Source organism: Paraburkholderia sp. J11-2 (assembly GCF_905220185.1).
GTDB lineage: Bacteria > Pseudomonadota > Gammaproteobacteria > Burkholderiales > Burkholderiaceae > Paraburkholderia.
The window spans coordinates 1-57,671 of sequence record NZ_CAJMYY010000031.1; the positions used below are offsets into that span (position 1 = coordinate 1).

At 56.7% G+C, this 57,671-nt stretch carries 47 protein-coding genes (1 of these 47 running past the window's edge); 29 read left to right on the forward strand and 18 right to left on the reverse strand.

From position 1 onward, the window contains the following. Positions 1-252: 252 nt before the first annotated feature. The 3 genes from U5A57_RS33305 to U5A57_RS33310 all read right to left on the reverse strand — a co-directional run bounded on the left by U5A57_RS33305 (position 253) and on the right by U5A57_RS33310 (position 3,836). Positions 253-1,683: an APC family permease gene (locus U5A57_RS33305; RefSeq protein WP_321915925.1), complete on the reverse strand. Its 1,431-nt coding sequence runs from the start codon at positions 1,681-1,683 to the stop codon at positions 253-255. Positions 1,684-1,746: 63 nt separating this feature from the next. Further along, positions 1,747-2,412: a TetR/AcrR family transcriptional regulator gene (locus U5A57_RS41725; protein WP_408602553.1), complete on the reverse strand. Its 666-nt coding sequence runs from the start codon at positions 2,410-2,412 to the stop codon at positions 1,747-1,749. A gap of 65 nt (positions 2,413-2,477) precedes the next feature. Then, positions 2,478-3,836, reverse strand: coding sequence for an aspartate aminotransferase family protein (locus U5A57_RS33310; RefSeq protein ID WP_321915926.1), 1,359 nt, complete (start codon positions 3,834-3,836; stop codon positions 2,478-2,480). Between the two features lie 649 nt (positions 3,837-4,485). Here U5A57_RS33310 and U5A57_RS33315 point away from each other — a divergent pair. Then, positions 4,486-4,719 carry a helix-turn-helix domain-containing protein gene (locus U5A57_RS33315; RefSeq protein ID WP_321915927.1) on the forward strand — a complete coding sequence of 78 codons (234 nt, stop codon included), beginning with the start codon at positions 4,486-4,488 and terminating at the stop codon, positions 4,717-4,719. A gap of 124 nt (positions 4,720-4,843) precedes the next feature. On the opposite strand, the gene U5A57_RS33320 is transcribed toward U5A57_RS33315, so the two are convergent. The 5 genes from U5A57_RS33320 to U5A57_RS33340 form a co-directional block, all read right to left on the reverse strand. Next, a complete protein-coding gene (locus U5A57_RS33320) occupies positions 4,844-5,611 on the reverse strand; it encodes an OmpW/AlkL family protein (protein WP_321847144.1) in 768 nt (255 codons plus the stop codon). Positions 5,612-6,137: 526 nt separating this feature from the next. Next, positions 6,138-7,169 carry a helix-turn-helix domain-containing protein gene (locus U5A57_RS33325; RefSeq protein WP_321915928.1) on the reverse strand — a complete coding sequence of 344 codons (1,032 nt, stop codon included), beginning with the start codon at positions 7,167-7,169 and terminating at the stop codon, positions 6,138-6,140. 206 nt (positions 7,170-7,375) lie between these two features. Then, the gene (locus tag U5A57_RS33330) at positions 7,376-7,786 is read right to left on the reverse strand and encodes an ester cyclase (RefSeq protein ID WP_321847146.1); all 411 of its coding nucleotides are present in this window, start codon (positions 7,784-7,786) and stop codon (positions 7,376-7,378) included. Positions 7,787-7,829: 43 nt separating this feature from the next. Then, positions 7,830-8,600, reverse strand: a complete 771-nt coding sequence (locus U5A57_RS33335; protein WP_321847147.1) for an MBL fold metallo-hydrolase — start codon at positions 8,598-8,600, stop codon at positions 7,830-7,832. 88 nt (positions 8,601-8,688) lie between these two features. Further along, complete coding sequence (locus U5A57_RS33340; RefSeq protein WP_321915929.1) at positions 8,689-9,267, reverse strand: TetR/AcrR family transcriptional regulator; 579 nt, start codon at positions 9,265-9,267, stop codon at positions 8,689-8,691. Positions 9,268-10,160: 893 nt separating this feature from the next. Between U5A57_RS33340 and U5A57_RS33345 the strand changes: the two genes are divergently transcribed. The 13 genes from U5A57_RS33345 to U5A57_RS33405 all read left to right on the forward strand — a co-directional run bounded on the left by U5A57_RS33345 (position 10,161) and on the right by U5A57_RS33405 (position 26,022). After that, the gene (locus tag U5A57_RS33345; protein WP_321915930.1) at positions 10,161-11,093 is read left to right on the forward strand and encodes a cupin domain-containing protein; all 933 of its coding nucleotides are present in this window, start codon (positions 10,161-10,163) and stop codon (positions 11,091-11,093) included. 50 nt (positions 11,094-11,143) lie between these two features. After that, on the forward strand, positions 11,144-12,724 hold the full coding sequence (locus U5A57_RS33350; protein ID WP_321915931.1) for a sigma-54 interaction domain-containing protein: 1,581 nt from the start codon (positions 11,144-11,146) through the stop codon (positions 12,722-12,724). Between the two features lie 215 nt (positions 12,725-12,939). Beyond that, positions 12,940-13,479 (forward strand): OsmC family protein, encoded by a 540-nt coding sequence (locus U5A57_RS33355; RefSeq protein WP_321915932.1) that lies wholly within the window; start codon positions 12,940-12,942, stop codon positions 13,477-13,479. Between the two features lie 44 nt (positions 13,480-13,523). Further along, entirely contained in the window at positions 13,524-14,663 is a 1,140-nt protein-coding gene (locus tag U5A57_RS33360; RefSeq protein ID WP_321915933.1) for an acyl-CoA dehydrogenase family protein, read from the forward strand. Further along, a complete protein-coding gene (locus U5A57_RS33365) occupies positions 14,660-16,015 on the forward strand; it encodes an FAD-dependent oxidoreductase (RefSeq protein WP_321915934.1) in 1,356 nt (451 codons plus the stop codon). The genes U5A57_RS33360 and U5A57_RS33365 overlap by 4 nt, the downstream gene beginning before the upstream one ends. Before the next feature lie 59 nt (positions 16,016-16,074). Next, on the forward strand, positions 16,075-17,469 hold the full coding sequence (locus U5A57_RS33370) for a CmpA/NrtA family ABC transporter substrate-binding protein (RefSeq protein ID WP_321915935.1): 1,395 nt from the start codon (positions 16,075-16,077) through the stop codon (positions 17,467-17,469). A gap of 15 nt (positions 17,470-17,484) precedes the next feature. After that, positions 17,485-18,354, forward strand: a complete 870-nt coding sequence (gene ntrB, locus U5A57_RS33375) for a nitrate ABC transporter permease (protein ID WP_321915936.1) — start codon at positions 17,485-17,487, stop codon at positions 18,352-18,354. After that, positions 18,344-19,273: an ABC transporter ATP-binding protein gene (locus tag U5A57_RS33380; protein ID WP_321915937.1), complete on the forward strand. Its 930-nt coding sequence runs from the start codon at positions 18,344-18,346 to the stop codon at positions 19,271-19,273. Before ntrB ends, U5A57_RS33380 begins: the two co-directional genes overlap by 11 nt. A gap of 35 nt (positions 19,274-19,308) precedes the next feature. Further along, positions 19,309-19,758: a cyanase gene (cynS, locus tag U5A57_RS33385; protein WP_321890082.1), complete on the forward strand. Its 450-nt coding sequence runs from the start codon at positions 19,309-19,311 to the stop codon at positions 19,756-19,758. Between the two features lie 19 nt (positions 19,759-19,777). Next, the gene (locus U5A57_RS33390) at positions 19,778-20,575 is read left to right on the forward strand and encodes a sulfite exporter TauE/SafE family protein (RefSeq protein WP_321915938.1); all 798 of its coding nucleotides are present in this window, start codon (positions 19,778-19,780) and stop codon (positions 20,573-20,575) included. A 12-nt stretch (positions 20,576-20,587) separates the two neighbouring features. Continuing rightward, positions 20,588-21,451 (forward strand): MBL fold metallo-hydrolase, encoded by an 864-nt coding sequence (locus U5A57_RS33395; RefSeq protein WP_321915939.1) that lies wholly within the window; start codon positions 20,588-20,590, stop codon positions 21,449-21,451. Positions 21,452-21,508: 57 nt separating this feature from the next. Next, complete coding sequence (locus U5A57_RS33400; RefSeq protein WP_321890079.1) at positions 21,509-23,065, forward strand: methyl-accepting chemotaxis protein; 1,557 nt, start codon at positions 21,509-21,511, stop codon at positions 23,063-23,065. A 998-nt stretch (positions 23,066-24,063) separates the two neighbouring features. Then, positions 24,064-26,022 (forward strand): sigma-54-dependent Fis family transcriptional regulator, encoded by a 1,959-nt coding sequence (locus U5A57_RS33405; RefSeq protein ID WP_321915940.1) that lies wholly within the window; start codon positions 24,064-24,066, stop codon positions 26,020-26,022. Positions 26,023-26,558: 536 nt separating this feature from the next. On the opposite strand, the gene U5A57_RS33410 is transcribed toward U5A57_RS33405, so the two are convergent. The 7 genes from U5A57_RS33410 to U5A57_RS33440 form a co-directional block, all read right to left on the reverse strand. Then, positions 26,559-27,707: a methyl-accepting chemotaxis protein gene (locus tag U5A57_RS33410; protein ID WP_321915941.1), complete on the reverse strand. Its 1,149-nt coding sequence runs from the start codon at positions 27,705-27,707 to the stop codon at positions 26,559-26,561. Between the two features lie 256 nt (positions 27,708-27,963). Then, complete coding sequence (locus U5A57_RS33415; protein ID WP_321915942.1) at positions 27,964-29,268, reverse strand: OpgC domain-containing protein; 1,305 nt, start codon at positions 29,266-29,268, stop codon at positions 27,964-27,966. A 361-nt stretch (positions 29,269-29,629) separates the two neighbouring features. After that, positions 29,630-30,781, reverse strand: a complete 1,152-nt coding sequence (locus tag U5A57_RS33420) for a porin (RefSeq protein ID WP_415774086.1) — start codon at positions 30,779-30,781, stop codon at positions 29,630-29,632. Between the two features lie 307 nt (positions 30,782-31,088). Further along, positions 31,089-32,405: an NAD(P)/FAD-dependent oxidoreductase gene (locus U5A57_RS33425; RefSeq protein ID WP_321915943.1), complete on the reverse strand. Its 1,317-nt coding sequence runs from the start codon at positions 32,403-32,405 to the stop codon at positions 31,089-31,091. Beyond that, on the reverse strand, positions 32,402-33,109 hold the full coding sequence (locus tag U5A57_RS33430; protein WP_321915944.1) for a S8 family serine peptidase: 708 nt from the start codon (positions 33,107-33,109) through the stop codon (positions 32,402-32,404). The genes U5A57_RS33425 and U5A57_RS33430 overlap by 4 nt, the downstream gene beginning before the upstream one ends. Next, a complete protein-coding gene (locus U5A57_RS33435) occupies positions 33,099-34,829 on the reverse strand; it encodes an ABC transporter ATP-binding protein (protein WP_321915945.1) in 1,731 nt (576 codons plus the stop codon). The genes U5A57_RS33430 and U5A57_RS33435 overlap by 11 nt, the downstream gene beginning before the upstream one ends. A 375-nt stretch (positions 34,830-35,204) precedes the next feature. After that, the gene (locus U5A57_RS33440; RefSeq protein WP_321916002.1) at positions 35,205-35,516 is read right to left on the reverse strand and encodes a high-potential iron-sulfur protein; all 312 of its coding nucleotides are present in this window, start codon (positions 35,514-35,516) and stop codon (positions 35,205-35,207) included. 706 nt (positions 35,517-36,222) lie between these two features. Between U5A57_RS33440 and peaA the strand changes: the two genes are divergently transcribed. From peaA to U5A57_RS33515, 15 genes are all read left to right on the forward strand, one after another. After that, positions 36,223-37,821 carry a quinohemoprotein amine dehydrogenase subunit alpha gene (gene peaA, locus U5A57_RS33445; RefSeq protein WP_321915946.1) on the forward strand — a complete coding sequence of 533 codons (1,599 nt, stop codon included), beginning with the start codon at positions 36,223-36,225 and terminating at the stop codon, positions 37,819-37,821. Between the two features lie 99 nt (positions 37,822-37,920). After that, on the forward strand, positions 37,921-39,348 hold the full coding sequence (gene peaB, locus U5A57_RS33450; RefSeq protein ID WP_321915947.1) for a quinohemoprotein amine dehydrogenase maturation protein: 1,428 nt from the start codon (positions 37,921-37,923) through the stop codon (positions 39,346-39,348). A 1-nt stretch (position 39,349) separates the two neighbouring features. Continuing rightward, entirely contained in the window at positions 39,350-39,673 is a 324-nt protein-coding gene (gene qhpC / locus U5A57_RS33455; protein WP_321889423.1) for a quinohemoprotein amine dehydrogenase subunit gamma, read from the forward strand. A gap of 27 nt (positions 39,674-39,700) precedes the next feature. Continuing rightward, positions 39,701-40,819: a quinohemoprotein amine dehydrogenase subunit beta gene (gene peaD, locus U5A57_RS33460; protein ID WP_321915948.1), complete on the forward strand. Its 1,119-nt coding sequence runs from the start codon at positions 39,701-39,703 to the stop codon at positions 40,817-40,819. Between the two features lie 483 nt (positions 40,820-41,302). After that, the gene (gene ccsB / locus U5A57_RS33465) at positions 41,303-42,496 is read left to right on the forward strand and encodes a c-type cytochrome biogenesis protein CcsB (protein ID WP_321915949.1); all 1,194 of its coding nucleotides are present in this window, start codon (positions 41,303-41,305) and stop codon (positions 42,494-42,496) included. Positions 42,497-43,086: 590 nt separating this feature from the next. Next, positions 43,087-44,493: a cytochrome ubiquinol oxidase subunit I gene (locus U5A57_RS33470; RefSeq protein WP_321915950.1), complete on the forward strand. Its 1,407-nt coding sequence runs from the start codon at positions 43,087-43,089 to the stop codon at positions 44,491-44,493. Between the two features lie 4 nt (positions 44,494-44,497). Beyond that, entirely contained in the window at positions 44,498-45,718 is a 1,221-nt protein-coding gene (locus U5A57_RS33475) for a hypothetical protein (RefSeq protein WP_321915951.1), read from the forward strand. Positions 45,719-45,748: 30 nt separating this feature from the next. Beyond that, positions 45,749-46,081, forward strand: coding sequence for a cytochrome c (locus U5A57_RS33480; protein ID WP_321915952.1), 333 nt, complete (start codon positions 45,749-45,751; stop codon positions 46,079-46,081). Between the two features lie 324 nt (positions 46,082-46,405). Continuing rightward, positions 46,406-47,341 (forward strand): catechol 1,2-dioxygenase, encoded by a 936-nt coding sequence (catA, locus tag U5A57_RS33485; protein WP_321915953.1) that lies wholly within the window; start codon positions 46,406-46,408, stop codon positions 47,339-47,341. Positions 47,342-47,457: 116 nt separating this feature from the next. Then, complete coding sequence (locus U5A57_RS33490; RefSeq protein WP_321915954.1) at positions 47,458-48,816, forward strand: Rieske 2Fe-2S domain-containing protein; 1,359 nt, start codon at positions 47,458-47,460, stop codon at positions 48,814-48,816. Beyond that, positions 48,813-49,301, forward strand: a complete 489-nt coding sequence (gene benB / locus U5A57_RS33495; protein ID WP_321915955.1) for a benzoate 1,2-dioxygenase small subunit — start codon at positions 48,813-48,815, stop codon at positions 49,299-49,301. Before U5A57_RS33490 ends, benB begins: the two co-directional genes overlap by 4 nt. A gap of 63 nt (positions 49,302-49,364) precedes the next feature. Beyond that, positions 49,365-50,387, forward strand: coding sequence for a benzoate 1,2-dioxygenase electron transfer component BenC (gene benC, locus U5A57_RS33500; RefSeq protein ID WP_321915956.1), 1,023 nt, complete (start codon positions 49,365-49,367; stop codon positions 50,385-50,387). Next, the gene (gene benD, locus U5A57_RS33505; RefSeq protein WP_321915957.1) at positions 50,384-51,160 is read left to right on the forward strand and encodes a benzoate diol dehydrogenase BenD; all 777 of its coding nucleotides are present in this window, start codon (positions 50,384-50,386) and stop codon (positions 51,158-51,160) included. The genes benC and benD overlap by 4 nt, the downstream gene beginning before the upstream one ends. A gap of 471 nt (positions 51,161-51,631) precedes the next feature. Next, a complete protein-coding gene (locus U5A57_RS33510) occupies positions 51,632-53,302 on the forward strand; it encodes a sugar porter family MFS transporter (protein ID WP_321915958.1) in 1,671 nt (556 codons plus the stop codon). Next, positions 53,299-54,381 (forward strand): LacI family DNA-binding transcriptional regulator, encoded by a 1,083-nt coding sequence (locus U5A57_RS33515; RefSeq protein ID WP_321915959.1) that lies wholly within the window; start codon positions 53,299-53,301, stop codon positions 54,379-54,381. Before U5A57_RS33510 ends, U5A57_RS33515 begins: the two co-directional genes overlap by 4 nt. A 52-nt stretch (positions 54,382-54,433) precedes the next feature. On the opposite strand, the gene iolB is transcribed toward U5A57_RS33515, so the two are convergent. The 3 genes in view from iolB to U5A57_RS33530 are tightly spaced (at most 55 nt apart) and all read right to left on the reverse strand, a layout consistent with a single transcriptional unit that may run on beyond the window. Continuing rightward, a complete protein-coding gene (gene iolB / locus U5A57_RS33520) occupies positions 54,434-55,231 on the reverse strand; it encodes a 5-deoxy-glucuronate isomerase (protein ID WP_321915960.1) in 798 nt (265 codons plus the stop codon). After that, a complete protein-coding gene (locus tag U5A57_RS33525; protein WP_321915961.1) occupies positions 55,228-57,192 on the reverse strand; it encodes a bifunctional 5-dehydro-2-deoxygluconokinase/5-dehydro-2-deoxyphosphogluconate aldolase in 1,965 nt (654 codons plus the stop codon). The genes iolB and U5A57_RS33525 overlap by 4 nt, the downstream gene beginning before the upstream one ends. Positions 57,193-57,247: 55 nt before the next feature. Further along, positions 57,248-57,671: the end of a sugar phosphate isomerase/epimerase family protein gene (locus U5A57_RS33530; protein ID WP_321915962.1), read on the reverse strand. It continues 440 nt past the right edge of the window; only the last 424 of its 864 coding nucleotides appear in the window; its start codon lies off the right edge, out of view; it ends in the stop codon at positions 57,248-57,250.

Consider the following 57,671-nt stretch of genomic DNA (forward strand, 5'->3'; position numbering starts at 1 on the left):
CAGTGCAGAGAGTGGAAGTGCAGCGATGAGTCTAATTTTCATCGAAATCTCCAATGCTAATTCGTAGTGCTAATATTTATTATAGAAAGCTCGAAAAAAGCGATACAAAATAGTATTACTGCGTCAGTGAACCAAATGATGTGGTGCAGTGTTGTGGACAAATCGCTCCTTGCGCATCAGATCGAACTTGTGAGCAAGGAGCAGGGTGTCCTCGTGACGAAGTGAGCGTTACCCAAATTCTGCGCATATCACTTATGAGGCGTTCTTTTCGGATCTACCTCTTCCTGTGATGCACCCGTACGCAAAAATCAGGATGAATACGAGTGGCATGGAGTTGATAATGGTCGAGCTGGATCCGGAGAGTACGTCGTAGTTGGAAAGGGTCAGGAAGAATGCTGAGCAGATTCCGATGAAGCCGATGAGGGGCAAGATAAAGGTAGTAAAGATGCGAGGATCTTTGCGTCGACGGAAGTAGAAGACCGTAGCGAAAGCCACGATACCTTGCAGGACGATGATGCCCGTTGTGCCCAGCGCAATGGTTGGCGCGAACGCGGTTACATAGTCAACGCGTGAGATGATTAACGCCAGCGTTACTACTGCTACAAACACACTGACCGCGATGCTTGCAGTTGCGGGTGACCCGGCCTTGGCGCTTGCGACACCGAAGCGGCGAGGCAAGATGCGCGCGTCTCCCAGCGTAAAGACGTAGCGCGTTGCAGCATTGTGGAGACTCAGAAAGGCGGCGAACGAGCTAGTCGCGATCATTAAGGAGATGATTTTTTCGGCAATCGGTCCAAGATTTTTTCCGAAGCTGTCAAGGAAAAGGCTCTGCTGAATATTGACGTCCGTCAGGCCTTTCTGTGCGATTGCAGCGACATGGTCAATCCCAATGTCACCGATGAACGCCCAGAAGGTAATGAAATAGAAGAGACCAACGAGGCCCACTGCGATGATAGTTGCTCGCGGGATCGCAGTCTTTGGATTCTTCGCCTCTGCGGAGTAAAGTGCTGCGGATTCGACACCGACAAACGCACTAAGCGCAAACATCACAGAAATTCCAAAACCAGGGGAAAATACCGTGGACGGCGAAACTGCTTCAACCGGAAAGGAATTTATTCCTTTATGAGCAACGATTGCAATAATCAATATTGAAAGAGCGCCAAATTCACAAATAATAAGAGGAACTACTACCTTGGCCGCGACATCAATATTCCTGATACCAAAGGCGGCAACTGCGATCATGGACATAATTATCCACGCCTGAGCGCCAATATGTATGCCGAATGACTGGGCGGAAAGGTCCACAAAATACCCGGTTAAAGTCGCGAGCGCCGCAGTCATCATTAGATATGATGCTAGGGACACGCAGGCGGTTCCCATGCCGACTCGATGCCCGAAGACAACGGTGGTGTAGCGATAAAATGCTCCATTGCCAGGTATCTCTGCCGCAAGAGCAGAATATCCCACTGCGAAGCAGAAGAGAAACAGTCCAGTTAGCAAAAAGGCGCCTGGAAGACCCGCCCCATTGCCGAAAATCACCGCGACGGGACCAACCGCTACAGTTGCACCAAGCGGGGCGGCCGCCGAGATTGTGAGTAGTGCCACCGCGCCAGTACCTAGCGTTCCGAACAGAGATGAGTCCTCGGGTGAACTTGTACCCGAAAGTGCCGACAGCTCTTCCATATTAGTACTCCAAATTGAATCGTCGCAGGAATGTGATTGATTTGTTGAGGCAAACGGCGTGTGCTACCTGCGTGGCATCATGTCAGGTAGGATGTTTTTTAAGTATGCGTTTCTTGCGTCTGAAGCTCGTTGTCTGGCCAGCTCAGATATTTCTCCATGACGATGAAGATGTAGGGTCCATATAGAATCGCTAATGGATATCGACTCCGATACTCTGTCGCAAAGATCGCTTACCTCAGGAACTACGAAATGACTTCTTAGTGCCTCGAGAAGGTAGTTTGCAGCGATTCGATTGTTGTCTATGTCTAGCCTGCGTATCTCAGGCGTGTAACCTAAGCCAAGAAGAACTTTCCGCATGGCCGGTCTCGTTCGGTAGAGCATCAAGACGCGATCAAAATAGGCGTCAAGCAATGTCTCCCATCGAACGAAAATCGTTGCACTTCCCACTGCGCAAACTTCCGTGATTTGCTGAAGGTACCGTTCCGCCAAGGCCACGAACACCAATGAAACGTCGGGAAAGAAGTGGTACACGCTGGGCGGTGCGGTGTTCAGGCTGTAGGCGATATCGTAGATACTTATGTCGCCAGGTTCGCGGAACTCCAGGAAGCTCTCCGTTACTTGGAGTATCTGTTCGAACTTCTTGCGTCCGCGCTCTTGAACAGGCCGCCGGATCGCCGAGCCTTGACGTCGCCAATCGGTATGTCGGGATGTAAGTTTCGGGGTGTCCATGGTCAAGAGCGGCTGAGACTGATGGGGCTGCCTAACCGAACGGTGCCAGCAGCCACGGCAAGTGCTTACACTTTTGCCTCTGCTACGGTGAGAGCGTATGTAGCGTCCAAGGACGACTCCAGAATCGCCATGCACGCGTTGAGCTCGTCAACCGTCGTAATAAGAGGGAAGATCATTCCCAGGACCGGGCCGATCGCCCTTGCAATGAAGCCTCGATTGCGTGCTTCTTGACTCACTGCCTCGCAGAAGGCAGTTTGTTCCTCTTCGGTGTGGCCAAGCGAGAAATCGAGAGCCGCAATGACACCGACCGAACGTGCTTCGCCTACGGCAGGATGACGAGAGAACTTCTGCATCCATGAGTTCAGTGCGGGATGGAGGTCCTTTGTCACATGTTCGAGCAGCTTCTGCTTCTCGATGACATCAATGTTCGCCAGAGCAACAGCGGCTCCCACGGGGTGGCCGCTATTTGTGAAGCCATGAACAAACATCTCATCTGCGGCTGTCAGAACATCGGCGACCTTGGCGCCGAGCCCGACTGCGGAAAGCGGGAAGTACGCCGATGTAATGCCTTTTGCCACGACCAGGATATCGGGCTGGAACCCGTAATGCTGGTAGGCGAACATCGAGCCGGTTTTCCCGAAGCCAGTGATTACCTCGTCAGAAACGAGGAGAATGTCGTGGCGTTTGCAGATCTCGGCAACCTGCTTCAGATAACTTGCGGTCGGCATGATGATACCGCCGGCTCCCTGGATAGGTTCAACGAAAAATGCGGCAACATTTTCAGCACCGAGTTCAAGGATCTTGCGCTCAAGCGACGCCGCAGCTTCGGCCCCTTGTTCTTCCGCCGTTTTGCCATTTCCGTAGCGATACCAGTACGGGGCATCAACGTGGTGAACAACACCGCTGATGGGCAAATCAAATTGCTCGTGATAGTGGTGAATGCCAGAGAGAACAGTTGTCAGGACGGTGTTGCCGTGATATGCATAGTTTCGAGCCAGCAGGATCTTACGCGTCGGCTGGTTGCGCAGCTTCCAGTAGTAGTAGATGATCTTGATGGCAGATTCGTTTGCGTCGGATCCTGTCGATGCAAAGAAGAAGGTGTCGAAGTCTCCATTGGTAAGCTCGGAGAGCTTCTTGGAGAGGAGGGCTGCGTCAGGATTCCCTTGACCCCAGAAGCTATGGCAGAATGAAAGACGCTTCATCGCCGAGTAGGCCGCAGCGGCAACTTCTTCGTTTCCGTAGCCGATAGCTGCGCAACCAAGCCCAGCGAAACCGTCGAAGAGCTCGCGCCCATCAATCGTCAAGCGAATACCCTCGCCCTTTGTCACGAGCGAAGGCCCGTCGCGTCTCAGCTCCGTCGGGCTGGTAACGGGATGGTAGTGATGTTGAATGTCCGCCGTGCGGGCATTGTTGCTCGAATCCATGTCGTGTCCTGTTGGTCTGGTAGTGTGCAACCCAGCACGTCCTCGTGCTGTGCGTGGAAGTTGATAGGCAGTTAGATATCGCTAAGTCAACGTCTCCGTGTTTAACTAGTCTGATATGGGGGCAATCTGACGATTTGAATTGTTAGCGTCCGACTCAGCCATGACCCACTAACCCTGATAGCTTGGAACTTGTTATATTTACCAATGCAACCGGCAACGAGATTTCTCTCACGCGCGGTATATGTTCTTGGTAGACACTCGCGCGCGCTTCTGTGGTGTGCGGCCTTGACGTCTCCCAAGGAAAATTCAATTTCGAAGTCGTTAGGATTCGAGAAGAATATATATTTGTACAAATAGTAGTTGCACCTATCTTCACGAAAAACCCACGCCAATAAATGATCGTTATAGATGGATTGAATAACACCGCGAACGCCTCATCAGCCGGGCATCGGACGCGAATCTAGGTGTTTTCCAGTACGCTGCACTCCTAGCCAGCAGCCCCCGGGGGAGCCCTGGCTGGCAACTTCCGCAAAAAGGCCTCATGCTCGCCCGCAACCGCTTTCGATATCATCTTCCGCGAGAAGTAGTGCGCTCAAGGCGTGCTTTTTTGAGGTTTTCGCGACCTCTCGCAAGTTCCGTCGGATTGAGGTTGGCGAAAGACTTCGTCATTGGGCGGGTGCGCAGTTCGTCTGATATACCCGTTGAACATTCCGGTGATAGCTGCGATGAGCAGAGCGCACTCCAGTACCTGCATCAGCGGCGGCTGCTCGAGGCGAAGCGGAATCTCGTATATACGATGACGACAGTGGCACAGATTTTTGACCTGCTTGGCTTTTCCGAAATCGCGTACTTTTCGCGTTTTTTCCCCCTCTGGAAGGTGTGAACTCCAGGGAGTTCCGCCGACAGCAAGCAGATTGTCAATGAGGCACTTATTGAAGTGCGCCGCGGTATCCGCGGCGCATCCTCGCGAGTTATTGGCACTCACTGAAAGCATTTCCATTCCGGCCTCAGAAGCGATAGCCAATCCCGACGAAAACTGCGATAGGGTCACCTGTGATCTTGCTTGAGTTTGTCAGGGTTGTTTGACCGGACTGAGATACAGCATTAAAGTGTGCATGCGTTACAAGCGGAAGATAGGTCGCGGACGCAGTCATATACCAGCGATCGGAGATCTGATATGACGCACCAAGGGAGAAAACTGGATTCCACGAATTGCTCAGCGACCCTTCGGCATGCCCACCCGGGCCGCCAAACTGGGTCAGCACGCCAGCAATGTTCGGGTTCAACTGGACTGCGGAAAACCAGGTGTAGTTCACGCCTGCACCGATGAAGGGGCGAAACCGGTTGTTAGCGGCACCGAAGAAATACTTGGCAAGAAGAATCGGTGCCCATGCTCGGGCCGTTGCGAAAGGGTGTAGGTCACCCATTTGAAGTGCCGGACCGCCCGAACCCAAAGGAGTTACGTTGCCTTGCGCGTATAAATTCAGTTTTGGCGGCACGCCCAGAATCGCTTCGAGGGCGATGTTATCCGTCACGAAATAGGAAAGCGTTAGCTCGGGGGTGACGACATTGTGTACTTGCGCATCTGTTCCTGCTGACGTGAAGGTTCCAAACGGCGACTGACTTTGAAGTTCCGTAGCACGTGATCTTCCGAAGTCAATCCACGCCGGACCTAGCGACGCGACAAAGCTCCCCACGCTTTGCGAGAATGCCATCGGCGAGGCCGACATTGCGAGCACCATTGCCGGGATGCTCATATTGAAACGCTTTAGCATACTTGTCTCCGATACCCATCGATTGATTCAAACTATTTGGCAGTTGTGGGTCTTTTGATTCTTCTGTCTACATTGTCGAATGCCCCAGATATTTCGAAAAGCGCAGCCAATATTCGAGAGAGCATGTGGACGTGACTATGATTTTCGTCACACCGAATGCAGTGTCGACGACCAATTTCGTGCTGTCTTGTCTGGAAGGGACCAGATTGTTGATGTTTCGTGCCATGCTGGCGGCTAAATCTGGTCTGCTCACTTGCGGAAAGAGAGTGCTCAGTGGCACTCAATTGAAGCGTTCGATATCTTGGCGGCTTATCGTAAATCGCTTGCTCGGTGACGCAACTCAAATTCACTACGGCTCTTCAAGCGACTTTTGCGTAATAGTAGAATCGAGGCGGGCGCATCGCGCGTTGTCCGCAGCATGCCCATATCACAGTGCAAGACCGCGAACCAGTCAACCGATCTTTAGCAATCAAGATCGCGAGCTGAAACGCGCCGCCCAAAGTCCGGCGGCTAGCCTTTCGAGTGTTCACCCTAGTTCGCGCGATTGAATGTTGATCTTATTTGCTATTGACTCTGCGCATGTAATTGAGTTGTCGCCAGTATTCAATCCTAACGTCCGGTACTCGCGTGCCGACATTCCGAAGTGATGTCGAAAGAGTCTGCTGAAGTGAGCAGCGTTGTTGAAACCCCAACTCATGGCGATGTCGGTGATTGATCGATGATGCCAAGCTGGTTGGGCAAGCCAATTCGCACAGCCATCGAGACGCTTATGGAGGATAAAATCGCTGATAGATTTGTCGCTATTAGCAAATATGCGATACAAATAGCGTTGCGATATACCGAGCGCGGCTGCGACTTGGGATGGGCGCAGAGCCGGGTCGCGAAGATTCTCGGAGATGAAGACGTGAGCGCGGCGCAAATGCATTTCCCGAACGTCCGACACGAGTACTGGAGACGTGTTGAAATATTCGGACAGTGCTGCCGAAATGAGATCAGCGGTAGTGCCGCAAAGGTGTTCGATAACTGTTGGGGAGCGTCGAATGTGGCCGAACTCACGATAGATGGTACTGACGTGTTCGACTGCGATGCGCCCGAGACCGCTCTGTGCAGGCACCCGAATGGCAGTATGTCTGCGATCGCAAGGCCCGCGAGACGACAAAAGTGCGCGACGGAAGCGCACTGTGTATTGCTGGCCGGAGAAGTTCCATATGAACGGACGGGAGGCGTCATATATCACCATGTCATTCGGACCGAGCTGGGCAGTGCGGCCATCTTGGAGAATCGTACTGATTCCGCTCAATTGCACGGACAAGAGAACGTGCTCCCCATCCTTGCCTTCCGAAAGACCTTGGCGATGATTTGCTACATGGTCGGTCGCCTGGAGGTGTGAAATGCAGAACGGACCATCATCTATCATGTCAACCCGTGCTTCAAAATGCTGCCGTTGCACATTCTCAGCTGACATTGACATTGGTGCGCAATAGTCCGTGATCCACCTTTCCCATGCGGCAAGACGATCACTGGGCGCGAACTCGGATGTCGTAAATGAACGCCTCATGGTTTGTGTGCCTCATTCGTCGGATTTCGTAGCTATCCGTATTCTTGAAGAGATTTCTGGCATGGCCCACTCGGTTGCGTCTTGAATACCACCCGGGCGGGAAGTGGTGCGCGAGCACCCCTCCCGACGCAGGCTTATCCTGCGCCTGACTGCCCCCCGGAGACAAGTCAGGGGGCACTACACTCGGCTATCTTTAACGACGTGGATTAGACCTGTGCGCCCAGTTGTCGACGAATGTCGAATCGATCAAAGTGTGCCCGTTTCTCGATGATTTTGCCGTCGGCAACTTTCAGGAGCATCATCAGCGAGAAGTGCACCGTCTTGCCAGTAGGTTCCACACCTTCGATCGGTCCGGATTGTTTGCCCTCGAACGTCAAATAGGCGGCGACTTGGTCACCTTCGGCAAGCAACGCCTCAATCGGAAACCGGAAACCCTTGAAGGCGTCGAAGTTCTTCTTCTCCGACTGGACGAAGCCGTCCGTACCGTAGATTGGCGTATCAACCTGCGTGTAGAACACAAAGTTCGGATGACAGAGTTCAGCGGCGGCGACATAGTCTTCCCGCTGGAGTGCGGCGTAGAATTTACGGACAAGGTCCTTGTTCGCTTCAACAGACATGATATTGATCCTTCTAAATAATTTGAGGAGTTTTGTCCGCGGTTTAGAGGACGCAAACCTCGCCGTCTTCCGGGACGAGCAGGTAGTTGACCATGCCTTTCTCTGCCGAGAATTCGCGCAGTTCCTTGCGTGTCAACAGAGCATGGTTGACTGCTTCCATGTGAGTCGCAATCAGAGTGGCGTGCGGCGCTGCCTGATGGACCTTATAGACATCCTCCTTACCCATGATGATCGAACCGAGACCGGGGACTTGGGCATCGCCGCTATTTAGGATGATGGCATCGGGCTGATAGGTTTCTACGCAGCTTTCGACATATTTATTCCACACCGTGTCGCCGGCCAGATACAGCGTTTTTTCTGACGGATGCTTGAAAACGACGCCACTCACCTGACCCAGTAGATCACCAATGGCGTGAATTGCTTCGTCCGACCCGTGTTGACCGGGAGTCTTGATGAGCGTCAGCCCGTTGAATGACGAGTCTTCCGTCAGCAAGCGAACATCTGAAAACCCTGATGCTTTCACAATCTCAGCATCTTCTTCATGCTGGACGAAGATCGGCATGTTCTTCGGGATCAAGGATTTGGCGCCGTCGTCCCAGTGATCCAGATGCGTGTGGGTAACGATGATGGCGTCCACGTCGAGAATCTGCTCGACGGAGATGGGCAACTCCACCGTTGGCCAAAAGAGATGGCTGTTCGCAGTGCCTTCGAATCCGGGGTAAGTGCCTTTCGGGGAGAGTACGGGATCGACCAGGAACCGCGTGTTGGCGAATTCCACGATGACGGTTGCATTGCGGATTTGCTGGATCTTCATGAGGACCTCCTTGTGCGTGGAGAAATTGTTACGGAACGATCGTTACATAACAAAGGAAAAAAATGCATGCATAAAAGCATGCACATCTTCAATCGAGATTCGAGAACAACAGCCTTAAAGCATCGTTCAGCCGCTCGTTATCGTAACCAGCGCGGACCATTACCTGAAGCCCTGGGAATGCCACGACGAGCAGCTGAGCAATGTCTCGCGCGGGCTTTGAGGACCTCACCGAGCCATCTCTTTTACCGCGCTCTATCGCACGTCTCAGCGCGTGCTCAATATGCTGAAAATCGTCCTGCACGCGCTGCCGGACCTCAGGGTCGTGCGGAGCCATCTCAACCGCTTGATTGATGCTCATGCATCCATTCGAAAACTGCGGCGAGTGGGCGTCCGTGACGATCATGCGAAAAAACGTCTCGATGGAGTGGCGTGCCGGTCCATGCTCAAGAATGTTGCGCATGTCGCGAACGCGGTCGTTTCGGTACGCATCGAATGCCGCCAGAAAGAGCTCGTGTTTTCCGCCAAATGCTCCATAGAGGCTGCTTTTTCCGAGGCCGGTCGCCTCTACCAAATCAACGACTGAAGTGCTCTCATAGCCCTTATGCCAGAAAACCCCCATCGCTTTGTGCAAAACTTCTGCGGCATCGAACTCCCGTGGCCGCGCCATAAACTACCCTCGCTTCAATTGCGGTTACGTCTCGCAGTAGGTGCTATTATGGAACATCCGTTACGGAATGTCAATCAGACTGACCGGAGTCCTCGTCGGGAGAGTTTGTGCTGTTCTGACGCCAAACGGGCTGGCGTTCGGGGGTCTTTAACGTCCCTCGTTGGGAACACACGGGGGTGTGCCGTTTCGCGTTTGCGGCAGGTATGGGCGCCCTGCCATCGTGAGCCGCCCCGAATGAAAGGCCGGTCGCATATCCGCCGCAGATGCGAATGTGGTACAGGATCAGTTGCGCTTGGGAGGACGGTGCTGGAAGGCGTGTGTGGGAGGAGGTCGAAGCGGACCGGTGTCGAAGCATCGACTGAGCGCTCACTGGTGCGACCGTCCACTCGTGGGCCTTCAGGACTCAAAGAGTCAGGAAGTGGGAGGAAGACCGGTAGCGCGTCGCTCCCGAGTTGAGCGTTGCTCCACTCAAAAGGTTGCAACCTGCACCCATGCCGACGCAATCCTGAAGTGTGCTTGTTGCGTCACGCCGTTCTATTCAGGAAGCGTACTGGAATTCGCGAGGTGATGCATGTTGGGGGGGGGGTCTCAGATCTTCCCCCTGGCTACAAACATCGCCGACATCATTTCCATGGAGCGGTCAGCCAGACCGCCTGCATTCTCGCAGCGAGCGAGTCTGTGGGCCGCCTACACGGCCGGGTGAAATACGACACCATTTGCTGTGGGGGGGGCACGCATGTTCAGACTGCCAATGGCCTAAAGCACGTTGTCTGGTCTGTCAGATAGATGCTGTGCTGGCATACAAATTGCTTAATCTTGCCCGATCGCGCGCCGCAGGTGCTGCAGTGCGCTGCGCGGGGAGTCTAGCCCTAAATACTGGACATGTCGGCCGGGTGTCCCAAAGCTTTGGTGATCAAATGAGATTTTTAGCTCATCTCTTGGATGTGATGCATGTGCGCGGTGTGTGCGAATTGCGTCGTTCAATCACGAAATCCGCACAGATCGAAGTCAATGAATACTGCAATGTGCCGGAGCTCAGTTGGCATTATGTCGTCCAGGGGGGCGTGCGTGTCGTTGACGCGGCAGGACGTCGTCGTTCAATGGTCGCTGGCGACATTGCGGTGATGGTCGATGCCTGCGGGCACCGATTGGAGCCATTAAATGCCCGGGATGCTCTTGAACGGAGCTCAGCGGTTGAATCTCGGCCGACGGAGGTACTTAGCGGCAGGTTCTTCGTATCGTCGCTTTATCTCGTACTTCTGCGTCGCTGCCTGCCCTCAATCGTGGTCTTTAGCGTGCAGGGGCAAAGTACACCGCAATTGCGCCTTTCTCGCCTCATTGCACTTATCTTGGACGAAGCCTGCGATCCAGAGACGGGTGGTTCCTATTTCGCAAGCAATCTCGCATCAGCGCTCTTTTTCATGACGTTGCGTTGTGAGCTGGCGAACCAGCATTCCGGAGGTGGTCGGGCGTGCGAGGAGGGGTATCTCGAGCCGGCGTTCGATCACATGTTCTCCAACCCGTCGCATGATTGGACGGCTCACGAACTTGCCCTTGTCTGTCAAATCCACGAGAGTGCCTTCCTCGAATTATTCATGTCCTTCACTGGAGAATCTGTATCTGATTTTCTGGGCGGGATACGCATCGTGTCGGCGATGAAAATGTTATTGGAATCCGATGATGTAGGGAAGGTGGCGTCGAGGGTGGGTTGCAATGATGTTGAGTTTTTTGAAAAACTACTTGTCAATAAATCAGGTTTCGACGTATCGAGCTGGAAAATATGGGGTGGTAATAGGTTGAAGAATTCGTCCGGCGAATATGTTTGATGTACGAGTAGATATCAATGAAGGAACGTGTTTTGAGAAAGGGTAGATAGATGAATTCCCTGCACAGTGAAAGCGATTCGCCCGGATTTTGGAGGGAGCAGGAGATGCTCCTTCTCCAGCAAATCATGAGTCTTGTGGGGAAAAGTCTTTCGACGGACATAGTCCTACGTGAAACGCTCCATCTTATGTCTGAGCTCCTTGGGCTGAACAGAGGGCGTATTGTGCTCATGGATGAAGCGACTGACAGTTGCAGAATCCGCTATGCGTATGGCCTCAAGCCCGACGAAATAGAACGGGGGTGCTACAAGATTGGTGAAGGAATAACGGGGCATGTGCTGCGCCACGGTCAGTTAGTCATCATACAGGATATCGATCGGGACGACGTTTTCCTCGCGCGAGCTGTTCCACGGGATCGCCTTCCGCCGGGCCCCGTTTCATTTATTGCTCTGCCGATCCGGATAGAGGATCGCAGTGTAGGCGTTCTTGCGTGCCATCGAATTCGCGCCCGGAATCGCGCTCTATCGAGCGACGTTTCTATTTTGCGGATCCTGGCGATACTGGCCGGACATCTTCTCCATCTTGATTCGATGATGAGGGCGAGAACGCGGGCGCTTGAGGAGCAGAACGAAATGTTGATGCACGCGCTCGAGCACGAGAGTGCAAAGTACGGAATCGTGGGCACCTCGCCTGCACTGTTGAGGGCCATCTCGGAGTTGGAGCGGGTCTCGGATGCTTCAGCGAGCGTCTTGCTGCTTGGTGAATCTGGAACGGGCAAGGAGTTATTCGCCAGAGCTCTGCACCTGTCCGGCCAACGGAGTGACAAGCCGTTCATAAAGGTGAACTGTGCGGCAATTCCCGACTCGCTTTTCGAGTCCGAATTGTTTGGCTACGAACGTGGTGCGTTTACGGGGGCCACGGGTGTGCGAGAGGGACTTTTCGAACAGGCGACTTCGGGCACTATATTCCTTGACGAAATTGGTGAACTGCCGCTCGCGTTGCAAGGAAAGCTGCTTCGCACATTGCAGGAAGGCACAATAACTAGGCTTGGGGGAAAGCGGGAAATCAAGGTGGACGTCAGGCTTGTTGCCGCGACCAACAGAAGCCTGGAGATAGATGTTGCCAACGGCATGTTTCGACAGGATCTCTATTACAGACTCAACGTTATTCCTATTCGTCTGCCGTCGTTAGCAGAGCGCAAAGGCGACATTCGACCTTTGGCTTTGCACTTTCTTAGCCGTACAAACCAGGCAAACCAACGCAACGTCAATCTTGCGCCTGACGCGCTTGCCAGGCTTGAGGATCATCAATGGCCAGGCAATATCCGGGAGCTTTCGAATTTCATCGAGCGCGTCGTGCTGCTCGCCGACAAGCCAATACTTCACTCGGAAGATGTCGAACGGTTTATGCCCGCAGCTGAATTGGTGCCAGCGCTGGAGACCTCAAGGTCGACGCAGCAGGCGAGAATTCAAGTCCCGGAAGGAGTGCGCCAGTACATGGCGAACGACTCGCATTCTGCTGACGAACTTCGACAAGCGTTGCGGACGGCTGGCGGTAACAAGTCGCGCGCAGCGCAACTGCTAGGTTTGACGACACGCCAGTTTTCGTATCGCTGGCAGAAAATCTGCAGTTAGGGTGAGATGACAATGTTCGACAAAATGTCGACATTGTAAACAATCTGGTATTTGACCGAACTGGCTGGTCGGGCGGGTGGTGACGAAAAACACAACCAATACAAAGCAGTAAAGGGGTTTTTGTGTCTTGGCACGGTCGTTGCTTAGTCTGATGTGCGATCACGCAGATCGTTTTATCCGGCTTTTATGGCACGTCTGTTACCAGGAGAAATACCTTGAGTACCGAAACCGTCACCACCTACCTGCGCCCCATCGACCGCGAAGGCCTTCTGAAATTTGCCGCCGCTGGCCGTGAGAACCCCGAGCGTAAGGGCAGCAACAAGGTCCACACGGTAATGCAGGGGCAGTTCCGCTCGTGGAGCTATGTGGGCACGCACAACCCGGTCGTCGTGGATGAGCCGGTCCACCTTTTCGGCGAAAACACAGTCCCCGCTCCGGGTGAGATCGCATTGTCCGCACTGGGTGGTTGCCTGAGTGTCGGCATCACAGCCGTTGCAACCTACCGCGAAGTCAAACTTTCGCGCCTAGAAATCTTCCTCGAAGCCGATATTGGCAATACCGCCGCGTGGGGCGCCGGCGGCGCCGAACGTCAGCCTGCGCAAATGGGCTTCCAGGCGATTCGCGTAAAGGTCCTCATCGAAGGCGATGCCACGCGTGAGGAACTGGACGATATCGTCAAGCACGCAAACTACTTTTCGCCCGTCGCCAACACGATGCGCAATCCCGTCCCGTTCAGCATCGCGCTCGCTGACTAAGCCGCAGCACGCTCCATCACTCTGATAAACGGGAGTATCGCATCATGATAGCGGTTGATTTTCCTGGCGACCGGATCGATTCGACGTGGACCGATTCGCAGGTCATGTCAAACGTGACGGCCGTCGCCGATGGCCCGCTTGCCGAAGCCGCGCATCGCATTGACGAGGGACATTACCCTCTCGAGATCATGGGGTCGCTCGGCGCCGCAGGCGCATTCGGTGCGCACCTCGAGCGAGGTGGTCGTCGGGTTGGCTTGGCACTGGATGCCATGCGCGCTGTGAGTCGCCGTTGTGGGTCGACCGGGTTTCTCACGTGGGCGCATGACGTCTGTGGGCTTTACATGGAGCAATCCGATAATCCCGCACTGACAGGCGAACTGCTCAATGATCACGCGATGGGGCGTACTTTTGGGGGCACGGCGCTTTCAAATCCGATGAAAGCGCTGGCAGGTATAGAAAAGATGTTGTTGCGCGCAGTGAGGGTGGCCGGGGGGTATCGCGTTAGTGGCGCACTGCCGTGGGTGAGTCATATCGCCCCCGGACAGTACTGCGGTGCCATGGCGGGGGTGTTCCGCGACGATGGCTCACTGTCGCACGAGATCATGTTCCTGTTGAAGTTCGCGCCCGAGGTCGTACTGCGCCAATGCCCCGAATTTTCGGGCATGGAAGGAACGAGCACTTGGGGCATACGCTTGGACAACTACTTTGTTGGAGAGGACGCGATGATTGCAGATCCTGCGCGCCCTCTCATTGCAAAGATACGAGCGGTATTTGTGCTACTGCAAGCTGGAATGGCGATCGGGATTGCACAGGGGAGTATCGACTCCATCCGCGAAGTCGAGCCTGTGCTTGGTCACGTCAACCAATTCCTTGAGGATGGCGCCGCGGAGCTTCAGGCGGAGTACGACGAACTGGGGGGGCGAGTTGCTCGGCTTGCGGAGACGCCTTATGACGGCAGTAAAGACTATCTGCTCCATGTGCTTGACGCACGTGTGCAAGGCGCGCAACTGGCGCTGCGCGCTGCAAATTCTGCGCTTATGCATCAGGGAGCTCGCGGCTACCTCATGAGCGCCGCTCCGCAGCGCCGTGTGCGCGAGGCCCAGTTCGTAGCGATCGTCACCCCCGCCATCAAGCACCTGCGTTGGGAGATGGCTCGTCTGTCGAAAGAGGAGGTCCCCGAATGAACACGCCGACCACGTTGCCGTGGAGGCAATTCCTCTGCCGGGCCTGTGGCTTGATTTATGACGAAGAACTGGGCGATCCAGATAGCGGGCTCGCGCCAGGGACGCGATTTGACGATATTCCGGAGGACTGGGCTTGTCCGCTCTGTGGAGTCGTGAAGGCGGATTTCGAGCCTTATGAGCCGCTTGAGCGAACGGCACTGCAGACTGACGCTGCTGCCGTTGCTCCTTCGCGTGAGCTCGGGGTCGTCATCGTGGGCGGCGGAATCGCAGGGTGGAGCGCGGCTGAAGCGTTGCGAGCGCTCGATCCCGCAGTACCTATCACCCTCGTGACCGCATGCAACGGCGACAGATATCTGAAGCCCGAACTGTCCGTAGCGCTCGGGCGCTGCTTGAAACCTGCAGATCTGGTTCGTGAGTCTGCCGTAAATGCAGCCCGGCGCCTCAACGTGCGGCTGATGACTGAAACGTTCGTCGTCGGTATTTCCCCGTCGCTCAATCAGGTTCGGACGACGCGAGGGGCGATTCGCTATACGAAGCTCGTAGTCGCACAGGGGGCGCGTCCGGCACTGCCAGAGCAGATGCCAGCTTCACTCTGCTGGCGTGTCAATGATTTGGCGGGGTGGTCAGGGCTTCAGGCACGATTGGATGGCGCGAAAAAACACGTCGCGATTGTCGGTGCCGGAATGATTGGATGCGAACTCGCAGAGGACTTTGCGCGCGCAGGTCACGCGGTGTCACTTATCGATGTGAACCCCGGTCCGTTGGCCAGCCTGGTTCCGGCAATAGTTTCTGAAAAGCTCTTGACGAGCTTGCAGGATGGGGGTGTCAGATTTTTGGGGGGGCGTCACATCGAGAAGATCGAGAAAGCGGAAAACGACCAAAAAGACATTCTGCTGCAAGGCACTGAGCAAATTCGCGTTGACGAAGTCGTTGCCGCAACAGGACTCGTTACCGAAACGCGGCTCGCGAAAATGGCAGGACTTGCGTTTGACCGAGGCATTGTTGTCGATCCGTTGTCGATGCAGACAAGCGTCGAAGACATTTACGCGATCGGCGACTGCATCAGTGTCGCCGGGGTGCCGTGCCGTTTCATCGAGCCGATCGTGCGCCAGGCGGGTGTTCTTTCGCATCACGCGCTCAATCGGGAACATGCCGGCTATGTCCACAGCACGCCTATGATCCGCCTGAAAACGAAGGCATTTCCCGTCGTTCTCCACGGGGTCCCACGCTCAGATGGCACGTGGAGCGCTCCGGAGGATCGAGATGGGCAGATTTGCATGGAGCAGAGCCTTGATGGTCGAGTGATTGCACGTATCGAAGCAGGCGTCACTAAGCAGCGGCTTGTTGCTTGAACGTCCTGCCGCCCGTAGGGCGGCTAACCCAAGTCCGGATTGAAGCAGGTGCGTCGAACATGAAAGATGAGAATCCGTATCGTCCGTATAGCCCGGACCACTCGCTGGAGCGCTGTTCATGTGGCATGCACGGCAGCCAGGACGAACACACTGCACGCAGCGGCGCTGCGTCGCGCCCCCAGGGGCAGGGTGACGAAACTCAGTCGCGTCATTTCATCGAAATGGCAGCCGTCCGGGCGCTGTTCCCCCACGATGCGCTGCGCCGCCGATTCCTGCGAGCAGTCGGCGTCAACGCTGCGCGTGCCGCTATCGCAAGTGTGCTTCCCTTAGCTGACCTTCAGGCGATGGCTGAGGAAAAGCGCCCACTGGAGAAGAAAGACCTGAAGATCGGCTTCATCCCGATTAATTGCGCCACGCCGCTGATTACAGCGGAACCAATGGGGTTCTATCGGGAGCAGGGCCTCAACGTCACACTTAGCAAGACCGCTGGGTGGGCCCTGGTTCGCGATCAGATGCTGAATCATCAGCTCGACGCATCGCATTTCCTGGCGCCGATGCCGCTCGCCATTTCGATGGGGCTTGCGTCTGCTGCCCAGCCGATGCGAGTTGCCGCCATTCAGAACGTCAATGGCCAGGCGATTACGCTAGCTCTGAAGCATAAGGACAACCGCGATCCGAAGAACTGGAGGGGCTTCAAGTTCGCCATTCCGTTCGAGTACTCGATGCACAACTTCTTGCTCCGCTACTACCTCGCAGAGCACGGACTTGACCCCGACCGCGATGTTCAGCTGCGAGTGACTCCGCCCGCGGAGATGATTGCCAATTTGCGGGCAGGAAACATTGACGGATTCCTAGGGCCGGATCCCTTCAATCAGCGTGCTGTGTATGACCAGGTGGGCTTCATTCATATCCTGTCGCGCGACATTTGGGATGGGCACCCTTGTTGTGCGTTCGGTGTGGCGCAGGACTTCATCGACAAGAATCCAAACACGTTTGTGGCGTTATATCGTTCTCTGCTGAAGGCCTCCGCGAATGCCCACAAGCTGGAGAATCGTCCTGCGATTGCGCGTGCTATCTCGACGCCGAATTATCTGAACCAGCCGGAAACAGTCATTTTGCAGGCACTCAACGGTCACTACGCCGATGGTCTTGGGCATGTGCGCGATCAGCCAGACCGAACGGATTTTCAGCCGCTGCCGTGGTATTCGATGGCCACCTGGATGCTCACACAAATGCAACGGTGGGGCTACATCAAGAAGCCGATTTCCTACGATGACCTTGCAAAAAAAGTGTTCTTGCTTACGGACGCGCGCGTGCAAATGAAGGCGCTGGGGCAAGAAGCCGACCAGGATGCGATAGCTACGGGGATGCGGAAATTCTCAGTGATGGGCCGTGAGTACGATCCCGCGGACCCTGCCACGTACCTCGCACATTTTGCAATCAAGCGGACCTGACTCAAAGGATATGAGATGAAGTCTTCAATTCGGTTGCAGGCTGCATTTGTGTCACTTGCCATGGTGGCCATCCTGCTTGTTTGCTGGCAGTTCGCAACAACTGCGGGCACGCAAGTTCAGCAGGCACCTACGACACCAGAGCAAAAGGAGTATGCCCGGTTGATGGGGCAGGCTCCGGGCGATCAATCGGCTGAGCCAACAAGTGATGGTTTCCCCACGCCAGCGCAGTTCTTGTCCGTCGCAGCGAAAAACCTCGCGCACCCCTTCTACGATCATGGTCCGAATGACAAAGGGATCGGCATCCAGTTGGGACATTCCCTTTTGCGTGTCGCTGGCGGATATCTGCTGGCTGTCGTCGTGTCGATACCGCTGGGTTTCCTGATTGGCATGTCACCGCTTCTATATCGCGCTTTTGATCCGTTCATTCAACTACTGAAGCCGATCTCTCCGCTCGCGTGGATGCCAATCGCGCTGTACACGATCAAGGATGCTTCTGTTTCCGCAATTTTTGTGATTTTCATCTGCTCCCTATGGCCGATGCTGATCAATACGGCATTTGGCGTCGCAAACGTAAGGCGGGAGTGGTTGAACGTTGCTCGCACCCTCGAAGTTTCGCCGTTGCGCAAAGCGCTCCAGATTGTCTTGCCTGCCGCTGCACCCACAATTATCACGGGAATGCGGATCTCGATGGGGATTGCATGGCTTGTGATCGTGGCTGCTGAAATGCTGGTCGGCGGGACGGGCGTTGGCTATTTCCTCTGGAATCAGTGGAACAATCTTTCTCTGACAAATGTCCTGTTCGCGGTAGTCATCATCGGAGTTGTGGGAATGCTCCTCGACCAGCTTTTCGCGCGCCTGCAAAAGAAGGTGACCTATGCAGAGTAACGACAGTCGCAGCACAATCGGCGGAGCATTCATTGAGATTGACAACCTCTCGAAACGTTACCGCGCCGACCTTCCACCGGTCTTCGAGGACGTGACTTTCAAGATCGACCGTGGAGAGTTCATTTGCGTAATTGGTCATTCTGGCTGTGGAAAAAGCACGATTCTGAACGTGCTTGGTGGGCTTGAGCAGGCAAGTGGTGGCAGTGCCGTCATGGGCGGACGGGAGATAGCTGGCCCAAGCCTTGATCGCGGCGTAGTGTTCCAGGGGCATGCGCTGTTGCCTTGGCTCACAGCGAAACAGAATGTCGAATTTGCCGTCCGGTCACGGAATCCAGACTGGACACGGCAACAGATTCAAGACTGCGCGATGCGCTTTCTCGATATGGTTGGGCTCACGCGAGCGATCGACAAAAAGCCATCGGAGCTATCGGGTGGTATGCGCCAGCGCGTCGGGATTGCCCGCGCGTTTTCCGTCGCGCCTAAGATGCTTTTGATGGATGAACCTTTCGGGGCACTCGATGCGTTGACGCGTGGTGTTATTCAGGATGAGCTTTTGCGCATCTGTCTGGCTACGCATCAGACCGTTTTCATGATCACACATGACGTGGACGAAGCAATCTTGCTTGCTGACCGAATTTTTTTGATGAGTAATGGTCCGCGTGCTCGCCTTGCAGAGATCGTTGTGAACACGATGCCCCGGGAGAGGACACGAGAATCGCTGATTCACGATCCTCAGTTCTATCGGATCCGAAACTATCTCATCGATTTTCTCGTCCGACGGTCCGCAACGATCCAGCAGGATATCGAACAAGGGCGCGACATGCATCAAATGACGCAGATTGTTCGTCCCGGTCTGTGCCAAGACAACGTTACGGAGCTTGAACAGGGTCGCGTGCTCCGTACCGGAAATATGGCTTAATTTTTCTAGTGGTAGATTTTTTTAAGGATAGTCACATGATTTCGAGTCGCACGCAGGTTACCGAGATGATCGTTTCGGCGAAGGTTCGCAAGGGCCTCAAGTGGGCAGATGTCGCTGAAAAAGTAGGCATGGCGAAGGAGTGGACTACCGCCGCATGCCTCGGTCAGATGCAGCTGAGCAAAGAGCAGGCCGCCATCGTTGGTGAAATCTTCGAGTTGTCCGATGAAGCCATCGCGTGGTTGCAGATTGTTCCATACAAAGGTTCACTGCCGACGGCTGTTCCGACGGATCCGCTGATCTATCGCTGGTACGAAATGGTGAACGTGTACGGCACGACCATCAAAGAGTTGATCCACGAAGAGTTCGGTGACGGGATCATGAGTGCAATCGACTTTTCGATGGACATCCAGCGCCAAGCGGATGCGAAAGGTGACCGCGTAAGTGTGGTGCTCTCCGGCAAATTCTTGCCGTACAAGTCCTACTGACCGTAAAAGGGAAGGACCTATGATGTTCACCGGGGCCGTCTACGGCTTGGCAATCGGCGCCGTCCTTGGACTGACTGGAGCTGGCGGCGTTATGGCCGTGCCGGCACTGATGCTGGGTCTAGGGTTGACGCTGCATGATGCAGCGCCAATCTCCCTGATTGCAGTCTCATCTGCGGCCGCAATTGGCGCGGTAACGGCTTTAAGGCGTGGTCATGTGCGCTATAGGGCGGCCATTGCAATGTCCCTTGCGGGAGCAGTCGGCGCGCCAATTGGAGCGCATTTAGCACACGAGATGCCACAGCGATGGCTAACGTTCATATTTTGCGGAGTGATGCTGTTCGTAGCGGTCCGGATGATTGCTCAGGTGCTAGGAAACGCTAACCAGCGCGAACAGTCCAGCAAAAATCTGCTCTGTCGGGTGAATCCTGAAACCGGGCGATTTCATTGGACAGCAGGCTGTGCCGCGTCGATGGCAAGTATTGGTGCCTCGGCTGGGCTGTTCACTGGCATGCTTGGTGTAGGGGGCGGCTTCGTCATTGTCCCGGCATTGCGGCAGTTTAGCGATTTGCCGATGGTTGGTGTTACTGCGACGTCACTGGCAGTCGTAGCGCTCGTAAGTTCCTTTACCGTAGTCGGGTCACTATTAGGCGGCGCTCACATTGCGTCTGTTGGCTGGGTCTTTACCGGGGCGATGGTCGTCGGACTTGCGGGCGGCCGTATAGCGACGCATCGGTTGCCATGGCAGTGGGTCCAGTCGGTGTTCGCTTTGCTCGTCCTCAGCGTCGCTGTGCTGTGGCTAAAGCAGACATTCGCCTGAGGGTCAGAGAAGATGGAAGTTAGAATTGAGCCGTTCTTCGACCCGGCGACGTCGACATTCAGTTACGTCGTGAACGCGAAGGGCTACCGCGAATGTGCAATTGTGGATTCTGTTCTCGGCTTTGAACTGAGGGCTTTGAGAGTCTCGACGGAAGCTGCTGACAAGATCGCAAGTTACATTAGAGAGCACGACCTGCTGGTTCAATGGCATCTCGAGACGCACGTACATGCTGATCACTTGTCCGGCGCAGACTATCTGAAACAAGAACTTGGCGGTCAGATCGGCATTGGCTCGGGCATAGTCGAAGTGCAACGAGTATTCCGGGAAATATTCGATTTTGGGTCCGAGTTTGAGCCCAACGGAAGTGACTTTGACCATCTCTTCGAATGTGGCGAGAAGTTCAACGTCGGCCCTTTGGTCGTTACGGTGATGCACGTGCCGGGCCATACTCCCGCTGATGTGGCATTTCTATTCGGGGAATCTGTGGCATTTGTTGGTGACACGATATTCATGCCAGACGTTGGCTCTGCTCGTTGCGATTTTCCTGGAGGAAGCGCCGAGAACCTGTACAAATCAGCTCGCCGGATCCTCAAACTCGGGGAAGAAACGCGTCTCTTTTTGTGTCACGACTATCCTCCTGACGGACGCGAGCCGATTTGCATGACCAATGTTCGACACCAGAGGCACGCAAACATCCATGTTCGCGACGGAATCAATCTGGCGACGTTCAGAGACATGCGCAACAGGCGAGACCAGAGCCTGTCCTTACCGGGGCTATTCTTCCCTTCCATCCAGGTTAATTTGCGCGCAGGGAAGCTTCCAGTGCAGAACTCGCGTGGGAGGAGATTTATGCAGTTTCCCATCGACTCGATCTGATTGTGTGCGGCTGAATCGCGATTACGACATCTATAAAAATCGATTAAAGGCAAGCCATTGAGAACGATCATCAACAATATGAGAATCGGAGCCCGTCTCGGAGCTGGCTTTTTCGTCGTTCTCTTTCTTTTGGTTGTCATTGTTGTTGTCGGTGCGTACAAGCTCGTCAGCATTGACCGAGATACGCAGTTGCTGGTTGACAGTGACTTTCGCAGCGCAACTGCGGCGCATGCTATAGACAAGCGAACGCAAATGAACGCGCGATACTCGCTGCAACTAATTCTGGCCCGAGACGATGCATCGGTGAATGCTCTTCTGGACAAGATTCACACGAATCAGAAGGAGAACGCGACTTTCCTCGACACGATTCAAAGATCTGACACATCTGATCGGGCAAGAGAACTGCTTGCCACTCTGCGTGAGCGTCGCGATACACTAATGTCGGCGCTCTCGAGCGTTAGCATCGCACTTGAACAGCATAATCAGGATGCCGCAGTCAAAATTACGACGGATAGAACAATCCCTGCCTTGACCGCGTTGAGTGAGACAACTGACCAGCTTGTTGCACTGGAAAAAGCACACGCAGATGTTCGAAGTGCGACCGTTGTCGACAAAATTCGTTCCTCCCTTCACTTCATGTTGGCACTCGGCGCAATTACATTGGTGTTTGGAGCTGCCTTTTCACTCCTGCTAACACGAACAATCACTCGCCCAATCATCCAGGCTGTGGACGTGGCGAGCACGGTTGCATCGGGTGATTTGTCTTTGCACGTTACCGCTCAATCGCTCGACGAGACTGGGCAACTTCTTCGCTCGCTTGATGGCATGAGCAGGAGTTTGGGGGGCATAGTGGCACAGGTGCGTGTGGGTACGAACGCCATCGCTACGGCCGCAACACAGCTGGCCTCTGGAAATACAGACTTGTCATCTCGTACAGAGGAGCAGGCTGCGTCTCTGGAGCAGACCGCTGGGGCAATGGAGGAGTTCACCGCCACCGTAGGCCGCAATTCAGATAGTGCAGAACGTGCGAATAGTCTCGCGCGTAAAGCTGCGGAGGAGGCCAGACGCGGAGGAGATGCCGTCGAGCGAGTGACGTCGACAATGCGTGGGATTTCTAGCAGTTCGCAGACTGTCGAGAGCATCGTTGAAGTTATCGAGGGAATTGCGTTCCAGACGAATATCCTTGCCCTCAATGCTGCAGTAGAGGCTGCGCGGGCCGGAGAACAGGGTAGAGGATTTGCAGTGGTGGCAGGAGAGGTGCGCGCCTTGGCTCAACGCAGTGCGAGTTCAGCGAGAGAAATCAAAGCGCTGATTTCAGAGTCCTCCGCGCGTGTCAGAGAAGGGGCGAAGCTGGTCGAAGATGCCGGTCAGATCATAAGCAGTATTGTACTGTCGGTTGGAGACGTCGCGACGATCACGGAGGAGATCTCGATTGCATCTGCTGAGCAACTGACCGGAATCCAGGAAATGAGTCAGGCGGTCTCCCAGATGGACCACGTTACGCAACAGAATGCCGCATTGGTTGAACAATCGGCGGCCGCGACGCATGCGCTCGCGTCACAGGCTCGCTCGCTCCTGGATGCGGTTGGATTCTTCCGTTTGTCAGAGCTTTGAGCGCTTTTGTGCATCCCTCGGTTATTCCTGCATGGAGGCACCGCTCGCACTACGGATGGGACACGACAAGGAGAAGAAGTGACACCTTGCATTCTGGTCGAGCAACGCCCTGATAACTGAGGTGGGGACTACACCCACGCGACGCAGATATCGTTAAGCGCAGGCACGTCGGTTAAACACGGCGATCAAACACCTGACAAGCGAACCAGTTCTACGCGCTTGAGTGGCCGCATTTCCGTCAGTCCAAACGCTGTGGAGCGGGGCATATGGGAGCGCTGCCGGGCAACACACAACGTCGCGATCGACTGTAGTCGACCGAAGACGCTTACGCGAACGTGCCGAGATGTGCGTCCGGTAGGCGCGACATACGCTAATTCATACGGGGTTGCATGACGCCCTGGAGTGCCTGCTGAAATAGTGGTGCAGCAAGTCGGTGACATTGCCATCCGGTGCGCGCGTTGTGGCAATTCGGACAACACACGCACGAGGTATGCGTAGGTCTCGGCAATGCAGGTCAGACAACACGTAAGCATCTGGCTGTAGATGATCGCACTCGCTTTCGCTGCGGCGATTGTGTCACTGACTACCCTTGCTTCAATTGCGGCGGCACTACGCCGTGTGTGCTATTATGGAACATTTGGTACGGAATTTCAACCTAGCCTGCCGGGGAGTCCTTCGGGCGATATTTGCTTTCTGGGGGGCAGTGGGGAGAGGCTTGCGTGCTTCAAGCGGCACTACGGTGGCGTAGGGCCGCGCGTCGTCTCGCGGGCACGTCGAGTTCAGGGAACTGCCTTGTAGGCCGTGAGGTTTGTGTTGAAGGGCGGCTCTCTAAAGAGCCATCGCGGGTGTGAACCGAAGTCACCGAATTATTGAACAAGTTCGTGTCACTAAGAAGAATTCGGCAAGCTTGTCCTTGAGGCTGAAGGGGGGGTTGCCCTAGTTGTGTGGCTCTGGCGATCATGACAGATTTCGTTCAATAAGCGATAGTGGGATTTCAATTGGCTGCTCAGCTCCTTAGAGCCGTGGTAGGAGTTCACGGCACCACTCATGTCGAGGCATCAGTCGCGTACCAGTTGCAAATTGCGAATTTGGTGCGGGATCAGTTGCGCTCGGACGGGGTGTTGCCGGAGGGCGTATTGCGGGAAGATATCGAAGCGTCTTGGCGTCGAAGCATCGACCAAGGTGTCCGTTGGTACGACCGTTCGTTATTGAACCTCCCGGACGCAAAGAGCCAGGAAGAGATGCGCGAGGTGAACAGCGCGTTACTTGATGCGGCGACTCCGGAACTTCGATTTCTAGCTGAACGTTGCTCGTCTCAAGAGATCGTGATCTTGACTGATGCCGACGCGGCTATCCTGAAGATTGACGGTCATGTAACGCCGTTCAAAGATCACATTGGAATTCGGGACATACGCCCTGGTGCATGTTGGAGCGAGTCCGTGCGTGGAACCAACGCTCTTGGTATGGCGCTCGTCGAAGGCCGGTCTGTACTCGTAAATAGTGGTGAGCACTTCCTTGACAGTTTGAACCGTGTTTCCTGCAGATCGATGCCCATTGCGGATCCGTACGGCAAGATTCTGGGAGTGCTTGACGTCACTCGCGACGGACCTCTGCCGCTACAAGACACTATGTTCATGCTGATGAATACTGTGGCGCGACATATTGAACGCCGCTTGTTCGCTGCCACGTTTCCCGAGCATGTTCTTGTTGCCATACATTCATACGAACAATATATTGATTCAATTTGGGCCGGGCTACTGGCCATTACGGACGAAGGCATAGTCGCTGGCGCAAGTTTCCAGGCGTGTGAACTGTTGAATCTCACGAGAGAGCAAGTTGTTGGCCTCCAGTGCGGTAATGTGCTGCAAATGCGTGGCGCGCCGTTTATGACTGTTCTTGAACAAGCTCACGGACTCAAGGTCGCCGGCCTGCAGCAGGAATACCGGTTTAAGGTTCTCGCGTTGCCGCGGAATCCGGTGGGGGGAAATATTCTCAGTGCCGCACAGGCAACGGAGGCGGTAGCCGATTCTCATTCCCCTTTGGGCGCACTTGCCTGCGGAGACCGCCAGTTGTTGCGTGCATTGCAGCAGGCATGCCAGGGTTTGAACAAGGGCGTGCCAGTCTTGCTCCAAGGAGAGACGGGCACGGGTAAGGAGGTGATCGCGAAGGGCCTTCACGATGCCAGCGCGCGTTCCGGGAAGCCATTCATTGCAGTGAACTGTGCAGCCATTCCCGAGGGATTGATCGAGTCTGAACTGTTCGGCTATCGCGAGGGCGCTTTCACCGGCGCTCGAAAAGGGGGAGTCGTTGGGCGCGTGATGCAAGCGCACGGCGGTACTCTCTTCCTGGATGAAATCGGAGATATGCCGGCCCCTTTGCAAGCGCGCCTTCTGCGTGTCCTGCAGGAGCGCAAAGTCGCTCCCTTGGGTGCTGGCAGTGAACACGATATCGACGTGGCTGTGATTTGTGCGACCCATCGCGACCTGAGTGTACTGATACGCGACAAGACGTTTCGGGAAGATCTCTACTACCGAATCAAAGGCTTCTCGATAAATCTTCCGGCGTTGCGTGAGAGGCCGGATATCGATCTGCTTGTCGTGACGATTCTGAAGAAGCTTGGAGCCCCTGAGGTGCGCATCAGCAAGGAGCTGGCGGACGTTTTTCGCCGACATCCATGGCCGGGAAATATACGCCAACTCGAAATGGTGTTACGCACGGCATTGGCTGTTCGGGGTGATGGCGAGACCGAGCTAGGGTTGGACCATATGTGCGCTGGGTTTGTTGGCGCTGATACCTGTGTGAATTCAGCTCGGCCTGTTGGCTTGATTCGCGAGCAGGAAGCCCAGTTGATTCGCAATGCGCTCGAAAAGCACAACGGAAACGTGGGCGAGGCTGCGAAGATGCTGGGAATTGGGCGATCTACGCTTTATCGGCGGATCAAAGAGTTGGATGAGTGACCGCGGATGGCGTGACCGGTCCACGCTATCACCGTATGTTGAGGCGGAGAAAGTATCCTCGGCAACCGAGGCTTCGTATGAATCGGGAAAGGCGCAGAGCGGTTGGTGAGATGGAAGAACGATAGTCGAATCATGGTGGCTTCTGATCAATTCTGGAGTTCCGGAGGCATGACTGCTTTGACGCGTGGGTGACGTGGCAGACTTCTGCATCGGCGCATTGTGGGGCGCTGCGAGGAGCGAATGCGCCTCCACGTTGAAGTGTGTATCTGCAAAGTCATGGCTGAACTTGGCTGCAATGAAAAGAGAAAAATAAGCCATCATTCGACTGGCTGCCCCCACCAAGATCGCAAGGGGCTTACAAAAATCTTTCTCGACATCGTAGCGATAGTCTCGCTATGAAACTTCGGTGGCCACGAAAGCGAGTTCGGGTTTCCTGACTTATCGAGCAATCCGAAGATCGAACGTTCCACGGCCAATCGGTTGGAGTCAATTCTTGGTCGTTGCGAGCACATTGGCGACCGAGCAATGAAGTGACTTCAGTGGTCGCCTACCGCCGTATCGGCCAGCGTAAACGCCGAAACGGCTTCCTGCAATTTCATCGCATGCGTCTCAAGAGAATGCGCAGCAGTAGCTGCTTGCTCTACCAGCGCTGCATTCTGCTGCGTAACTTGATCCATCTGAACTACCGCCGTGTTTATTTGCTCGATTCCACGGCTTTGCTCTTCTGAGGCAACGGCGATCTCATCAACAATCCCTGCAACACGCCGTGCATTCGACTGCATCTTATCCATTGCCGAACTTACTTCCAGCGCGTGTCGCGTACTCTCATGGACCGTTGAGACCGAGGACGCGATCACTTCGTTGATCTCCCTTGCTGCCAGCGTACTCCGCTGGGCGAGTACGCGCACTTCTGCTGCTACAACCGAAAATCCTCTGCCTTGTTCGCCCGCGCGAGCTGCTTCCACTGCCGCGTTGAGTGCAAGAATATTCGTCTGAAATGCAATCGATTCGATAACACTCGTGATTTCGGATACCTTCTTTGAAGTGCTATCGATACGTTCGATTGCGTCCAGCATGACTCTAACAACCTGACCAGCCGCGTCGGCCATGACGTGCGCGTCTGATGCAAGGCCATTTGCTGTTCGTGCGCTGTCTGTGTTACGTTTTACCGTCTCTGTCAATTGAAGCATGCTCGCGGCAGTTTCCTGTAGTGAAGCAGCTTGTTGCTCAGTACGTGCGGATAGATCGAGATTACCGAAGGCTATTTCTTTAGCGGCCGTAGATACGGAATTCGACGAGACATGAACAACGGCCATCGCCTCTTCAACCCGCCGCATTAGCTTGTCGAAGGCAATCGCTGCGCGACCGAATTCGTCGGCTCGTGGACTAGCTGAACGTCTGGACAAATCCAGCGTTGTCGCGACTTCCTCAAATTTATGAGCCATGCGTAGCAGGCCACCGCAGACCACGCGATGGAGATGAACCGAGAAGTACACCGCAATCACTGCTCCTGTCGATGCGACCGCGATTATAATGCCCAGCCAAAGTTGGGGGGGCGACTGTGAGCCGGCATCAAGCTTCTGAGCCGCCAGTGCCGCGAGAACCGCACAAATTGCTAGTATCGCTGCCAAGAGGCCGAACGTAAGAAGCAGTTTGAATTTGATTGTCACAATTTTCTTTTTCATCAGTGCTCTCTCATTATTATCTCGTGAACTAACAGACTTATAGCGGGTGAAAAAAGTAGTTTCGATTAGGTGCGATCGCAATTAATAATATTTCATGTCGGCTCGCTAGCGATCACTGATAAATAGTCTCGCGCACGTTCCACGTGCGCGACTGCCATCCTATATGTAGTGGTGAGCGCTAGACTTTGTTCGCTTCGAGGGTTTCATCGATAATTGGTTTGTCCGCGGATTCAATCGATGTCTGCAGCGCAGATTTCTATCGTTCGTCGGATGCATGTATGAAACCCAAGACATTTTGTTTGATGGAGTGATATTCACGAGATCGTTCGATGCGAGTCGCGACGGTACCGATTAATAACAGCGCCGCGATCTCTATGCAGTCACCAGCGAGCCGAATCGGCCAATCCGTCGCCAAGTGCAATGTTCGAGTGACGAGTTGAAGACCGACGTCTGCAAATATTGAGACAATGGTGCCACCGACAAAACAAGCTAGGCCCTGACGCCCCACTATAACGACAGGCCATAGTCTTTCCGCGAGCAGGCGAATCCATCCGAGTCGCACCGCTTGCGCGCAGAGCCACGCGATCGACAGAAAGCTCACAATCCGCACGCTCGCGAGATTCTGCTTCATGTACCCGGGAGAAGCGTGCGCATCTATGCACAGCTTGATAAACGCGATGACTAGCGCAACGCCAATCGCGATCTTCGTCACTTGTCTGCCCCGAAACGATGCGTGGAATTCCTGAGAAACGGGGTGTAGGCGGGACAGTTTGCCTAAAGTGAACATTAGTTGCCACGCGAAGGGATTGAACGGCCAACCTTCGCCGGTCGAGCTGGGCAATCCGGTACCGAGCCACGGGGCGGCGAGCCAAACTGCGAGGCTGGCAAAAAGAGCAACTGAGGGTGACCGCCGGAATAATGGTACTGTGAACGGTACGCCGAACGCGAACAGCACGTACATTGGAAGCACGGCAGACAGGAAAGGTTGCTGACGAAAAAGTGCGAAGTCGAGCAACGTCCGTACCGGATGTGCGGCAAACATCGGCCACGTCTGATGGATTGCGGCTAACGGCACATTGACGAATCTCAGAGCCGCGCTGCAAGCGAGCATCAGTGCTGCCGTGATCAGGTAGGCGCGGTAGATGTCGCAGGCGCGCTTTAGGAAGCGTCGACGCGCAACAAGTTTGCCTCGGCGTGTGGCAACACCGACGTATGCAGCCGCCGAGGCATAACCACCCAGAAAGACGAAAACCTCAGCTGCGTCGCAATACGCGTAGGTATGCAACGTGACATGTCGAAGGACGCCGCTCGTGTTGTGATCGAGGGCAATAACGAGTAAAGCGACACCTCTAAAAAAATCTACCTCGACAGAACGTTCCGTGGACGAACCCATGCCCTCACCTTTTTTTGAGGAGGTGCTGTCGCTCGAGATGCGGGCTAATTTCTTGCCGCAGCAACGGTGAAAGGTGAGCCCATCGACATGGGCCAACGCATCCTGAATTCCGCAGGACACCCGCCCTTCAAGGTCGGGTTGCCTGGATGGAACCTGTGTCTCGATCACATTGGTGCACTTACTCGTCCGGTTCTTCGAGCTTCGTGTTAGAGAGGCCTGACGAGAAAACCGGTGTCACGATCGGAAACCGCTCGGTCAGGTATGCAGTGATTGCCAAGACAGCCAGGGCGACAACGAGACGTTTCATAGGAGGGTCGAAGCTCACTGTGGCGCTGTCGTAGGCCGGCGTTCTCACCTGCGGGCGACTTGTGGCATAACAGGAACGGTGAGCGCTCTCTGTGCTGGTTCTGGCTTTGATTGACCGGCGAGCGTCTTGTCTTAGTCGTGAGACTATCGTTCCATCCGTGGAACGGCCAGAAGTGCTCCTCCGGCCGCCGTCGTCTCCATAAGACGCGTCGTACTCGGTGCCTTAGAACGAGTGATTTATGCCAATTCGAGCGACAACCTGATGCCCGTTGGACGAGGGACCGGACAAACCAGGGATGTATGCTACGTCTAGCGGTGTACCGGTTGTGCCGCCCGAAACATTTTGATAGACGACTTGGCTGTAGACCGACGTTCGCTTCGAAAGTAAGTACTGAGCCAATGCGCCGACCTGGTTCCAATGAAGGGTCTGCTTGGCACCGCCCTGACTCAATCCGCCACGAGTGTAGGTGTACATACCGCCAAGGATGAACGCCGGTGTGAGACTGTATCTTGCGTTTACTTCGATATTGTCGAACGTGAGATGTGCGTTATCTAGTCCAAGATTGCCAACATATATTGATGAGTCGGGTTGGCCCACATTGACATGTGTATAAACTGAACCGAGCGTGACCTGCCCGATGCCGTAGTTCACGCCGATACCATAGATCTTTTGGTTCGCTGCGGAGAAGCCAATATCATCGGTAGCTATGGCGCCTCCAGGCGTCGATCCTGGGCTGGAGAGGTCTTCGTAGACAGCAGCAACGGAAAGTGACTGGTACGAATAGTTCAGCCCGACGCCGTACATGCGGTTTCGGGCGAACGCGCCTGCCATATTCCCAAACCCATACATGGCAGTTGCTGAGAGACCAGCGTAAGACGGGCTTATGTATTTGACAGAGTTGCTGACATGGAACGTGGCGTCCGTGTTGTCGTTGTCCAGCGGATGCGAGAACAGAAATCCAGCCCAGCTGCCATTGGCAGTCAATGGCCCAATCGTATCGGCAACAGTGTCAAACTGACGGCCCGCAGTCAGGGTGCCGAGACTGTCAGATTGCAGGCCAACGGAGGACTGAAAGCCAAACAGACGGCCGCCGTACAGGAGCTGACCGTTTTCCAGTGCAAAACCACTTTCGAGGTCGAAGACTGCGTGCAGCCCACCGCCCAGATCTTCGGTGCCCTTGATGCCCCAACGCGTTGTCGACAACAGGCCACCGGCAACTTGCCACGCTGAATGTCCGCCGACATTGTTCGTGTAGTTGATGCCTTCGTCGAGGATCCCGAACAAGGTGACTGAACTTTGCGCATGTGCATGCATGGAGAACATCAGGAGTGCTGCGGAGAGGACGTGGGGTTTATGTCTCTTAATCATAGTCATTGTTGAGGTGCGTTGCAGTCAGGGGCCGTTGGACCATCTCTGGCATCTTCGAGATGCGTCTAGTACTAAGCAGATGTCGTGCCATACGTGCCGAGAACCGTCGGACATAGCCAAGGAGGCCGTCTGCCGGTCGTTCCTTGAGTGCGGAAATCACAGGAGGTGGGATAAGTGCGCGTGATTCCCGTCCCATATCGCGACAGGAATCCCACTTTGGGACGAGGACTGCGAGGTGTTTGGACTGCCCGCTAGCGCGAGGCTAGTGAACCGAAACTAAGATCCGCTCAATTGATGACGAGAAATAGCAGAACTAAGCTAGACCGCTGGAAGGGTATCCCTGACTTTCGAGCCATTGCTGAACTCGCACAGCATCCTCCGACGGGAGTGTCGAGAGGACCTGATGAGCGCTTTTATAGCGAAGAGCATTGACAATTGGTGCAAGCGGAACACCATGCAGATGCCAAATGCCAAGAGGCTGGTCGGGGCAGGTGACTACTTCCGCTTCGGATATCAAGTGGCCGTCTAGTACCGGCGCCTTTTGTATCTTTAGCTTGCTGAAGTCACGCGGATGGTGAGCGGGCTGGTTATCGGGCCACACGCTTCGTGTGCGCCAGAATTGTCGGTCTGGCCACTGCTGCTCGAGCGCATAAAAATCTCGTCCAACTCGTGCGAATCGTCCGAACAACTCAGCAATACGGCGCTGATGAAACCGCAATGCGAGTGCCGCGCGATCGGGATGAGCGAGCAGCGTATTGATGACGGCTGGCGCCTGTAGGGCGGACGACAGCGATTGGAAGATGCCGTTTCCAGAGAGAGGGTCCACAGCCATCGCCGCGTCGCCGACACGTAACCATGTTTCCCCGCCGGTTTCGTCGCTCAAGACAGCGCTGCTACTTCTGGCGTATACGCGCACTTCGCTGTCGTGTCTGTCAAAAAATCTTCGGGCAAGATCGGTCTCCCGCATGGAGGTGCACCAAGCTGCCAGCGCGTCTCGCGCCGGGAGCGTTGTGCTCGCGATGTCGAGGGTGACTTGCCAGTAACAGCGGCCGTCCGGTAGTTTGGCCATCCACGCCCAACCATCCGGGAGGCTTTCAATTGCCGATGCCGGATTCCCAGGCCGGCCTTGCCAGATGTTCAACAGACTTAGTGATTGCGGGCCGCGCGAAGCGTTTCGAGAAATTGGTGCACGACGGCCGCGTGCTTCCACCAAAAATGTTGCATCAAGTGTTTCGATACCCGCCGGTGTGTTGATGCAGATGGAATATCTCTCCCCGACTTGACGCACTTCGCGGACTGTTGCCTCATGAATCTCGATTCCGGCCGCTGTCATATCATCGCGCAACGCATCGTCAAAGCGGCGTCGGTCAATCAAATATTCGTGATTCAGTTCGCGCTCTTCGCCGTTCCAGCATGTCGTGCGACCACACGGCGGTAGCGCACATGCCGCCGCTCGTCGAAGACCGGCGTGTTGCAGTCCTTGCAGCACGCGAGCGGATACGCCCTCAACGGCATCGAAGCGACGTCTTTCTCCTACGACCGCCACGCTGTAGCCTAGCTGGGCTAGTCCAATGGCGACTGTAGCCCCTGCCGGGCCGGCGCCGAGCACGACAATACGCGGTACGGTCATGATGAGAGTGCTCTCCGCTCCCTGCCGATGAACGAGGCATTCGCGCGGAGATAGGCGAGCAGATCGGCGCGATCCGCATCTCGATGTTGTCCGAGCCACCGCGCGGCGTGTCCGCTAAGAGCAGCACACGCTATGCTGGCGCCGGCGGGCGATCCAGCCGCCTCGATCGAGACGATTGCACCGAAGTCTGCCTGCTCGCTGTCGAGCGACGACCACTGACATGGCGAGCAGCGCGCATCACCGGTGACTCTTATGACCTCGGGGTAGCTGGCTGGAAACACGGGATTTCCTCTCGCCGGACTGGCTGCAAATATGATGATCCCTTGAGCGATTGCGCTGGCACAGGCTTCGCGCAGCGCTGTCCGATCTGTGCGCACACCGAGACTCAGGTTAATGATGCGCACGCGTTGAACCACGAGCCACTGGATCGCATGAGCTATCTGCGGCGCGCTTGTCACACTGCGCGAATGAAAGACTTGCGCGATGTGCAGACGTGCGTTTGGTGCGGCTGCGGCGATAGCAGCACATATGGCGGTGCCGTGTCCAATGCGATCCCGCTCCGCGGGGCCGTAGCGCAGCCTATCCTCGGTTTCGAACCAGAAGCGCAGTGCAGCATCAACCTGCGGTGCCAAAGCATCGGAGCAGCCACTATCGACGACTCCGACGCTAACATTATTCGCGAAGCCGGGTGCGCTAGCACTCATTGCTTGGACTCCGGGAAGTACGACTCATGATGCGACCGTTGGATAGCTCGAAATGCAGGTCTGCACCAGCGAGCGTCGATGCACGATGACTGATGAGGATTCGAGTACGGTCACCGAAAAGTACGTCGATCTGCGCGATGATTTGCCGTTCCGTCATTTCGTCGACAGCGGAAGTTGCTTCGTCGAGCACTAGGACCGCTGGGTCCTGTAAAAGTGCACGGGCTATGGCAATCCGTTGCTTCTGACCGCCGGATAGCTGCTGACCGCGTTCACCCACTGGCGCGTAGAGTCCGCCCGGTAGCGAACTGATTAGTTCGTCAAGCTGTGCCGCACGCGCCGCGCGCACGATCTCTTCGTGTCCCGCCATCGGAAAGGCATAGCGTATGTTATCTGCGAGGCTTCCACGAAAGAGGACGATATCCTGACTTACAACGGCGATGCGTCGTCGCAAGGCGTCAATGCTGACGAGGCGTAAGTCGACCCCGTCGAAATGAATGCTGCCTTGCTGGGGATCATAGAAGCGTTGGAGGAGATCAATCAGTGTCGATTTCCCACTTCCCGACACGCCGGACAACGCAACTTTGGCGCCGCGCGGGACGCGCATGGTGGCACCTTGAAGAATCGGCCCCTCTCGTGCATCGTGCGCGAACCAGACATTGTTGAATTCGACGTCGCCACGCGTGGGAATACTGCGGGTCACGATTGCCTGTTGTACGGAAACGGGCGCGTGTTGCAACTCGGTGACGCGTCCGAGGCTTACCGTCATTCGCTGCAGGGCAACGTACAGACCCAGAAGGCTCCGTACAGGACCAATGGCCATACCTAGATAGCTCGAAAACGCTATTAGTGAGCCTAGTTGCCAAGTTCCCTGAATTACCCAATAACCGCCAAGAACAAACGCGCCGGCGCGGGTGATCGAGGTGAGCGTTGCGGGAACCGACTGAGTGACAAATTCGGTCACCTGAAGCTTGAGCAGCTTCCCCAAGTAGTGCTCGCCAAGCTCGTCGAGACGGCGTACTTCCAGAGACTCTTGCCCCGCGGATTGAATGAACTTCATTGCGGGGAGTGTCTCGACGAGGAACGCCGATACATCTGCGGCGCTCTCGCGCACTGTGCGCGCACCTGCCTCAACCTTTCGTCGCATCATACGAAGCCACACAACTTCGAGAGGGATCAGGACTAGCGCGACCAGCGAAAGCTTCCAGGACAGCGTAACCAGAAGTGTAAGTGTGCCGACGAGACCGATTACGTTGGAGACCGCCGAAAACAGTCCGTCAAGGGCAAAACGCTGAATCTCGGCGACGTCGCCATCGAGGCGCGATAGCAAATCGCCGATCCGCCGCTCTGCATAGAACGATGGTGACAGGCGCTGGAGGTGTGCATAGACCGCGGTGCGCAACGAGAAAAGAACGCGACCGGATAACCGTGTATAGACGTATCGATTAAATCCGCCTAGTAGCGTGCCGACGAGTCCGACTCCAACCATTGCGAGCGAAAAGCCAATGAGCGCGGAAGTATTCCTGCTCACCAGACCGCGGTCGATGAGCTCCTTGGTTAGCCACGGCTGCGCGATGGCCAGCAGTGATGCGCACGCGGATAGCGCTAGCAACCCCGCTATCGCGAGCCGGTGTGGCCGCACGAAGCTGTAAAGCCAGGCTAATGAGCGTGCTAACTGTGCCCGGTCGTCAGTTTGCACGAAGCGCAGAATGAAACTCAACATGGACCTAGCTACGTTGGCGCCGAAGAGCGTTGCCGCAATTCGAAGTGTTGGGAGGAATTTAGGTAAGAATAGACCAGAGCAAAGAACAAGTCATTCAGGCCCAGACGTTGACCTGATCTGTGAACTCTTGTATTTACGCGGCCGAAGCGCGACGTCTGACTTTCGGTCTTGTCAGACTTGCTCAGGGCGCAAGGTATATCCATCTAGTGAAACATGCTCTGAAATAAGTGCTTCGCAGCGGTTCTCAGTATCTTTTTCGATACCAGCCGAGGAGTCGACGGGAGAATCTCCCGCCGGGTACGGAGGTTGTCGGCGTTGCAGCCGAATCAACCTATTGGGTATCGCGACTGGCGCGCTGGAACATCGCGTGGATGATCAAGCACGTTTGTTGTAAGCGCTGCACCAGCCTTTCCCAGACACTCGCTTGACGGCGAAGAGGGGGCAAGCAGCTGCTGGGTCTGTGGGCTTTCCTTGATAGAAGCTGCAGTTCCCGCAGTCTTGCCCGGCCTCGTATCGGGGGTATTTTGCTTTTTCAACGTTCGCAGCGTTAATGCGATATCCCAGTCCCTTTGCAGCGGGGTCGTTCTCATCCAGCATCGGCGCCTCTGCCTGCGCAGTGCGGGCAAGGGCTAGTGCCGATACAGTGCCGGCAACTGCGATGACAAAGCTGCGTCGGGAGCGATTCAGTTGATGCTTCATGGGGATTGCTAGTCTCAAAGTATTGATGAATGAATCAGGTCGCGCTGTCTGTCCGATCGGTGGGAATTGCATAGGCCGTTCCGACGATCTTCGCCCGACCACCAACCCCACCCGATGCAGGATCGGACACTTGAGCCACTCTCAGTGGCGCCGCTTGACCAAGCGCACGACATGCGTGCGAGACGCGCCGCCCGCACATCGGTTAAACGCCTGCAGAAGCCACCGGCAGAGCAGCCAGGAGGGTACCCGCGGCGTATAGACCGTACGAGCAGAGCGCGCATGGTCCGTCAATACATAAGCACATCGCATGCCAGCTCAAGGCTTTTTGTCCCTTTGAGTTCTGCGAGGTTTCCCATCCTTTTGCCTGCGAGCCTTCCGACGCATTATCAGGCAATGTCGTTGACGCTCAAGGTCGACCCTCAGTCCCATATTGGGAATTCTCGCGGGACGGGAATGGGACGCGAGAACAAGAGCCCGTGTCAGCTCTCAGGGATGCGGCGTTGATGCGGTTTCAAGCAAAAAATTGAATAGGGATTTCCCCGGAATATTTGAGGCGCAGGCCCGCGTTTTAGCGCGATTTTTGAATGCGCGCGGGGCTCTCTCCAGTTGGCATGGAACCTGCTTATTGCGATGGTCCCACGCCAGTTCCCCTCGATCCTCGGCGAATTAAGACCCCTCTCAAAGGAGCAGCGCTTTGTTAAAAACGTTCATTCGACGCAGCAGGTTGATGGGCATCATGGCGGCGGCCATGCCGGTCGCGCTGGTTGCGGGTGTGGCTCATGCCCAAGCGCAACCGCCCCGCGACGCGCGAGCGATTCTGAGTCAGACCTGTGCGGCGTGTCACGCCGCAGAATCAAAGGACTCGTGGAGTCGTATCAGCCATCAGCGCAAGACCCCGGAGGGTTGGTTGCTGACAATCGGGCGAATGCAGACGATGCACGGCCTAACTATTAGCGACGAAGAGCGGCGAATTCTCGTTAAGTATTTGTCGGATACGCAAGGGCTTGCGCCATCGGAAACAAAAGATCTCCGGTATGCACCCGAGCAACGCCTGAACACCCAGGAGACCGCCGGTTCGGATGAGTTCAAGCAGATGTGCGCGCGTTGTCACTCGGCCGCACGACCATTGCTGCAGCGCCGTCCCGTACAGGAGTGGGAGCGGCTCGTGAACTTCCACGTTGGGCAATTCCCGTCGATTGAATATTCTTCGCTCGGGCGCGATCGCGACTGGTTCAATATCGCGCTGACGGACATCGCGCCGTACCTCGCGAAGAACTTTCCATACGACAGCAAAGCGTGGGACGACTGGAAGAAAAGCCAGCCGCCGGCGACTGCGCTTGCCGGCACGTGGAGCTTCAGTGGGCACATGCCTGGGAAAGGCGATGCATTTGGCTTGATGACCGTGACGGGCGGCGACAAGGATAGCTTCAAGGTGGAATTGAAGGGGCGCTTTGCAGACGGCAGTCCGTTAGTCGGTACTGGAACCGCTACCCTTTACACTGGCTACGAATGGCGCGCGAACGTTAATGTTGCGGGCGTGCCGATGCACCAGGTACTCATGGCCGGGAATGGCGAATTGAGCGGCCGCATGTATGAAGACGAGCACGACGAGCGAGGCATGGATTTTAGCGCGGCAAAGCAGGGCAACGCGCGTGTCCTCGCCGTTCAACCAGCTTATGTGAAGGCTGGCGGTGAGGCGACGGTGACAATTGTCGGTCCGAATCTTGAGGGAACTCCGGCTTTTGGCTCAGGTGTAACGGTTACATCTGTGCTCGAGCGCACGCCTGAGTATCTGCGAGTGCGAGTCAAATCCAGCAGCGATAGCGTCGCGGGACCGCGACAGGTCTCAGTCGGTACGGCACATTCCGATGGATTCGCAGTTTATCGTGAGATCAAAGAAGTCAAAGTTTTGCCCGACTACGCAGTTGCTCGGATCGGAGGCAACGGCGGTCCAATGCCGAAGGTGCAAGGGCGATTTGATGCGGAGGCTTGGGGCGTGGATTCGGCCGGCAAGCCGTTCCGGATCGGCTATATGCCGGCGCTATGGTCAGTTGCACCGTTCGACGACCAGGCGAAGAACGATAACGACGTCAAATACGCAGGCGTGATGCAGAGCGCGACTGGCATTTTCACACCGGCAAACGCTGGGCCGAACCCTGAGCGCCGCAGGTCCAACAACAATACAGGCAACCTGAAAGTCATTGCATCGGTCGCTGACGGCAGTCGTACTGTCACTGGCACTGGGCAGATGATCGTTTCAGTTCAGCGCTGGAACAATCCGCCGCTGCCGTGATTTGTGATGTCTCTTTGCCGTCGGGCCGCGTCAGCGGCCCTGGCGGCATGCTCCAGGGCTTCGGTCCGATCCAAACTTAGAGATTGCTAGGAGATTCCCATGGGCGCGCTGTTGAATGTAGTCGAGCGCAATGTGCATGAAGTACGTGTCGAAGACGAGCGTCTGATGTTCCACGTGCCGAGCAGCTCACTCTTTGCTGCCGACGAGCTCACGGCGGCCATCATCGATTCATTGCGCGCTAATACTTGCACCGCTGAAGAACTATTTGATCGGCTAGGTGCATCCCCGCGTGGTGCCGTATCCGAAACGCTTAGCGAGCTGATGGCACTTGAAGTGGTTAGTGATGGTTCCCCGTTGACACCGGAGTTTGCCACCAAGCGCATCGAGCGCACCGCGATCAATACCGTCGTGCTCAACGTCAACACCGGTTGCAATCTGAGTTGTACGTACTGCTACAAGGAGGATCTCGATACGCCGTCTGCCGGACGTCGAATGGATGTCGAGACTGCGAAGGCATCGGTCGAGATGTTGCTCAAAGAGTCGCCGGATGAACCGCGATACACAGTTGTTTTCTTCGGCGGCGAGCCACTCAGTAACCGCAAGCTGATCGAGCACGTGGTCGAATATTGCGAGCTTCGTTTCCGAGCGCTCGGAAAGCAGGTCGATTTCGTAATGACGACCAACGCCACGCTTTTGACCGAGGAGATCATTGATTGGCTCGACTCTCATCGCTTCGGTCTGTCAATCAGCATTGATGGACCGCGGAAGATCCATGATTTGAATCGCCGAACTGTTGGTGGTTCGGGTACGTATGACGTCGTGCGCCGCAAGGTCGAAATGCTGCTGAAGCGCTACCGCAGCCGCCCTGTCGGCGCGCGTGTGACGTTAACAAGCGGGGTGACGGATATCGAGGGGATCTGGGATCACCTGTTTAACGAGCTCGGCTTCGCGGAAGTCGGCTTTGCACCCGTCACCTCGGGTCAGCTCGACACGTTCAATTTGGGACCCAACGAGCTCGCGGACGTCTTTGCGAATATGAAGGCGCTCGGTCGGCGCTATCTGACGGAGGCGCTCGAGAACCGCAACATCGGATTCTCGAACTTGCACCAACTGATCACGGATCTGCACGAAGGGCACAAGAAGTCGCTTCCGTGCGGCGCGGGGCTCAAGATGCTCGCAGTGGACCACAAGGGCGATCTGAACTTGTGCCATCGTTTCACAGGCTCAACATTGCCGACGTTCGGCAATGTGCGCGATGGTGTCGCACAGGAGCAACTCAATGACTTCCTGTCGCAACGCCTCGACCGCAGCGGCACAGGCTGCGATAGTTGCCGGATCCGCAACCTGTGCTCGGGCGGCTGCTATCACGAAAGCTATGCACGCTACGGCGACCCAGCGCACCCGACCTATCACTACTGCGAGCTAATGCGTGATTGGATCGATTTCGGCATCGAAGTCTATAGTCGCATCATCGCAGGCAACCCGGCATTCATCGATAACCACATTACTCCGCGGAAGGCGCACTGACATGAAACATCTAAAGCCGCTCAACAACAAGGCAAAGCAACTTGAGCAAGCCGCGCAGGAAGACCGGCTCGAAGAAGTCGTCGCGATGACGTCTGTTGCAGGGTGTACTGCTACAACCGACCCCGGCTGGGAGACAGATGCATTCGGTGGCATTGCTTCGTTGTGCCAGCCAATGGAGGCGGATCTTTACGGTTGCTCCGATCCGTGTTGGTGGCCCGCGCAGGTGCCGGACACGATGATAACTTACCCGAACTGGAACAAATCCGACTCCGTAGCCAGCGCCGACTGGCGCAAGCTCGGTAGCGTGTTTCCGAAGGGTAAGTAATCGACGCCGCACACACTGGGGAAAAATATGTCAATTAAGAAGTGTTTTGGTATCACTCTGCTATCGGCAATTCTGTCGACTGGCTCGTTGGTGAGTGTAGCTGCGGCCAGTAGCGCGTTGCAAAGAGGGCACGAGTACCTCGCAATTGTTGGCTATCCGAATACGCTGACTGTCGTGGACGCATTCACCGATGAGATTTTTAAGACGTGCTCGATGCCAGACGCGTTTAATCCAGGGACGGTAACGATTAGTCCAGATAAGTCACACGCATATGTTCTGAACAATCGATACGGCGATCTCTACGGCGTCGAGCTTGATACATGCAAGGTCGTGTTCCATGCGGATCTCTCGGACCGACCCGGTGAACGCGTCAAATCGATGTTCTCCATAGCTGTGAGCCCTGACGGAAAAGAGGTATACAGCGTCGTCAACCCGACCAAGCTCAATCGCGACACCTATGAAGTTCAGACTCCGCGTCTACAGGTGTATTCGACCAGTGGTGGCATGGATGCGAAGCCGATCCGAACGTTCCCGGTACCGCGCCAACTCGGGGTTATGTTCGCAGCGGATGACGGCTCTTTGTATATTGCAGGTGCCGACATCTACCGCATGGACGTGAAATCTGGGAAGCTCGACGTCGCTGTTGCGGTCCGGAACTGGAAAAGACCACTTTATGGGCAACCAGACGTATTGAACGTGTGGCCGCAGCAACTACCACAACATTCGTTCGATTCTATATACACTGCTGATCGCTTCAAAGATGAGAAGAAGGCTCCAGGGACGAATGAGACGATGTATGGCTACATTGACGTCGATCTTGCGACCGGCAAGGCGTCGCTGAAGGACTTTGCCCCCGTCACGGAAGTGTTTTTCAGCGGTGTACGTTCTCCGACAAATCCGGATATTGTGTATGTTGTCGGAAATCGTCTCGCGAAATTCGATTCAAAGACAGAGAAGCTTGTGGGGGAAGCGCCGCTTGATCACACCTACTACGTGTTGACGCTAAATAAGTCTGGCAACAAGGTATATGTAGCAGGAGCGGCCAATTCAATTAGCGTATTCGACGCAGCGACCATGAAGAAAATCAAGGAAATCCGACTGAGCGGAGATACCGCTCAAGCTACTCCGCAAATTTTTGTCCGATAGATTGATGGAGTAGGCTCGTACTGCGATCGCTTGTATGGCAATCGATGGTCTGGCCGCGCGGGCGGTGCGATCTCACTTGCACTATGCCCGTGCGAGCAGTGTTCGACGAACGGAAGCGCATGGGCATCGGGGGTATTTCGTCACCTTGCGCAGGGGTCACCGGAAGCGTATTCCGCGCACCGCTTCTTTGCTGGTGAGAGTGCCCTCGATGGCTTGCGCGAGCCAATCTGCGATGCCCGTGTGTCATGTCGACTTCGCACCAATGTGTTGATGAGCTGCTAGCGGTGCGGCGCGGCGGTCTGTTGCCGGCCGAAAGCCACAGGCGCTCGCATCGGAGTGATGGTGTCGTCGCCAATGCGCGCCTGCAGGAAGTTCAATCTCGAGAAGTAGATCGCGCAGACGCGCGATCTACATGGCAGCGCATCAGTATCCAGAGACGCAGTCCTTTACGCGATAGGCACGAAGAGTTCACACGTTAATATCATGGAACAGAACCAGGTTTATTTGCCGCCGGCGGCAGCGTGCGCCGCAGACACGGCGGCCGTGCCGCACTTTGACGACCGTGCATTTTTTCTGCGTCTCTCAATCGTAGACTGGCTGTTCGCACTTGCGCTTGTCGGTGGCGTGGGTTTCGCACTTGTGCACTACTACGCGCACATGGACGTTTACGATCGCATGGTGATGATTGGTACATTGCTCGCACTCGTCGCCGTTGGCTGGTATTGGAAGCCTGCGCGACTGCTGACGGCTGGCGTCGCGGTGCTGTCGTTGCTGTCAATCCATTTGTACGACGGTGATCTAAGCCGTGCGGATTCGACGTTCATCCTGCGTTATCTCCTGTCGAGTCAGTCCGCGATCCTGTGGATGAGCACATTGTTCGTTTTAGCGACCATTTTCTACTGGGTCGGCATGCTGAGCCGTTCGGAGGCGGGCGGCGCAATCGGCCAGAAAATGACCTGGGCTGCGGTGCTGATGGGTTTTACCGGGATGATGGCGCGCTGGTACGAGTCGTATCTGATTGGTCCGGACGTTGGCCACATTCCAGTATCAAACCTATACGAAGTCTTTGTGCTGTTCAGCCTAATCACCGCTTTGCTATATCTGTACTACGAAGGGTATTACGGTACCCGATTGCTCGGCGCGTTCGTGCTACTGGTAATCAGTGCGGCTGTCGGATTCCTCACGTGGTACTCGGTGACGCGCGACGCACAGCAGATTCAGCCATTGGTGCCAGCGCTGCAGAGCTGGTGGATGAAAATCCACGTGCCAGCGAATTTTATCGGTTATGGAAGTTTCGCTTTGTCGGCGATGGTCAGCGTGGCGTATTTGCTGAAGTCACGCGGCGTGCTGGCCGACAGGTTGCCTGCGCTCGACGTGCTCGACGACGTAACGTATAAGTCGATCGCGGTTGGATTCATGTTCTTCACAATTGCGACGATACTCGGCGCGTTGTGGGCTGCGCAGGCGTGGGGTGGATACTGGAGCTGGGACCCGAAGGAAACCTGGGCGCTAATCGTCTGGCTCAACTATGCGGCATGGCTGCACATGCGCTTGATGAAGGGGATACGCGGGACTATCGCCGCTTGGTGGGCGCTGACAGGGCTCTTGGTCACGACGTTCGCGTTCCTCGGGGTGAACATGTTCCTGTCGGGGTTGCATAGCTACGGCAAGCTTTGATTATCCGTGAAGATTGCTGCGCTTTGCTTTCAAAATGGCCTGCGCCCTGTAAACGGCGGAGCGGGCGGCCAACCGTTCCGGCGCCAGACGTTGCGAATTGGGTAGAAGCGGGGCGCATGCATCGAAGAGCGCTTGAAGATAGCTAATTGTTTCGCTGAAGCTATGTGCCCCCGCTTTGTGAGATCTTGTGTGAAGCGACGAGTCTGGACGTGCGCAGCGCCGTGAGGGCGGAAAAGTCCGATGACGCAGGCGATTTTCTACGCACATCAATCCAACGATATGGCCACAAGTCGCCCAAAATGTGGCAGCGGTTCAATCGACAAGCGCAAGGCCTGACACTCACGTCGCGCGCGGCCACGCAATCACGTGTACATCAAACAGTTCTTAAAGCCGGCTGATAGAACGAAGCCGCGGAGCGGGTTGCGCCATAAGGCACGCGCAAGCTCATTCGAATTTGAACGCTGTGATCGATCGAGGTCGGTTTCGGGAGCGGGATATTGAGACGCGGGAAGCGGACGCATGATGCGACGCTGAGAAACTGTCGGTCGATTGGCTTTATTGGTTATTTATTTAGGAAGAGGAATATTTGTATGGCGGTACTCGGCATGTACCCGACTTTCTACGTTCCAGGCATCGGCACAGCTTGGGTAATGGGCATCATTGGTGTGATTCACGTCGTTGCGTCCCATACGTCGGTCGGTGCATCGTTTCTGTTCGCGCTGCTCGAGACACGTGCTTATCGCAAAAACGAGCCGCGACTGATGGAATTCATCAAGAAGTACGGGATGTTTCTGCTTGTGTTCTCGTACATTATCGGCTCGATCACAGGCCCCGGTATTTGGTACGCGATTACAGTTGCGAGCCCGCGCGGTGTTAGTGGTCTGATCCACAACTTCGTCTGGGTTTGGGCGACCGAGTGGGTCTACTTTACGGTGGAGGTGATCGGTGTATACGCGCTCGTCTACCTGATCGGCAAGGTCGACCCGAAGACCCACCTGAAGCTGACTTGGTCGTTCGCGCTCGCGTCGTGGGCGACGATGCTCCTGATTGTCGGGATCTTGTCGTTCATGATGTGGCCTGGCAGCGATCGTTGGTATCAGACCGGCTCGACGAGCGATGCATTCTTTAACGTCAACTTCTTCGCTCAACTCGGCACGCGGACCGGCGCTATGTTCGTGATGGCGTCTGTTGTCGGCCTGCTAGTAGCGAGCCGAGTGAGTGACCGCGAGCTACGCCGCGGCGTCGTACGCCTGATTGCCCCTGTCGGGCTTGTCGGTGGATTCGTTGCCGTGCTGATGTTCCTGTATTACCTGCGCACACTGCCGAATAACGCCATCGTGATGCTCAACGCGAATCTGCTGCCAGTCTATGGCAAGGAGATGATCTGCGTGTTCGTCGTCGCTACGCTGTGGCTGTTGTTCGCGTGGTGGCGCCCGCAGAAGGTCTATACGTCACTTGCGGTGACGATGTTCCTGTTTATCGCGGTGTTTGGCGTCTGGCCCGAGGAGCGCATGCGCGAATCGATGCGCAAGCCGTACGTGGTCGGTCAGTATATCTACGGGAACCAGGTGATCGCGCGTGATGTGCCGGCGAAGGGGATCAAGTCGGAGGTCGACGCGATCGCCGCGCACGGCTTGTTGAAGCTTAACCCGTTCGTGCCGGACGGCCTGCGCGCGGTGACCGAAGCGAACGAACTTGAGGTAGGCCGTCTGTTGACAAAGATGGCCTGTGCGAATTGTCACTCGCTAGAGCCTGGCGGCCCGCTGCGAAATCTACCCGGCAAGCTTCAGTACTCGCACGATGCGGACATGATCGCTGCCTTCATGCAAGGCCCGCTGAAACACGGCACACAGCCATACATGCCGCGCATCGATCTGCCCGATGACGAGATCCGCGCGATCGCAAGCTACCTCGCGGCGGTGAATGCCGGCAAGAACGTGAACCAACTGATTGAACAGCAACGAATGTCGATCGTACTAGCATCGACAAGGAAGTAAGGCCATGGATATCGGAGTTGTAATGAATGCGATGCGCGATCCTGCCGGGCTTCCCGCGCAGCCGGTCGTGTTTCAGGTGCTGATGGTGACTACGTGGGTGCTGCATATCGCATTCGTGCATCTCGCGCTCGGCAGCGCGGGGCTCGCTATTATCGCGTTTCACCGCCGCGGCGCCGGCCCGTATTGGGAGCGATTGTCGTTCGGGTTGACCAAGGTTGCGAAGGTCGCAGTGTCGCTACTGATCGTGCTCGGGGTCGGGCCGCTGCTGTTTACGCAAGTGATCTACGACCCGCAGTGGTATACGTCGAACGTGCTGTCCGGGCGTTGGGCGATTGCATTCATCTTTACCCTCATCGTCGGGTACTGTTGCTGGCTCGCGTTCTACCAAGTCAATCACGCGGGTGCGAAGAAGCGCATCGGCCTTTACGCATGGGTTGCGCTTGCGCTGTTCTTTCTTGACGGCCTCATCATGCACGCACTGTCCTATCAGGAACTGCTGCCGCAGCAATGGACTCAGTGGTACGCGCCGGTTGGGGATGTGGATACGCGTGGAGCTTCGCTACACGCGATCGAATGGGCGCGCTACATGTTCATCATGGGCCTGTCGGTGCCGGGCGTCGGCGTTTTCCTGCTCGTCTACGCGCAATACTTCGCCGGTCGTACTGATCGTGAAGCGGCATATCTTGCATTCGCACGTGGACTCGGCCAACGTATAGCTCAATGGGGATTCGCGCTGTCGGTCCCGACGCTGCTTGCATGGCAAGCTGACCTGCCGCACGCGAGTGGGCTCGCACTAAATCCGGTTGGATGGCTCCTCGTCGCTGGTCTAGTTGCGATGGCGTGGTGGATGCATCGCCTCAACCCAGCAACGCATGGTTACCTGCCGGCCGTCGCGAGCATTGCGTTGCTCGGATTGCTCTCGCTCTGGCGCGAAATCATCCGCACTGCCTATCTTCGGCCATTTGGCTATGACGTATACACCTACCCCGTGCACTTCGACTGGCCGTCGACTTTTCTATTCTTCATAACGCTCACGGGCATCGGTGGGTTCGTTGGCGGCTTCTATCTGTTGCTGCTGTACCGTTCGGGCCGGGTCCAAAATTGCTACACGGCCGAGCGCCCGGTCGCGCGCCTTGGCACCGGAGCGCTCGCGGCGCTCGGACTCTGGATCGCCGTGTTCCTCGCCTACGGTATTGCGATCTCGTATCGCGACGGCTTCATCTGATTCGCGGTAAATGCTGCAGAAATTACTCTCATGAAATCGACTCTTCTTGCTGGTCTCACGCTGCTGCTTACTCACCACGCCGTACACGCGCAGGCTGTCGACCCGGCGCCAGATGTCAATGCCGGTGCGCGGCGCGCGGCCGTCTGCTTCGCCTGCCACAACGCAAACGGAATTGCGAGGTTGCCGGGCGTGCCGAACCTCGCGGGTCAGCACTCCGACTATCTGGAAATTGCATTGCACGCGTACCGGGATGGGCAAACGCGACAGAGCCCAACGATGAATGCGATGGCAAAGCCACTGTCGGACCGAGACATCGTCAACATCGCCGCGTATTTCGGTCGCTTGCCGCGCGACGCTGAATGAGTTGCACCATAAGGGCTTGGATCAACTTATCTCTCACCTAAATCTGCTGCTGGCGGCTCGGTCTGTGCGATATCCCGTTGCCAACCCGCATGCAATACCCGAGTGATATGGAAATCTGTTATCCAAAGTATTGGACGCTGTTACCGGACGAGGCGTATAAAGCAACTCAACGAACTTCACCATTGCGGTTTGCGTCACGGCTCGAGTGGCGATTGAACGCGTAGGAACTTTCCTTCTCGATTCGCTAACAATTCCCCCGTGCGTGATTCCGGGACAGTGGGCGTAACCCCAGTCATTTTCGATTACGAAGTGGAGACTGTAACTATGAATGTCAAAGTATTCAGAACAAAGGAAGTACAGGATCTTTTGAAGGCCGCAGTCAATATCGACGATTTGAGCGGAAATCCCCGGCTCAAGGAGATTCTTAATCGTTTGCTGGGCGATCTCTTCAAAGCCATTGATGATCTCGATATCACGCCTGATGAGGTCTGGGTCGGAGTCAACTATCTGAACAAGCTCGGCCAGGATGGAGAAGCGGCTCTTCTTGCCGCCGGCTTGGGTCTGGAGAAGTATCTCGACATCCGCATGGACGCCGAGGACAGGGAGATAGGTATCGATGGCTGCACGCCGCGGACCATTGAGGGACCGCTCTATGTGGCTGGCGCGCCCTTGCGCGATGGCGTATCGAAGATTGACATCAATACTGACACAGACGCGGGCCCGCTTGTCATCCACGGTACTGTCACGGGACCAAGCGGTGAGCCAGTTGCAGGGGCAGTCGTCGAATGTTGGCACGCCAATTCGAAGGGTTTCTACTCGCATTTCGACCCGACGGGTGCCCAGAGCGAGTTCAACCTGCGCGGCGCAGTTAGAACCGGTGCCGACGGCAAGTACGAATTCCGCACGCTTATGCCGGTGGGTTACGGCTGCCCGCCGCACGGCGCTACGCAGCAGTTGTTGAACGAGCTTGCCCGCCATGGAAATCGTCCGGCGCACGTGCACTTTTTCGTCACGAGTGCGCATCACCGCAAGCTGACGACGCAATTCAACATCGAAGGTGATCCACTAATCTGGGACGACTTCGCGTACGCCACCCGTGAGGAGCTAATTCCGCAGGTGATCGAGAAGACTGGAGGTGCGGCGTTGGGCCTGAAGGACGAAACGTACAAGGACATCGAGTTCAACTTTGTTCTAACGCCGCTGGTGCAGGGAAAGGATAACCAGCTCGTCCATCGCCTTCGGGCTTCCGCCGCGGCGTAACAGCCCGATCTGGCGGCGGTGGGTAAGCACCTCCGCCTGGCGAGAGCCCATAAGAATCATTCGACGCCAATGCGCGAACTCCGTGCAGGATCTTGAACGCGCTTAGGAGAGGAAACATGTCAAACATTTTCGGCAAAGCCAAAGAACTGGATCAGCTACTTGTCACTGCAGTCCAGGATGACAAGGAGGCAGGCATATTCCGTTGCCGGCGCGATATCTTCACCAACGCCGATCTGTTCGATCTGGAGATGAAGCACATCTTCGAGGGTAACTGGGTGTACCTAGCTCACGAGAGCCAGGTTTCCAGCAACAACGACTACTACACCACGTGGATTGGTCGTCAACCGGTGGTCGTCACGCGCGATAAGACCGGAGAATTGCACGCGGTCATCAATGCCTGTGCGCACAAGGGGGCGATGCTCTGCCGGCGCAAGCACGGCAACAAGGGCAGCTTTACGTGCCCTTTCCACGGCTGGACCTTTTCCAATGCCGGAAAGCTGCTGAAGGTGAAGGATGAGAAAACGACCGAATATCCCGTGCAATTCAATACGGACGGCTCTCATGACCTGAAAAAAGTCGCGCGCTTCCAGAACTACCGTGGGTTCCTCTTTGGCAGTCTCAATGCGGACGTTCTTCCGCTGGAGGACTACCTCGGCGAAGCGAAAGTCATCATCGACCAGATCGTTGATCAGTCGCCGAACGGGCTTGAGGTGGTGCGCGGTAATTCTTCGTACGTATACGAAGGCAATTGGAAGATGCAGATGGAGAACGGTTGCGATGGCTATCACGTGAGCACTGTTCACTGGAATTATGCCGCGACGATGGGACGGCGAAAGGAAGAGGGCACGCAGGCTGTGGATGCCAACAGCTGGAGCAAGTCGGTGGCGGGCGTGTATGGCTTCGACTACGGCCACATCCTGCTGTGGACCAACACGATGAATCCAGAAGTGCGTCCGGTCTATCGACAGCGCGACGAAATCAAGGCGCGTGTCGGCGAAGTGAAGGCGGATTTCATTGTCAAGCAGACGAGAAATCTGTGCCTGTACCCGAACGTGTTCCTGATGGACCAGTTCAGCACGCAGATCCGCGTGGTGCGCCCGATCAGCGTGGACAAGACGGAAGTCTCGATCTTCTGTTTCGCGCCCAAGGGTGAGAGCCAGGCTGACCGCGCTACGCGAATTCGTCAGTACGAGGACTTCTTCAACGTGTCCGGCATGGGTACCGCAGACGATCTGGAAGAGTTTCGCGCCTGCCAGAATGGGTACGCCGGCACCACAGCGCTTTGGAACGACCTGTCGCGAGGCGCGCCGTTGTGGGTCGATGGCCCGGACGAAAACGCAAAGAAGATGGGACTTAAGCCGCTGATTTCGGGCGAGCGTAGCGAAGATGAAGGCCTGTTCGTGTGCCAACACGAATATTGGGTGCGCGTGATGCGCGACGCGCTCAAGAAGGAACAGGAAGGAGCACAGGCATGAGTTTCGACTACCAGAAAATCTGCGCCGTGCTGTACCGCGAAGCGCGCCTGCTCGACGATAGGCAGTGGGAAGCGTGGCTCGACTGCTATGCCGAAGACGTCACGTACTGGATGCCCGCGTGGGACGACGACGACCAGCTCACCGACGACCACCAGTCGCAGATCTCGCTGATGTATTACCCGAATCGCGGCGGCCTCGAAGACCGCGTGTTCCGCATCAAGACCGAACGCAGCGGGGCCTCGATGCCGGAGCCGCGCACGAACCACAACGTCACGAACGTGGAAGTGCTGGCGGGTCGAGGCGACGAAGTGGATGTGCGCTACAACTTCCACACGCTCAGTCATCGCTACAAAACCACGGATAGCTTCTTCGGCACGATGTTCGTCACCTTGCGCAAGAGCGGCGGCGAGTTCCTCATTGCCTCTAAAAAGATCGTGCTGAAGAACGACTACATCCGTCAGGTGCTCGACGTTTATCACGTTTGAAGGCGCGCCTAATTGTCGTTTGAAAGCGAGACCCGGTTTCAACATGGAAAAGAAGGGGACACCATGTCCAGCTACAAGATTGCACTGAATTTCGAGGACGGTGTTACCCGTTTCATCGATTGTAAAGCGGGCGAGAAGGTCCTCGATGCGGCCTTCCGCGCGAGGATCAACCTGCCGATGGATTGCTCCGACGGAGTGTGCGGCACCTGCAAGTGCCGTGCAGAAAGTGGCAGCTACGACCTCGGCGAAGACTATATCGAAGACGCGCTGACCGAGGACGAAAAGGACAGAGGCCTCGTGCTCACCTGCCAGATGGTGCCGGAAAGCGATTGCGTGATTGCGGTACCGGCGTCTTCCATCGTATGCAAAACGGGGCAGAGCAAGTTTGCCGCTACGGTGACAAAAGTCGAGCAGCACAACGACGCTGCAATTGTGCTCGAACTCGATGTGGATACAGCTGGGCCGATGTTCCTGCCGGGCCAGTACGCCAATATCAACGTGCCGGGCAGTGACCAACACCGTTCGTATTCGTTCTCCTCTGCGCCGGGCGAATCGAAGATCAGCTTCCTGATCAAGAAGATTCCTGGCGGCGTGATGAGCACGTGGCTCGAAGCCGCACAACCGGGCACGAAGCTCGATTTGACGGGGCCGCTCGGCAGCTTCTATTTGCGCGACGTACAGCGGCCGCTGCTGTTTCTCGCAGGCGGCACGGGTCTGGCGCCGTTCCTCTCGATGCTGGAAGTGCTCGCGCGCACCAACGCGCAGCAGAAGGTGCACCTCATTTACGGCGTGACGCGTGACCTCGATCTTGTGCTGGTCGAAGCCATCGACGCCTACGCAGCGAAGCTGCCGAACTTCAGCTTCGCTACCGTCATCGCCGACGTGGATTCGAATCATCCGCGCAAGGGCTGGGTCACGCAGCACATTTCCGCCGACGCCTTGAACGATGGCGACGTCGATGTGTACCTGTGCGGCCCGCCGCCGATGGTGGACGCCGTACGCAAGTATTTTGATGACGAAGGTGTGAAGCCCAACAGCTTCCACTACGAGAAGTTCACCCCGAACGTCGGTCCGAAGGCGGCATGAACATGCAACGATTCGCAGGCAAGGTCGTCGTCGTCACCGGTGCGGCGCAGGGAATTGGGCGCGGCGTCGCGCTGCGTGCGGCGGTCGAAGGCGGCAAGGTCGTGTTCGTCGATCGCGCGGATTTCGTGGCTGAAGTCGCGGCCGAGGCGAAGGGCGCTGAAACGGCGGGATTCGTCGCCGACCTCGAAACGTATGACGGCGCGAAAGCGGCCATGGATTTCGCCGCGCAACGATTTGGCGGAATCGACATTCTCATCAACGGTGTGGGCGGCGCTATCCGCATGCGTCCGTATGCGGAATTCGAGCCGGCACAGATCGATGCGGAAATCCGCCGCTCGCTCATGCCCACGCTGTACACGTGTCACGCCGTGTTGCCGCATCTGCTCGAGCGCGGGCGCGGCACCATCGTCAACGTTTCTTCGAACGCCACGTGCGGCATTCGCCGGTTGCCGTATTCGGCAGCGAAGGGCGGCGTGAATGCGATCACGCAATCGCTGGCTATGGAATACGCGGAGGACAATATCCGCGTGGTTGCCACGGCGCCCGGTGGCACCGTGGCACCGTCGCGCCGCATCCCGCGCAATGCCGCTGGTGACAGCGAGCAGGAAAAGGTCTGGATGAGCGAGGCGGTAGCGCAGGTTACCGAATCGACCTTCTTCAAGCGCTACGGCAGTCTCGACGAGCAGGTGGCCCCGATCATGTTTCTCGCGTCGGACGAAGCGAGCTACATCACGGGCTCCGTATTGCCGGTTGCCGGCGGCGATCAGGGCTGACTCGCAAATGCCAGGCGCGGGTTGGTTAGAGATCGCTCGCTAATCCGAGTCCCGTTGCCTGGATTCGCGCGAGTCAAGAAGCCCAGGTTTTCCCTCAGACGTTCGTAATCAAGCTGCACAGGACGTTATTTCCATTGTGAACCGCGTCCACGGCCTTCAGACGGCACTCCCCTGATGCTGTTCATTCTTTCGTCCGCAACGGAAATATGACGGCCAACTGCTTGTTTACAAAATGTTTACGCCTGTCAGTTGATCCGCGGAAATCCTGTTTTCCCGTGCGCAACGCAAGATTAAGTTGACCAAAAATGGTCAAAATTTGCGTTGTCGCTGGGGTAAAGTTTCACTACTTTCCTCCATACAGACTTGCGCGAAGCGCGGCATGGGCCACGGACGGCTCCCGCGCGGGATCGTGGTCGATAACGTCGGAGACACCGTCCATGCAATCCTGCTTCTCACGAGACGACTCGTCCCGTGTTCGCCCGGAACCCGGGCTCCGTCCCTGAACGATCCATTTGCATAATCGCGGTTGCGCGAGCGACCGTGCATGGTGAGCGGTGCAAAAGCAGGATCGATGCGTTCCATCGTCGAATGCGCCGGATCAGGAACAGCGAACTGGTGGTTGCGAATCTTTGCCATTGCGGCAAGGATCCGCATTGCAAGAAAGCGCTGTCGAGAAAGAATACGGAGACAAAGATGCGAAACGCTTACGAAGCGCCCATTCCCGGCGACTTTGACCAATCCGATACGAGCGAAGCTACGCGCATTGCCCGCTTCGTCCGGCTCGTCACCATCGTCGCCACGTTTGGCGGCCTGCTGTTTGGATACGACACAGGCGTCATCAACGGCGCACTCGGCTACATGAAGCGTGATTTCGGGCTCACTCCCCTAACTGAGGGGATGGTCACGAGCTTCCTGCTGCTTGGCGCCGCAATGGGCGCTGTGATTGGCGGCCACCTTGCCGATCGATATGGTCGCCGCACGAGCATCATGACGCTGGCGGTCACTTTTCTCGTTGGTACGCTCGCCTGCACATTCGCGCCCACCGTGACGGCCATGGTGATCGCGCGCTTCGTGCTGGGTCTTGCGGTTGGCGGCGCATCGGTGGCGGTTCCGACCTATCTGGCCGAGATGGCGCCCGCGGACAGACGCGGCCAGATCGTGACGCAGAACGAATTGATGATCGTCTCCGGGCAGATGCTCGCGTTCATTCTCAACGCCGTGATCGGCAACCAGTGGGGCGCGACGCACGGCATCTGGCGCTGGATGCTGGTGATCGCGACGTTGCCGGCGGTCGCGTTGTGGATCGGTATGCTGGCGATGCCCGAAAGCCCGCGCTGGCTCGCGTCCAAGGGGCGCATTGGCGATGCGCTCCGCGTGCTCAAGCGTGTTCGGGAACAGCAAAACGTCGCGGCTGAACTCGCCGAGATCCGTCATGCGGGCGCGCAACATCGCCAGACGGGCCGCCGTGTGATTGCCGAATTGTCGACGCCCTGGATACGTCGTGTGTTCTTCATCGGTCTGGGCGTTGCCGTGGTGATGCAGGCAACCGGCGTCAACTCGATCATGTACTACGGCACGCAGATCCTCACGAGTTCCGGTTTCGGCCGGGAAACCGCGCTGATCGCCAATATCGCCAACGGTGTGATCTCCGTGCTGGCGACGTGCGTGGGTATCTACGCGCTGGGCAAGATCGGGCGGCGGCCAATGTTTATCCTCGGTCTTTCAGGGACCACACTGTCCCTGTTGATGATCGGTCTGTTCTCGGATTGGTTGCCCGTTTCCCACTTGCGCGCGGGCTTGATCCTCTCGGCGATGGTGTGCTTCCTGAGTTTCATGCAGGCGCTGATCGCTCCGGTCAGCTGGGTGCTGCTGTCCGAACTGTTCCCGCTGAGGATCCGAGGGTTTGCGGCAGGTGTCGCGGGCTGCACACTCTGGCTCGTCAACTTCGTCATTGGCCTGTGCTTTCCATCTCTCGTGGCGCATGTCGGAATTTCCAATACCTTCTTCCTGTTCGCCGCGTTGGGGCTCGTCTCGATCACCTTCATCACGCGTTGTTTGCCGGAAACGAGGGGCCGGAGCCTCGAAGCCATCGAGGCCTGGTTCCAGGCCGGACACGACCGGTCGTCGCGGGCGGCTAGATGAGCGACTCCGCAACAGGGCAACGCGCTGGGACGGGCGCGCGTCGCAAACGCGACGCGCGCTTTGTCGAGATCGCGCTGGAAGCGGGTGTCAGTGAGTCGACGGTCAACCGCGTGCTCAACGAGCGCGGCAGCGTGTCCGAATCCGCGCGCGAGCGGGTGATTGCAGCGGCACGTCGACTGGGCGTGCGGCGCGTGTTGCCCGATGTGCGGCATGGGCTCATCCACATCGACGTGTTGCTGTCGCACGGCGATACGCCTTTCTTCCGGCGTCTGCTCGCAGCGTGGCAACGTTCGGCGCAAATCATTGACAAGCGCATCGTCCTGCACCGGACGATTCTCCCGGAGTCGGACGCCGCGGTGGTCGAGGCCATCGCGCGCTCGCGCTACAAGCGCGCAGGGCTCGTCCTGACTGCCCGGGACACCGTGCCTGTGCGCGAGGCGCTTGCGGCCGCCATTGAGCGAGGCGAATCAGTCGTGACGCTGATGACGGATATCACCGGCGTGCCGCGCGTGCATTACGCGGGCATCGACAATGTGCGCGCGGGCCGCACGGCCGGCTATTTCATCGGGCGACTGGCGCGGGCTCCGGGCCGCGTGCTGAAGCTGTGCGGCGGCTTGAGCTTCGGCGCGCACCGCGACCGCATGGCCGGTTTCCGCGAGGGTATGGCTGCCGCGCACGCGGACCTCGTCTATCAGGGCGCGGAAATCGAAACGCAGGACAACGCCGACGCCTGTTACCGCGCCGTGTCTCGCGCACTGAAGCAAGGCGATCTGGCGGGCATCTATAACAGCGGCTATGGTTCGCCCGGAATCGCTGCGGCCCTCAGGGAGTTCGGTGCAGCGGGCAAAGTCGTATGGATCGGCCACGAGATGCTCGACGAGCATCGGACCTTCATCGAAGAGGGGACGATGGATCTCGTGATCGATCAGAACCCCGACGCGCAGGTCATATCGGCACTGCAACACCTGCTGCATGCCTGTGGTGTGCTCGCCGATTCTCCTCCGGTTGGCCCGGTCGAATTCGGTGTGTTTTGCCTCGCGAACGTGCGCGAGGCGCCTTATCTTCCAGCGACGCTCTGAACGCGGACGGCGGGACGGCATGCACCGTCCACGCCGCCGCGTTCAGACGCACCTATTTCGCCAGCATCCATTCGTGCGCGGGATCGTTCCTGAAGTGCCAGACGCGCTTCGGACCCGCCATCACGTTGAGGTAATAGCTGTTGTAGCCGTGTGGCGCGACGACCGGGTGGTATCCGCGCGGCACCATCACGACGTCGTGATTCTCGACCGCATACGCCACGTCGATGTCGCGCGAGTCGGTGTACACGCGCTGGAACGCGAACCCTTGCGGCGGATCGATGCGGTGATAATAGGTTTCCTCGAGAAAGCTCTCTTCGGGAATGGCATCGACGTCGTGCTTGTGCGGCGGATAGCTGGACGAATGCCCGGCAGGTGTCACGACTTCGACGACCAGCAGCGACTCCGCCGGTTCGCTTTGAGGAAGAATGTCGCATACGTAGCGCGTATTCGTGCCCGCGCCGCGAACCGATCGCGCGATGGTCGCCGGCTCGATCAGGCGCGCTTCGAAGCGGCCGGTCGCCGGCGCGGTGCAAAGCGCAATCTCGACGTCATCGTGCGATTCGATCGACACGCTTTGGCGCGGCGGAACGTACACCGCATACGGAGACTGAGCCTCGAACACGCTGCGCCGCCCGCCGATCTCGCGCCAGCAATGTTGGGGCGTCGACACCGTGACGACGCCGGTCAGCACGACGACACACAATTCCACGGCGCCCGTATTGAACACGATACTTTCGCCCCTGCCCAAGCGCTTCGCGGTAAATCCCACGTGGCGCCAGCCCGCGCTTTCGGGTGTCACTGTCACGATGCCACGACCCGTTTGCTGCCCCTTGACGATCAGGTTGCTCATGCGGCCTCCTTCTGCGTGCGAGACTGTCTCCAGAGGCGGATCAGCACCTCGAAGTTCGCGCGCACCTGAGCGACCAGGGTCTGGTCGTCGATTTCACCCGCGAGCCATGCGCGGCTCGGCTCGTAGAAAATCGTTCGGCCGACGGTGAATCCGCGGCAGGTTCGGCTCGCGCTGGCTTCGACGAAGCCGTCTGCGAGTCTTTCGATGGGGGCGTTCAAGCCGAGCAGCACCACGCCCCTGCAATACGGATCACGCTTTTCGATCAGCGCGTCGATGTCGCGCCACTCGGTCGCGCGCGGCGACTCGAGTTTCCACCAGTCCGGCTGGATGCCGAGGTCGTACAGTCTCTCCAGCGCGCGAACGATCAACGACGGTGGATTCGGTCTGTTTTTCGGAGGAATGACTTCGAGCAGCAGTTCATGACCGCTCGCCTGCACGGCGTCGTAAAGCGAGCGCAGTTGCTGCTCCTGTTCGATCCGGTGCTCGGCTTCGTCGTCGGGGTGATATTGCACGAGGCACTTCACGATGTGCTCGCGCGGCCACAAGGCGAGCGCGGTGCCAATCGAGCGGCCATGCTCGAACTGCAGCGGATTGGAGCCCGGAAGTTCGACCGGCCGGCCGATCCACCAGCCGCGGCCTGTCGCGGCGTTGAGCGCATCCTGGCCATAGCGATCGTCGATCAGCACGGCGATCTTGCCTTGCACGCCGATCTGCGCCTCGGTTTCCGCCACGGCCGCCACGAACAGTTGCTTGAGCGTCGAAATGCGCGCTTCGTCCACGCCTGCCTGCTGCGCGAGTGCGAAGAGCTGCTCACGATGATCGAACGCGAAGCCGAGCACTTCGTCCCATTTACGTCGCGCCGGGGTCACGCGATGAAGATGCGTGAGCGTGGCATCGCGATCGGGCCGCTTCATTTGCGCGGCGTTGGCGAGGAAGTAATCGAGCTCGGCCGGCGTGGGCATGGCGGGTGCGCACGCATGCCGCGAAACGACCAGCGCGCCGCAGGCATTGGCGAAGGCGCAGCAGGTCGTCTCGTCGGCGCCCGTGAGCCAGCCTTTGAGGAAACCCGAGATGAACGCGTCGCCGGCGCCAAGCACGTTGAGCACTTCGACCTGAACGCCGCGATAGTTGCGCGCGTCGTCGAGCGCAGCCGGAATCGGTCCGTCGATGATCGCGCATCCGAGCGGCCCGCGCTTGACCACGAGCGTGGCGGCCGTCAAGGCGCGCACCGCGCGCAGGGCGTCGAGCAGATCGTCGCAACCGCCTGCAATGCGGAATTCTTCTTCCGTGCCGACGATGAGGTCGAACATCGGCACAATGCCGCGCAGATGCTCGCTCACGCTGCCGTTGGCGATGAAGCGGGTTTCGCCATCGGCCTTGCCGGTAAGTCCCCACAGGACAGGACGATAGTCGATATCGAGCACGGTGCGCACGTCATTGCGACGCGCATATTCCAGCGCCTTCATGCTCGCGCGATGCACCTGCGGCGTAGAGAAGTGCGTGCCGGTGATGAGCAGCGCGCGGCTCGAGGCGATGAACGACTCGTCGAAGTCGGCTTCATCCAGCGCCATGTCGGCACAGTTCTCGCGGTAGAACACAAGCGGGAACGTTTCGCGATCCTTAAGACCAAGTAGCACGAGAGCGGTCAGGCGTTGCGGGTCGGTGACGACATGGCTCACGTCGCAGCCCTCGCGCGTGAGCGCGTTCACGAGGAATCGCCCCATGTGATCGTTGCCGACACGCGAGAGCATGGCCGACTTCAGACCGAGCCGTGCGCAGCCGAAGGCGATGTTGGCCGAGGAACCGCCAAGATAGCGTGCGAAGCTTGAGACGTCTTCGAGCGGGGCACCGATCTGTTGCGCGTAGAGATCGACCGCGAGCCGGCCGAGGCAGATCACGTCGATTTTTCGGTCGGGCGCGAGCGTTGGATTTTGCGCGGCGTTTTGCACCGGGTTTTGCACGATGGGTGCTCCTGTTGCGTTGTGTAGTGTCAGGCGAAAAGCATGGACTGGCGGGTCACTTCAGGCCGAGGCCGCGCTGGACGGCGTCGAGCATCATCCGGGACGACTCGTCCGCGCGTTCCTCCCAGGCGAAGACCGCGACGGTCGCGATGCCGTCGAATCCGATGTCGCGCACGGAGCGGAAGAACGTGTCCCAGGGAATCTCGCCCTGCCCGATGTCGAGATGCTGATGTACCGTCGCGGTGACGCCTGGAGGATTCACGATGTAGCGCAGATTCGACGATGCACGGTGGTTGTACGTGTCGGCGATGATCAGGTGAGTGAGCTTCGGCTTCGCGTAGTCGAGCATGGCCGCGATGTCGCCTTTGCCGTCATCGTAGAAGTACGTGTGCGGGACGGCGTAGAGGTAGTTGAGCCACGGTTTGTCGAGGCCGCGGATGATGTCTACGGACTCGTTGTTGCGCTCGCAGAAGTCGTAA

What these genes read in the sequence shown, in the direction of transcription:
- iolB (WP_321915960.1), bottom strand. Translation starts at nt 55,231, where the DNA reads ATGAGCAACCTGATCGTCAAGGGGCAGCAAACGGGTCGTGGCATCGTG.
- U5A57_RS33310 (WP_321915926.1), bottom strand. Translation starts at nt 3,836, where the DNA reads ATGGATTCGAGCAACAATGCCCGCACGGCGGACATTCAACATCACTAC.
- U5A57_RS41725 (WP_408602553.1), bottom strand. Translation starts at nt 2,412, where the DNA reads ATGGACACCCCGAAACTTACATCCCGACATACCGATTGGCGACGTCAA.
- U5A57_RS33325 (WP_321915928.1), bottom strand. Translation starts at nt 7,169, where the DNA reads ATGAGGCGTTCATTTACGACATCCGAGTTCGCGCCCAGTGATCGTCTT.
- peaB (WP_321915947.1), top strand. Translation starts at nt 37,921, where the DNA reads ATGGGCGCGCTGTTGAATGTAGTCGAGCGCAATGTGCATGAAGTACGT.
- U5A57_RS33490 (WP_321915954.1), top strand. Translation starts at nt 47,458, where the DNA reads ATGTCAAACATTTTCGGCAAAGCCAAAGAACTGGATCAGCTACTTGTC.
- cynS (WP_321890082.1), top strand. Translation starts at nt 19,309, where the DNA reads ATGATTTCGAGTCGCACGCAGGTTACCGAGATGATCGTTTCGGCGAAG.
- U5A57_RS33435 (WP_321915945.1), bottom strand. Translation starts at nt 34,829, where the DNA reads ATGTTGAGTTTCATTCTGCGCTTCGTGCAAACTGACGACCGGGCACAG.
- U5A57_RS33480 (WP_321915952.1), top strand. Translation starts at nt 45,749, where the DNA reads ATGAAATCGACTCTTCTTGCTGGTCTCACGCTGCTGCTTACTCACCAC.
- qhpC (WP_321889423.1), top strand. Translation starts at nt 39,350, where the DNA reads ATGAAACATCTAAAGCCGCTCAACAACAAGGCAAAGCAACTTGAGCAA.
- U5A57_RS33340 (WP_321915929.1), bottom strand. Translation starts at nt 9,267, where the DNA reads ATGGCGCGGCCACGGGAGTTCGATGCCGCAGAAGTTTTGCACAAAGCG.
- U5A57_RS33395 (WP_321915939.1), top strand. Translation starts at nt 20,588, where the DNA reads ATGGAAGTTAGAATTGAGCCGTTCTTCGACCCGGCGACGTCGACATTC.
- U5A57_RS33390 (WP_321915938.1), top strand. Translation starts at nt 19,778, where the DNA reads ATGATGTTCACCGGGGCCGTCTACGGCTTGGCAATCGGCGCCGTCCTT.
- U5A57_RS33475 (WP_321915951.1), top strand. Translation starts at nt 44,498, where the DNA reads ATGGATATCGGAGTTGTAATGAATGCGATGCGCGATCCTGCCGGGCTT.
- U5A57_RS33365 (WP_321915934.1), top strand. Translation starts at nt 14,660, where the DNA reads ATGAACACGCCGACCACGTTGCCGTGGAGGCAATTCCTCTGCCGGGCC.
- U5A57_RS33370 (WP_321915935.1), top strand. Translation starts at nt 16,075, where the DNA reads ATGAAAGATGAGAATCCGTATCGTCCGTATAGCCCGGACCACTCGCTG.
- U5A57_RS33350 (WP_321915931.1), top strand. Translation starts at nt 11,144, where the DNA reads ATGAATTCCCTGCACAGTGAAAGCGATTCGCCCGGATTTTGGAGGGAG.
- U5A57_RS33335 (WP_321847147.1), bottom strand. Translation starts at nt 8,600, where the DNA reads ATGAAGATCCAGCAAATCCGCAATGCAACCGTCATCGTGGAATTCGCC.
- peaD (WP_321915948.1), top strand. Translation starts at nt 39,701, where the DNA reads ATGTCAATTAAGAAGTGTTTTGGTATCACTCTGCTATCGGCAATTCTG.
- U5A57_RS33380 (WP_321915937.1), top strand. Translation starts at nt 18,344, where the DNA reads ATGCAGAGTAACGACAGTCGCAGCACAATCGGCGGAGCATTCATTGAG.
- benB (WP_321915955.1), top strand. Translation starts at nt 48,813, where the DNA reads ATGAGTTTCGACTACCAGAAAATCTGCGCCGTGCTGTACCGCGAAGCG.
- U5A57_RS33425 (WP_321915943.1), bottom strand. Translation starts at nt 32,405, where the DNA reads ATGACCGTACCGCGTATTGTCGTGCTCGGCGCCGGCCCGGCAGGGGCT.
- benC (WP_321915956.1), top strand. Translation starts at nt 49,365, where the DNA reads ATGTCCAGCTACAAGATTGCACTGAATTTCGAGGACGGTGTTACCCGT.
- catA (WP_321915953.1), top strand. Translation starts at nt 46,406, where the DNA reads ATGAATGTCAAAGTATTCAGAACAAAGGAAGTACAGGATCTTTTGAAG.
- U5A57_RS33410 (WP_321915941.1), bottom strand. Translation starts at nt 27,707, where the DNA reads ATGAAAAAGAAAATTGTGACAATCAAATTCAAACTGCTTCTTACGTTC.
- U5A57_RS33320 (WP_321847144.1), bottom strand. Translation starts at nt 5,611, where the DNA reads ATGCTAAAGCGTTTCAATATGAGCATCCCGGCAATGGTGCTCGCAATG.
- ccsB (WP_321915949.1), top strand. Translation starts at nt 41,303, where the DNA reads ATGGAACAGAACCAGGTTTATTTGCCGCCGGCGGCAGCGTGCGCCGCA.
- U5A57_RS33360 (WP_321915933.1), top strand. Translation starts at nt 13,524, where the DNA reads ATGATAGCGGTTGATTTTCCTGGCGACCGGATCGATTCGACGTGGACC.
- U5A57_RS33470 (WP_321915950.1), top strand. Translation starts at nt 43,087, where the DNA reads ATGGCGGTACTCGGCATGTACCCGACTTTCTACGTTCCAGGCATCGGC.
- benD (WP_321915957.1), top strand. Translation starts at nt 50,384, where the DNA reads ATGAACATGCAACGATTCGCAGGCAAGGTCGTCGTCGTCACCGGTGCG.
- ntrB (WP_321915936.1), top strand. Translation starts at nt 17,485, where the DNA reads ATGAAGTCTTCAATTCGGTTGCAGGCTGCATTTGTGTCACTTGCCATG.
- U5A57_RS33330 (WP_321847146.1), bottom strand. Translation starts at nt 7,786, where the DNA reads ATGTCTGTTGAAGCGAACAAGGACCTTGTCCGTAAATTCTACGCCGCA.
- U5A57_RS33420 (WP_415774086.1), bottom strand. Translation starts at nt 30,781, where the DNA reads ATGACTATGATTAAGAGACATAAACCCCACGTCCTCTCCGCAGCACTC.
- U5A57_RS33305 (WP_321915925.1), bottom strand. Translation starts at nt 1,683, where the DNA reads ATGGAAGAGCTGTCGGCACTTTCGGGTACAAGTTCACCCGAGGACTCA.
- U5A57_RS33515 (WP_321915959.1), top strand. Translation starts at nt 53,299, where the DNA reads ATGAGCGACTCCGCAACAGGGCAACGCGCTGGGACGGGCGCGCGTCGC.
- U5A57_RS33430 (WP_321915944.1), bottom strand. Translation starts at nt 33,109, where the DNA reads ATGAGTGCTAGCGCACCCGGCTTCGCGAATAATGTTAGCGTCGGAGTC.